At 72.5% G+C, this 57,671-nt stretch carries 49 protein-coding genes, 1 tRNA gene and 1 pseudogene (1 of these 51 running past the window's edge); 37 read left to right on the top strand and 14 right to left on the bottom strand.

Features of this window, described 5'->3' with window-relative positions; genetic code table 11:
* The 4 genes from mfd to AC5L30_RS30240 form a co-directional block, all read left to right on the top strand.
* Positions 1–2,931: the 3' portion of a transcription-repair coupling factor gene (mfd, locus tag AC5L30_RS30255; RefSeq protein WP_494871451.1), read on the top strand. The gene continues 708 nt to the left of window position 1, outside the view; only the last 2,931 of its 3,639 coding nucleotides appear in the window; its start codon lies off the left edge, out of view; it ends in the stop codon at positions 2,929–2,931.
* Positions 2,932–3,167: 236 nt separating this feature from the next.
* Positions 3,168–3,923, top strand: coding sequence for a hypothetical protein (locus tag AC5L30_RS30250; RefSeq protein WP_494871449.1), 756 nt, complete (start codon positions 3,168–3,170; stop codon positions 3,921–3,923).
* Between the two features lie 2 nt (positions 3,924–3,925).
* Positions 3,926–4,912 carry a nucleoside triphosphate pyrophosphohydrolase gene (locus AC5L30_RS30245; RefSeq protein WP_494871447.1) on the top strand — a complete coding sequence of 329 codons (987 nt, stop codon included), beginning with the start codon at positions 3,926–3,928 and terminating at the stop codon, positions 4,910–4,912.
* Positions 4,913–5,019: 107 nt separating this feature from the next.
* On the top strand, positions 5,020–6,639 hold the full coding sequence (locus AC5L30_RS30240; RefSeq protein ID WP_494871445.1) for a DUF885 domain-containing protein: 1,620 nt from the start codon (positions 5,020–5,022) through the stop codon (positions 6,637–6,639).
* 21 nt (positions 6,640–6,660) lie between these two features.
* Here AC5L30_RS30240 and nudC read toward each other — a convergent pair whose 3' ends face one another.
* Both nudC and AC5L30_RS30230 read right to left on the bottom strand, forming a co-directional pair.
* Positions 6,661–7,422, bottom strand: a complete 762-nt coding sequence (gene nudC / locus AC5L30_RS30235; RefSeq protein WP_494871443.1) for an NAD(+) diphosphatase — start codon at positions 7,420–7,422, stop codon at positions 6,661–6,663.
* Between the two features lie 155 nt (positions 7,423–7,577).
* On the bottom strand, positions 7,578–8,270 hold the full coding sequence (locus tag AC5L30_RS30230; protein ID WP_494871441.1) for a hypothetical protein: 693 nt from the start codon (positions 8,268–8,270) through the stop codon (positions 7,578–7,580).
* A 213-nt stretch (positions 8,271–8,483) separates the two neighbouring features.
* Between AC5L30_RS30230 and eno the strand changes: the two genes are divergently transcribed.
* From eno to AC5L30_RS30150, 16 genes are all read left to right on the top strand, one after another.
* On the top strand, positions 8,484–9,767 hold the full coding sequence (gene eno / locus AC5L30_RS30225) for a phosphopyruvate hydratase (RefSeq protein WP_030328795.1): 1,284 nt from the start codon (positions 8,484–8,486) through the stop codon (positions 9,765–9,767).
* Positions 9,768–9,802: 35 nt separating this feature from the next.
* Complete coding sequence (locus AC5L30_RS30220) at positions 9,803–10,441, top strand: FtsB family cell division protein (RefSeq protein WP_494871481.1); 639 nt, start codon at positions 9,803–9,805, stop codon at positions 10,439–10,441.
* Positions 10,442–10,475: 34 nt separating this feature from the next.
* Positions 10,476–11,033, top strand: coding sequence for a DUF501 domain-containing protein (locus AC5L30_RS30215; protein ID WP_238660960.1), 558 nt, complete (start codon positions 10,476–10,478; stop codon positions 11,031–11,033).
* Positions 11,030–11,566 (top strand): amino-acid N-acetyltransferase, encoded by a 537-nt coding sequence (locus AC5L30_RS30210; RefSeq protein ID WP_494871439.1) that lies wholly within the window; start codon positions 11,030–11,032, stop codon positions 11,564–11,566. Before AC5L30_RS30215 ends, AC5L30_RS30210 begins: the two co-directional genes overlap by 4 nt.
* 106 nt (positions 11,567–11,672) lie before the next feature.
* Positions 11,673–12,617 carry a Ppx/GppA phosphatase family protein gene (locus tag AC5L30_RS30205; RefSeq protein WP_494871479.1) on the top strand — a complete coding sequence of 315 codons (945 nt, stop codon included), beginning with the start codon at positions 11,673–11,675 and terminating at the stop codon, positions 12,615–12,617.
* 165 nt (positions 12,618–12,782) lie between these two features.
* Entirely contained in the window at positions 12,783–13,115 is a 333-nt protein-coding gene (locus AC5L30_RS30200; RefSeq protein WP_238660956.1) for a PadR family transcriptional regulator, read from the top strand.
* The gene (locus AC5L30_RS30195; protein WP_494871437.1) at positions 13,112–14,143 is read left to right on the top strand and encodes an HAAS signaling domain-containing protein; all 1,032 of its coding nucleotides are present in this window, start codon (positions 13,112–13,114) and stop codon (positions 14,141–14,143) included. The genes AC5L30_RS30200 and AC5L30_RS30195 overlap by 4 nt, the downstream gene beginning before the upstream one ends.
* A gap of 130 nt (positions 14,144–14,273) precedes the next feature.
* Entirely contained in the window at positions 14,274–14,858 is a 585-nt protein-coding gene (locus tag AC5L30_RS30190; RefSeq protein ID WP_494871435.1) for an LppU/SCO3897 family protein, read from the top strand.
* Positions 14,859–15,057: 199 nt separating this feature from the next.
* A complete protein-coding gene (locus AC5L30_RS30185) occupies positions 15,058–15,744 on the top strand; it encodes a dienelactone hydrolase family protein (protein ID WP_112671006.1) in 687 nt (228 codons plus the stop codon).
* Between the two features lie 19 nt (positions 15,745–15,763).
* Positions 15,764–16,477 (top strand): uracil-DNA glycosylase, encoded by a 714-nt coding sequence (locus tag AC5L30_RS30180; protein ID WP_494871433.1) that lies wholly within the window; start codon positions 15,764–15,766, stop codon positions 16,475–16,477.
* A 22-nt stretch (positions 16,478–16,499) separates the two neighbouring features.
* Positions 16,500–17,285 (top strand): DUF4129 domain-containing protein, encoded by a 786-nt coding sequence (locus AC5L30_RS30175; RefSeq protein ID WP_494871432.1) that lies wholly within the window; start codon positions 16,500–16,502, stop codon positions 17,283–17,285.
* The gene (locus tag AC5L30_RS30170) at positions 17,282–17,866 is read left to right on the top strand and encodes a hypothetical protein (protein WP_494871430.1); all 585 of its coding nucleotides are present in this window, start codon (positions 17,282–17,284) and stop codon (positions 17,864–17,866) included. Before AC5L30_RS30175 ends, AC5L30_RS30170 begins: the two co-directional genes overlap by 4 nt.
* The gene (locus AC5L30_RS30165; protein ID WP_494871428.1) at positions 17,866–18,873 is read left to right on the top strand and encodes an AAA family ATPase; all 1,008 of its coding nucleotides are present in this window, start codon (positions 17,866–17,868) and stop codon (positions 18,871–18,873) included. The genes AC5L30_RS30170 and AC5L30_RS30165 overlap by 1 nt, the downstream gene beginning before the upstream one ends.
* Positions 18,873–20,315, top strand: coding sequence for a DUF58 domain-containing protein (locus AC5L30_RS30160; protein WP_494871426.1), 1,443 nt, complete (start codon positions 18,873–18,875; stop codon positions 20,313–20,315). The genes AC5L30_RS30165 and AC5L30_RS30160 overlap by 1 nt, the downstream gene beginning before the upstream one ends.
* A gap of 17 nt (positions 20,316–20,332) precedes the next feature.
* Positions 20,333–20,896, top strand: coding sequence for a hypothetical protein (locus AC5L30_RS30155; RefSeq protein WP_494871478.1), 564 nt, complete (start codon positions 20,333–20,335; stop codon positions 20,894–20,896).
* A gap of 102 nt (positions 20,897–20,998) precedes the next feature.
* Positions 20,999–22,330 (top strand): NAD(P)/FAD-dependent oxidoreductase, encoded by a 1,332-nt coding sequence (locus AC5L30_RS30150; RefSeq protein ID WP_494871425.1) that lies wholly within the window; start codon positions 20,999–21,001, stop codon positions 22,328–22,330.
* A gap of 81 nt (positions 22,331–22,411) precedes the next feature.
* Here AC5L30_RS30150 and AC5L30_RS30145 read toward each other — a convergent pair whose 3' ends face one another.
* Entirely contained in the window at positions 22,412–24,271 is a 1,860-nt protein-coding gene (locus tag AC5L30_RS30145; protein WP_494871423.1) for a DUF6311 domain-containing protein, read from the bottom strand.
* A 102-nt stretch (positions 24,272–24,373) separates the two neighbouring features.
* Here AC5L30_RS30145 and AC5L30_RS30140 point away from each other — a divergent pair.
* The 4 genes from AC5L30_RS30140 to AC5L30_RS30125 all read left to right on the top strand — a co-directional run bounded on the left by AC5L30_RS30140 (position 24,374) and on the right by AC5L30_RS30125 (position 26,636).
* Positions 24,374–24,454 (top strand) — tRNA-Leu (locus tag AC5L30_RS30140).
* Between the two features lie 107 nt (positions 24,455–24,561).
* Positions 24,562–25,377: a Bax inhibitor-1/YccA family protein gene (locus AC5L30_RS30135; protein ID WP_494871422.1), complete on the top strand. Its 816-nt coding sequence runs from the start codon at positions 24,562–24,564 to the stop codon at positions 25,375–25,377.
* A 133-nt stretch (positions 25,378–25,510) separates the two neighbouring features.
* On the top strand, positions 25,511–26,269 hold the full coding sequence (locus AC5L30_RS30130) for a Bax inhibitor-1/YccA family protein (RefSeq protein WP_494871420.1): 759 nt from the start codon (positions 25,511–25,513) through the stop codon (positions 26,267–26,269).
* A gap of 46 nt (positions 26,270–26,315) precedes the next feature.
* Positions 26,316–26,636, top strand: a complete 321-nt coding sequence (locus tag AC5L30_RS30125) for a hypothetical protein (RefSeq protein WP_494871418.1) — start codon at positions 26,316–26,318, stop codon at positions 26,634–26,636.
* A 12-nt stretch (positions 26,637–26,648) separates the two neighbouring features.
* On the opposite strand, the gene AC5L30_RS30120 is transcribed toward AC5L30_RS30125, so the two are convergent.
* The 3 genes and pseudogenes from AC5L30_RS30120 to AC5L30_RS30110 form a co-directional block, all read right to left on the bottom strand.
* On the bottom strand, positions 26,649–27,911 hold the full coding sequence (locus AC5L30_RS30120) for an acetyl-CoA C-acetyltransferase (RefSeq protein ID WP_494871416.1): 1,263 nt from the start codon (positions 27,909–27,911) through the stop codon (positions 26,649–26,651).
* A gap of 77 nt (positions 27,912–27,988) precedes the next feature.
* On the bottom strand, positions 27,989–28,801 hold the full coding sequence (locus tag AC5L30_RS30115; RefSeq protein WP_494871477.1) for an SGNH/GDSL hydrolase family protein: 813 nt from the start codon (positions 28,799–28,801) through the stop codon (positions 27,989–27,991).
* Positions 28,787–29,850, bottom strand: a pseudogene (locus AC5L30_RS30110) (SGNH/GDSL hydrolase family protein); the annotation flags it as partial. The pseudogene AC5L30_RS30110 and the gene AC5L30_RS30115, both read right to left, overlap by 15 nt.
* A 150-nt stretch (positions 29,851–30,000) precedes the next feature.
* Between AC5L30_RS30110 and AC5L30_RS30105 the strand changes: the two are divergent.
* Both AC5L30_RS30105 and AC5L30_RS30100 read left to right on the top strand, forming a co-directional pair.
* Positions 30,001–30,357 (top strand): YkvA family protein, encoded by a 357-nt coding sequence (locus tag AC5L30_RS30105; protein WP_091394216.1) that lies wholly within the window; start codon positions 30,001–30,003, stop codon positions 30,355–30,357.
* 72 nt (positions 30,358–30,429) lie between these two features.
* Entirely contained in the window at positions 30,430–31,800 is a 1,371-nt protein-coding gene (locus AC5L30_RS30100; RefSeq protein WP_494871414.1) for a cystathionine beta-synthase, read from the top strand.
* Positions 31,801–31,821: 21 nt separating this feature from the next.
* Here the strand turns inward: AC5L30_RS30100 and AC5L30_RS30095 are convergent, their stop codons facing one another.
* From AC5L30_RS30095 to AC5L30_RS30080, 4 genes are all read right to left on the bottom strand, one after another.
* Positions 31,822–32,337, bottom strand: a complete 516-nt coding sequence (locus tag AC5L30_RS30095; RefSeq protein ID WP_494871412.1) for a GNAT family N-acetyltransferase — start codon at positions 32,335–32,337, stop codon at positions 31,822–31,824.
* Positions 32,334–33,263 (bottom strand): ribonuclease Z, encoded by a 930-nt coding sequence (locus AC5L30_RS30090; RefSeq protein WP_494871410.1) that lies wholly within the window; start codon positions 33,261–33,263, stop codon positions 32,334–32,336. Before AC5L30_RS30090 ends, AC5L30_RS30095 begins: the two co-directional genes overlap by 4 nt.
* Before the next feature lie 368 nt (positions 33,264–33,631).
* Entirely contained in the window at positions 33,632–34,294 is a 663-nt protein-coding gene (msrA, locus tag AC5L30_RS30085; protein WP_124854717.1) for a peptide-methionine (S)-S-oxide reductase MsrA, read from the bottom strand.
* Between the two features lie 76 nt (positions 34,295–34,370).
* Entirely contained in the window at positions 34,371–34,793 is a 423-nt protein-coding gene (locus AC5L30_RS30080) for an HIT family protein (RefSeq protein ID WP_494871407.1), read from the bottom strand.
* A 141-nt stretch (positions 34,794–34,934) separates the two neighbouring features.
* On the opposite strand from AC5L30_RS30080, the gene AC5L30_RS30075 reads away from it, so the two are divergent.
* From AC5L30_RS30075 to ilvA, 4 genes are all read left to right on the top strand, one after another.
* Positions 34,935–35,981: a hypothetical protein gene (locus AC5L30_RS30075; RefSeq protein WP_494871406.1), complete on the top strand. Its 1,047-nt coding sequence runs from the start codon at positions 34,935–34,937 to the stop codon at positions 35,979–35,981.
* 101 nt (positions 35,982–36,082) lie between these two features.
* Entirely contained in the window at positions 36,083–37,225 is a 1,143-nt protein-coding gene (locus tag AC5L30_RS30070; RefSeq protein ID WP_494871404.1) for a cystathionine gamma-synthase, read from the top strand.
* A 13-nt stretch (positions 37,226–37,238) separates the two neighbouring features.
* Complete coding sequence (locus tag AC5L30_RS30065; RefSeq protein ID WP_494871402.1) at positions 37,239–38,648, top strand: amidase; 1,410 nt, start codon at positions 37,239–37,241, stop codon at positions 38,646–38,648.
* A gap of 77 nt (positions 38,649–38,725) precedes the next feature.
* A complete protein-coding gene (gene ilvA / locus AC5L30_RS30060; RefSeq protein ID WP_494871400.1) occupies positions 38,726–39,946 on the top strand; it encodes a threonine ammonia-lyase in 1,221 nt (406 codons plus the stop codon).
* Between the two features lie 97 nt (positions 39,947–40,043).
* On the opposite strand, the gene greA is transcribed toward ilvA, so the two are convergent.
* Together greA and AC5L30_RS30050 are read right to left on the bottom strand one after the other, a co-directional pair.
* The gene (gene greA, locus AC5L30_RS30055) at positions 40,044–40,541 is read right to left on the bottom strand and encodes a transcription elongation factor GreA (RefSeq protein WP_494871398.1); all 498 of its coding nucleotides are present in this window, start codon (positions 40,539–40,541) and stop codon (positions 40,044–40,046) included.
* A gap of 156 nt (positions 40,542–40,697) precedes the next feature.
* Positions 40,698–41,138 (bottom strand): DUF4307 domain-containing protein, encoded by a 441-nt coding sequence (locus AC5L30_RS30050; protein ID WP_494871397.1) that lies wholly within the window; start codon positions 41,136–41,138, stop codon positions 40,698–40,700.
* 202 nt (positions 41,139–41,340) lie between these two features.
* Here AC5L30_RS30050 and mca point away from each other — a divergent pair, with 202 nt between their 5' ends.
* From mca to purE, 6 genes are all read left to right on the top strand, one after another.
* A complete protein-coding gene (gene mca, locus AC5L30_RS30045) occupies positions 41,341–42,222 on the top strand; it encodes a mycothiol conjugate amidase Mca (protein WP_124854725.1) in 882 nt (293 codons plus the stop codon).
* Positions 42,223–42,270: 48 nt separating this feature from the next.
* Positions 42,271–42,564 carry a hypothetical protein gene (locus AC5L30_RS30040; RefSeq protein WP_494871394.1) on the top strand — a complete coding sequence of 98 codons (294 nt, stop codon included), beginning with the start codon at positions 42,271–42,273 and terminating at the stop codon, positions 42,562–42,564.
* A gap of 179 nt (positions 42,565–42,743) precedes the next feature.
* A complete protein-coding gene (locus AC5L30_RS30035; RefSeq protein WP_494871392.1) occupies positions 42,744–45,275 on the top strand; it encodes a putative bifunctional diguanylate cyclase/phosphodiesterase in 2,532 nt (843 codons plus the stop codon).
* Positions 45,276–45,434: 159 nt separating this feature from the next.
* On the top strand, positions 45,435–47,471 hold the full coding sequence (locus AC5L30_RS30030; RefSeq protein ID WP_494871390.1) for a thioredoxin domain-containing protein: 2,037 nt from the start codon (positions 45,435–45,437) through the stop codon (positions 47,469–47,471).
* A gap of 121 nt (positions 47,472–47,592) precedes the next feature.
* Positions 47,593–48,768, top strand: a complete 1,176-nt coding sequence (locus AC5L30_RS30025; RefSeq protein WP_494871388.1) for a 5-(carboxyamino)imidazole ribonucleotide synthase — start codon at positions 47,593–47,595, stop codon at positions 48,766–48,768.
* Positions 48,769–48,800: 32 nt separating this feature from the next.
* Positions 48,801–49,292 carry a 5-(carboxyamino)imidazole ribonucleotide mutase gene (gene purE / locus AC5L30_RS30020; protein WP_494871386.1) on the top strand — a complete coding sequence of 164 codons (492 nt, stop codon included), beginning with the start codon at positions 48,801–48,803 and terminating at the stop codon, positions 49,290–49,292.
* Positions 49,293–49,504: 212 nt separating this feature from the next.
* Here purE and AC5L30_RS30015 read toward each other — a convergent pair whose 3' ends face one another.
* Together AC5L30_RS30015 and AC5L30_RS30010 are read right to left on the bottom strand one after the other, a co-directional pair.
* Positions 49,505–54,397 carry an SCO7613 C-terminal domain-containing membrane protein gene (locus AC5L30_RS30015; RefSeq protein ID WP_494871385.1) on the bottom strand — a complete coding sequence of 1,631 codons (4,893 nt, stop codon included), beginning with the start codon at positions 54,395–54,397 and terminating at the stop codon, positions 49,505–49,507.
* Between the two features lie 150 nt (positions 54,398–54,547).
* A complete protein-coding gene (locus AC5L30_RS30010; RefSeq protein ID WP_494871384.1) occupies positions 54,548–55,975 on the bottom strand; it encodes a UDP-glucose dehydrogenase family protein in 1,428 nt (475 codons plus the stop codon).
* A 251-nt stretch (positions 55,976–56,226) separates the two neighbouring features.
* On the opposite strand from AC5L30_RS30010, the gene AC5L30_RS30005 reads away from it, so the two are divergent.
* On the top strand, positions 56,227–57,390 hold the full coding sequence (locus AC5L30_RS30005; RefSeq protein WP_494871382.1) for an acyl-CoA dehydrogenase family protein: 1,164 nt from the start codon (positions 56,227–56,229) through the stop codon (positions 57,388–57,390).
* The last annotated feature ends 281 nt before the right edge of the window (positions 57,391–57,671 follow it).

Below are 57,671 nucleotides of genomic sequence, written 5' to 3'. Positions count from 1 at the left end.
TGGGCACCGCCCTGTCGGGAGTTGCTGCTCACCCCGGCGGTCCGCGACCGGGCCGCCGCGCTCGCCGAGCAGCACCCCGAACTGGCCGAGATCCTGGACAAGCTGGCCGAGGGCATCCCGGTGGAGGGGATGGAGTCCCTCGCTCCGGTGCTGGTCGGCCCCGACTCGCTGGAGCTGCTGCTGGACGCCATGCCGGCCGGCACCCACGTGCTGCTCTGCGACCCGGAGCGGATCCGCACGCGGGCGCACGACCTGGTCCGTACCTCGGAGGAGTTCTTGCAGGCCAGCTGGGCCGCCGCCGCGGTCGGCGGCCAGGCCCCGGTGGACGTCGGCGCCGCCGCCTTCCGCACCCTCGGCGAGGTACGCGCCGCCGCGGGCAGGCTCGGCCAGCCGTGGTGGACGCTGTCCCCGTTCGGCCTCGTGGAGGCGGAAGCCGCCGAGGCACGGCAGCCCTGGGAGGATGCGCCGGAGCAGGCTGCCGTCACCCCGGACGACGCCATCGCGGTGACCCTGTCCGCCCAGCCGGCGCCGCTCTATCACGGCGAGACCTCGCGGGTGGTCGAGGACCTGAAGCGCTGGGCCGGCGAGGGCTGGTCGATCGCGCTGGTCTTCGAGGGGCACGGCCCCGCCCAGCGGGCGGTGGAGGTGCTGCGCGACGCCGGCCTGGGTGCCCGGTTGACCGAGGAGGTGCCGACCGCGCCCGTCCCGGGCGAGCTGGTGGTCACCTGTGGCGCGCTGAGCAGCGGATTCGTCGACGAGGCGTCCCGTTTCGTGTTGTTGACCGGCAACGACGTGACCGGCGGCCGGGGCACCTCGACGCGGGACATGCGCAAGATGCCGAGCCGGCGGCGCAACACCATCGACCCGCTGGAGCTGAAGACCGGCGACCACGTGGTGCACGAGCAGCACGGCATCGGCCGCTACGTCGAGCTGGTGCAGCGCACCGTCAACGGCGCCAGCCGGGAATACCTCGTCATCGAGTACGCGGCCAGCAAGCGGGGCCAGCCCGGCGACCGGTTGTTCGTCCCCACCGACCAGCTCGACCAGCTCTCCCGCTACGTGGGCGGGGAGCAGCCGACCCTGCACAAGATGGGCGGCTCGGACTGGCAGAAGTCCAAGGCCCGGGCCCGCAAGGCGGTGCGGGAGATCGCCGCGCAGCTCATCCAGCTCTACGCTGCCCGCAAGGCGTCCAAGGGGCACTCGTTCGGCCCGGACACGCCGTGGCAGCGGGAGTTGGAGGACGCCTTCCCCTGGCAGGAGACGCCGGACCAGCTCGCCGCGATCGACGAGGTCAAGCGGGACATGGAGCAGACCGTCCCGATGGACCGGCTGATCTGCGGTGACGTCGGCTACGGCAAGACCGAGATCGCGGTCCGGGCGGCGTTCAAGGCCGTGCAGGACGGCAAGCAGGTGGCGGTGCTGGTGCCGACCACGCTGCTGGTGCAGCAGCACTACAACACGTTCGCCGAGCGGATGAGCCAGTTCCCGGTGCAGATCCGGCAGCTGTCGAGGTTCCAGACCCCGAAGGAGACCGAGCGGACGCTGGAGATGGTCGCCGACGGCACCGTCGACATCGTCATCGGTACGCACCGGCTGTTGCAGACGGCGACCCGCTTCAAGCAGTTGGGTCTGGTGATCGTCGACGAGGAGCAGCGCTTCGGTGTCGAGCACAAGGAGCACCTGAAGACGCTGCGCGCGTCGGTCGACGTGCTCAGCATGTCGGCCACCCCGATCCCGCGCACCCTGGAGATGGCGATCACCGGCATCCGGGAGATGTCCACCATCGCCACCCCGCCGGAGGAGCGGCACCCGGTGCTCACCTTCGTCGGCGCGCAGGACGACCGGCAGGTGGCCGCGTCCATCCACCGTGAGCTGCTCCGCGACGGACAGGTCTTCTACCTGCACAACCGGGTCGAGTCGATCGACCGGGCGGCACGGCGGCTGCGGGAGCTGGTGCCCGAGGCGCGGGTCGCGGTGGCGCACGGCCAGATGGGCGAGGACGCCCTGGAGAAGGTCATGGTCGGCTTCTGGGAGAAGGAGTTCGACGTCCTGGTCTGCACCACGATCGTCGAGTCGGGCATCGACATCCCGAACGCCAACACGCTGATCGTGGAGCGGGCCGACCTGCTCGGCCTGGCCCAGCTGCACCAGATCCGAGGTCGGGTCGGCCGGGGCCGGGAGCGGGCGTACGCCTACTTCCTCTACCCGCCCGAGAAGCCGCTCACCGAGCACGCCCACGAGCGGTTGGCGACCATCGCCCAGCACACCGAGCTGGGCGCCGGCATGTACGTGGCGATGAAGGACCTGGAGATCCGGGGTGCCGGCAACCTGCTCGGCGGCGAGCAGTCCGGGCACATCGAGGGTGTCGGCTTCGACCTGTACGTGCGGATGGTCGGCGAGGCGGTCTCCGCGTTCAAGGGTGAACGGCCGGAGGAGGAGACCGACGTCAAGATCGACCTGCCGGTCGACGCGCACCTGCCACACGACTACGTGAGCGTGGAGCGGCTGCGCCTGGAGATGTACCGCAAGCTCGCCGAGGCCCGCGACGAGGAACGGCTGGGCGAGGTGATCGCCGAGATGACCGACCGGTACGGCGAGCCGCCGGCCCCGGTGCAGAACCTGGTGGAGGTGGCCCGGTTCCGCCTGCTGGCCCGCCGCTACGGCCTGACCGACGTGTCCGTGCAGGGCAAGCACGTACGGTTCGGCCCGTTGCCGCTGCCGGACTCGAAGCAGCTGCGGCTCAAGCGCTACCACCCGGATGCCGTCTACAAGCAGGCCACCGACCAGGTCAGCGTGCCCCGACCGACCACCCGTCGGATCGGTGGCGAGCCGCTGCGTGACCAGGCGCTGCTCCAGTGGTGCGCGCAACTGCTCTCCGATGTGCTCGGTGCCCCCGCCCCACTCGCCGTCGCTGCGGGCGCCAGCGCCTGAACCGCTGCCGCTGGGGGCGCCAGCGCCTGAACCGCTGCCGCTGCGGGCGCCAGCGCCTGAACCGCTGCCGCTGCGGGCGCCAGCGCCTGAACCGCTGCCGCTGCGGGCGCCAGCGCCTGAGCCAGCGGTGTGCTTCCGACCAGGGACGGTCGCGCGTCCACGCCGTCCCTGGTCGCGGGATGGGCGAAGGTGGGGGGCGTCACAACCTCGGGTGACGGCGTGAGAGAGTGACGGCTATGCGTGCTCGCCGTCTTGCCGCCGTCGCCACTGTGGCGCTCGGCCTCGTCGCCCTTACCGGTTGCCGTGCTGAGCCTGGTATCGCCGCTTACATCGGTGACCAGCGCATCACCGACCTTCAGGTCACCACCGCGATGAAGGATCTGCGGACGAAGAACCCGGCGCCGGAGTCCTCCGCTGCCAGCGGGCAGCCCGCGGCGCCGCAACCGACCCTGCCCAAGGTGGCCGACGTGGTTCGGACCATGGTGCTGACCAAGGTGTGCGAGAAGCTCTCCGCCGAGAAGAACTACCAGGCGCGCGGCCAGGTGGCGGTCGACCAGGCCGCCCAGCAGCTCGGCCTCGACCCGGAGACCGGGCACGTGCGGGAGGTGGCGAAGCTCTTCACCTGCCTGTCCGGGTTGCCGGCGGAGCCGGTCGAGCCGTCCAAGGAGGAGATCGCCGACGTGATCGCCGCCGGGCGTGCGGCCGGCAAGATCCCGGCCGAGGTGACCGACGCGGACGCCGCCCAACAGCTCGACGGCGAGCAGCTACGCGGCGCGCTGGCGACCAAGCGGATCCTGGCCGAGGCGGTCGGTCGTTACGACGTCACCGTCAGCCCTCGGTACCGCCCGCTGGAGTTCCCGCTGCTCAGCTTCTCCGGTGACGCCCCCGCGGTGAGCGTGCCGTTGGGTGAGCCGGCCTCCGACGCGGTCACGGACATTTCCACCCCGGAGGGGCCGACCGCGACGCCGGAGGCCGAGGGCACGGCCAGCTGAGCATGACCGCACGGATCGTCCTCCTGGTCACCTCACCCCGGTTACCCGCTGGCCTGTTGACGGCCGCGGCCTGGGACGTCGTACGCCAGCACCCGGTGTTGACCGGCGCGGACAGCGAGTTGGTCACGGCCGCGCGGCAGGCGGGCGCCGAGGTCACGGTGGTGGACGGCCCGGCGACGCAGCCGTTGCTGGATGCGGTGGCGACGCACGGCACGGTGGTGTGGCTGGCCGGCCCGGCGGGTGACGAGGCGCTGGCCCGGGAGTTGGGTCTGCGGCTGGCCCGGCAGCCGGGGCTGGCCGAGATGGAGCTGATGTACGGCTCGTGGGATCCGCCGGGTGCCCGGCTGCTCGACGCGGTGGCCGTGCTGGATCGACTGGCCTCTCCAGGTGGCGACCCGTGGAAGCGGGCGCAGACGCACCGCAGCCTCGCCGGTTACCTGCTGGAGGAGAGCTACGAGGCGTACGACGCGATCAGCGCCGACGACACCGATGCGCTGCGCGAGGAGCTGGGCGACGTGTTGTTGCAGGTGGTGCTGCACGCGCGGCTCGCCGAGGAATTGCCCGAGGACGAGCGGTGGACCATCGACGACGTGGCCGGTGGCCTGGTCGACAAGATGATCCGACGCAACCCGCACGTCTTCGCCGGTGCCGAGGCGGGCACCCTGGAGGAGATCACCGAGAACTGGGAGCGGATCAAGCAGGCGGAGAAGGCGCGGCACTCGGTGCTGGACGGCGTGGCCCTGAGCCAGCCCGCGCTGGCCCTGGCGGCGCAGATCATGGACCGCGCCGCCCGCAGGGGCATCAACGTCCCACCCCCGTTGGCCGGTGCCCAGGCCGACCCCGAGGCAAGGCTGGGCGCCGATCTCCTGGCAACGGTAGCCGCGGCCCGCGAGGCCGGCGTCGATCCCGAGGCAGCCCTCCGCCGCACCACCCTCGCCCACGCCGAGGCCATCCGCCAAGCTGAATCCCCACCCGCCAGCCTGCGGTGATCATGGAGTTATTGCCCCGACACGCCGAGGTGGACGGCGACAACTTCATGATCGACGGAGTGGGCGGAACCGGCGGGGGAGCCCACGGCGGTCGGTAGGGTGGGGCGGTGGAAGCGTTTGGGGTGCTGGCTGAGCGGGTTGTCGAGGCGCTGTTGGAGTCGCGGCCGGGGGTTGCCACCGCCGCGGGCGACCACCGGTTCGACGACCGACTGCCGGACCTGTCCGCCGACGGGTTGACCGCCGACCGGGCGATGCTCTCGGACGCGGCCAACGCACTGTCCGAACTGGACCCGGACTCGCTCGACGTCGAGCAGCAGGTCGACCACGCGCTGCTCACCTCATTTGTGGATCGGGAGCTGTTCGAGCTGACCGAGATCCGGTCGCACGAGTGGGATCCGCTGCGGCACAACCCCGGCCCGCTGCTGCACCCGCTGCTGGCCCGCCCGTACGCCCCCGCGGAGGTGCGGCTGACCCAACTGGCCGGCCGGCTCGCCGCCGTACCGGACGCCCTCGCCACCGCCCGCGCGACGCTGCGGGACATGCCGCGGATCCACGCGGAGACAGCGGTCGGGCAGTTCACCGGCGCGGCTGCCCTGATCCGCGACGAGCTGCCGGCGCTGCTCGCCCAGGCGCCGAGCCACCTCGACCGGGTCGAGCCGGCGGCCACCGCCGCGATCGCCGCGCTGGAGGAGTTCGTCGCCTGGCTGCGCGTCGGCCTGGCCGCCGATGCCGGCCCCGGACGTGACCCGCGACTGGGCCGGCGCCGCTGGGAGGCCCGGCTCTGGCACACCCTCGACACCGAGCTGGGCGCCGCCGAGGTCCAGCGCCGCGCCTGGGCCAACCTGGACCGGGTCACCGCGGAGATCCGTGAGGCGGCCGTCGAGTTGGTCGGCGGTCCGGCCGACGACGCGACCGTACGTCGGGCGCTGGATCTGCTCGCCGCCGAGCACCCGAACGACGCGACGATCGTCGAGCTGGCCGGGGTGACCCTGGACGAGGCGACCGATTTCGTCCGCGCACACGACCTGGTCACCCTCGTCGACGACCGGTGTGTGATCCAGGAGATGCCGGAGTTCGCCCGGGGGGTCGCGGTGGCGTACTGCGACGCGCCCGGCCCGCTGGAGAGCGCCGCCCTGCCGACCTTCTACTGCATCGCGCCCACCCCGTCGGAGTGGCCGGCGCAGCGGGTCGAGTCGTTCTACCGCGAGTACAACGACCACATGATCCGTAACCTGACGGTGCACGAAGCGATGCCGGGGCACTTCCTCCAGCTCGCCCACGCCCGCCGCTACATCGGTGGCACGCGGGTCCGCGCGCTGGCCGAGTCCGGCCCGTTCATCGAGGGCTGGGCGGTCTACGCGGAGGAGGTGATGACGGGGCTCGGCTTCGGCGGTCTGCCGGTGCGGTTGCAGCAGCTCAAGATGCAACTACGGATGACCATCAACGCGCTGCTCGACCAGTTGGTGCACGCCGAGGAGCTGCCCGAGGCCGAGGCGATGGCGTTGATGACCGGGCGCGGCTTCCAGGAGGAGGGTGAGGCGGCCGGCAAGTGGCGGCGCGCGCAACTCACCTCCACCCAGCTCTCCACCTACTTCGTCGGGTACAGCGAGGTGGCCGAGATCGCCGCCGCCCGCCCGGACGGGGTGTCGGTCCGCGACTGGCACGACGCGATGCTGGCCCACGACTGCCCGCCCCCGCGCCACCTGCGCACCCTGCTCGGTCTCTGAGGAACGCCGGGCCGCGCCGGTTCAGCGCCGCGCGGCCGTCACCGTCGCGTCGATCAGCCAGCGCGAGATGGAGTACGCGGGCGGCAGTTCCGCCGGCAGCGCATCCAGGCGGAACCACTGAGCCCTGGTCAGCTCCCGCCCGTCGACCACCGGCTCGGCCCGCGGGTCGGCGGCACGGGCGGTGAAGCCGGCGAGCAGTACGCCCGGGCCGGAGATCGCCCAGGGTTGGCTGCCGAAGTAGGCCAGCCGGTCGACCGCCAGCCCGACCTCCTCGCCGACCTCCCGGTGCACCGCCGCCTCAAGCGTCTCGCCGGCCTCGACGAAGCCGGCCACCAGCGCCCACAGGCCGACCGGCCCGCTGGCGTGCCGGACCAGCAGCAACTCGTCAGCGTGCCCGGGCGGGCCGGGCCGGGTGATCGCCACCAGTACGGCGGCGGAGAGCTGCATCGGCGCGTACAGGCCGCAGTCGGGGCACCGACGGGCGGTCTCGCCGGGTAGGTCGGTCAGCTCCGCTCGGCAGGCGCCGCACCACCGGTGGGTACGCCGCCACGTCAGCACCGCCAGCGCCCGGCCGGCGAGCGTGGCGTGCGGCTCCGGCACCTCGGCGGCGAGTGACGCCCAGCCGCGCGCCCGGCCGGGGAGCTCGTCGACGGTGGCCAGGTCGGCGCCCCAGGCGGGCACTCCGTCGAGCGTGCCCAGCGGCACCCAGTCGGTGTCGGCGGGCAGGTCGGCAACGCGGAGGGGTTGGCCGTCGACGCCGGTCAGCAGCTTCGCGCCGGTCACCGGCAGGGCCAGGTCACCGGGGGCGGGAGGCCGGCTCCGATCGGCCCCTGGCACGAACCCGCCGGGCAGCGCGGCCGGCGCGGACCCGCCGGGCGGTGCTCCGGACGTTGACCCGCCGGGCGGCGCGACGGACGTGGGCGCGGCTGGCGGGTCGGTCACGAGCCGCCGGGGCGGCGATCGACGACGCCGGCGCCGACGGGCGGGTCGAACGCATCCTCGTCGACCGTCGCGGAGTAGTTGCTCAGGGCCAGCTCCATCGGCTTGCCGTCGACCGGCCCGGTGAAGCTGCCGAGCACGCCCTCGGTGGTCACGCAGGCGGTGAAGTCCCCGGACGAACTCTCCACCGCGACGCAGGCGGCGTGGTGCCCGGCGACGGTGGTGTCACTCTGCTTGATCACCGCCTGCGGGTCGAGCGCGGCGGCGGTGAGCAGCCCGACCACCACCGGCGGGGTGACGAGGCCCTGCCGGTTGGCCTCGCCGAAGAGCGTCACCGTGGGCTTGCTGCCCGGGGTGGGTGGGGCGATCAGCGTGCACTGCGGGCGGGTGCCGGTGGTCGTGCACCGGGTGATGGCCTCCGGGGTGACGGTGAGTTGTCCGCCCGGGTAGGTGTAGGTGGATCGCGCCGGGTCCTGTGCCTGCACGATCGCGGCGCGCTGGCCGCCGGGCAGCTGGTAGTCGGCCGAGTAGGTCAACTCCAGTGCCCGATCGAGCCGGGCGGCGAGGTCGTTGACGAGTTCCGAGCGGCCCATGGCGACTCCGGCGTCCTCGAATGTCTGACAGCCGGTGACCGTGAGCGACGCGATGACCGACACGGCGAGCATGCGGAGGGTGGTCGAGGCGGCGGGCATGGCGACCAGCCTGGTGGATCTGGTCCGCGCAGCGCAAACCCGTTGCCGGTTGACGCCCGGAAATCCGGGAATGTCCGTCAGCGCGGGGCGACTCGGGTGCGCGGGCGACGCCGTGCCCGTTCGCGCCGCCCGATACGCTGCGTTCAACACCTGCCTCAGCCGCACCGTCGCGGCCCACCCACGGACCGGATCACAACAACGAGGAGCGACTTAGTGGCAACCATCGAGGGAATCGTCGCCCGGGAGATTCTCGACTCGCGGGGCAACCCGACGGTCGAGGTCGAGGTCGGTCTGGACGACGGCACGGTCGCCCGCGCCGCCGTGCCCTCCGGCGCCTCCACCGGCGCCTTCGAGGCGATCGAGCTGCGCGACGGTGACGCCGACCGCTACCAGGGCAAGGGCGTGGAGAAGGCGGTCTCCAACGTCGAAGACAAGATCGTCGACCAGATCATCGGGTACGAGGCCAGCGAGCAGCGGCTGATCGACCAGAAGATGCTCGACATCGACGGCACCGACAGCAAGTCGGAGCTGGGCGCGAACGCCATCCTCGGGGTCTCCCTGGCGGTGGCGAAGGCCGCTGCCGGCAGCGCCGAGCTGAGCCTCTTCCGCTACCTGGGCGGCCCGAACGCGCACCTCCTGCCCGTGCCGATGATGAACATCCTCAACGGTGGCGCGCACGCCGACTCGAACGTCGACATCCAGGAATTCATGATCGCGCCGATCGGCGCGCCCACCTTCCGGGAGGCGCTGCGTTCGGGCGCGGAGGTCTACCACGCGCTGAAGTCGGTGCTGAAGAAGAAGGGCCTCTCCACCGGGCTCGGCGACGAGGGTGGCTTCGCGCCGAACCTGCCGACGAACGCCGCGGCCCTGGACCTGATCGCCGAGGCGGTCGAGAAGGCCGGTTACCGGCTCGGCACCGACATCGTGTTCGCGCTCGACGTGGCGGCCACGGAGTTCTTCGACAACGGCACCTACACGTTCGAGGGTGCCGCGAAGTCCGCCGAGGAGATGAGCACCTACTACACGAAGCTGGCCGACGAGTACCCGATCGTGTCGATCGAGGACCCGCTGGCCGAGGACGACTGGAGCGGCTGGCAGACGCTGACCGCCTCGATCGGCGACCGGGTGCAGATCGTCGGCGACGACCTGTTCGTGACCAACCCGCAGCGCATCGCCCGCGGCATCGCGGAGAAGGCGGCGAACGCGGTTCTCGTCAAGGTCAACCAGATCGGCTCGCTGACCGAGACCCTGGACGCGGTGGACCTGGCCCACCGGGCCGGCTTCAAGTGCATGATGAGCCACCGCTCCGGCGAGACCGAGGACACCACCATCGCCGACCTGGCGGTGGCCACCGGCTGCGGCCAGATCAAGACCGGCGCGCCGGCCCGTTCGGACCGGGTCGCCAAGTACAACCAGCTGCTCCGGATCGAGGAGGAGCTGGCCGACGCGGCGCGCTACGCCGGCGCTGGCGCGTTCCCGCGCTACCGTTCGGCCTGAGACGCACGAAGCCTCGGGGGAGGGGTGTGACGACGATGCAGCAGCGCCGCACACCGGGTGGTCAGCGTCCCGCCCGCCGGCCGGGTCAGTCCGGTCGGCCGGGCGGCGGGCGCGCCACCCGGGGATCGGTCCGGGAGGCCGGCGTACGCGCCGAGCCGCGCGCCGCCGGTCGCGCGCCGGGTGCTGCCCGGGGCGCCGATGGCGTGCGTTCCGCGAATCGTCCGGCCGCCGCTCGGCGTACCGCCACCGGTGGTGCCGTGAAGCGGCTCGCCGCACCCCACCCCCGTCGCTTCACCGGTCGGGCCACCGTGCTGTTCGCGGTCCTGATCGCGCTCGCCCTGGCCTACACCTATCCGGTCCGGGTCTACCTGGACCAGCAGGCCAACATCGAGCGGATGGAAGCTGCCCAGGCGGTGCAGGAGCGGGAGATCGCGAAGCTCGCCGAGCGGGCCGCGAAGTGGCAGGACAAGGCGTTCATCGAGACGCAGGCTCGGGAACGGTTCTTCATGGGCCGACCCGGCGAGAAGATGATGGTGGTGCTGCACGACCCGGAGGGCGCCGCTCGCGACGCCGGGAAGTCGGCCGGTTCGACCGCGCCAGCCGGGCCGACGACCTGGTACGACACGCTCTGGTCGAGCGTGCAGGCGGCGGACAGCCAGCAACCGGGCAAGTGAGCCACCGACCAGCACCCCAGGAGAGATGGGCACCGTGACTGTCGTACCACCGTCGGAGCCGGCGGCGGATTCCGTTCCCCTGCCGCAGCGGGAGCCGGCCACCGAGGCCGACCTGGCGGCGGTGGCCGCGCAGCTCGGCCGGACGCCCCGGGGCACCCGGGCGGTGGCCCACCGGTGCCCGTGTGGCCTTCCCGACGTGGTGGAGACGACTCCCCGTCTCGCCGACGGCACCCCGTTCCCGACGCTCTACTACCTGACCTGCCCCCGGGCCACGGCGGCGTGCAGCCGGCTGGAGTCGGCGGGGCTGATGAAGGAGATGGCGGACCGGCTGACGACGGACCCGGAGTTGGCGGCCCACTACCGGGCCGCGCACGAGGACTACCTCACTCGCCGGGAGGCGATCGGCGAGGTGCCGGAGATCGCCGGCATCTCGGCCGGCGGAATGCCGGGCCGGGTGAAGTGCCTGCACGTGCACCTGGGTCACGCGCTGGGCGCCGGCCCGGGGGTGAACCCGTTCGGCGACGAGACGTTGGAGCTGGTCGAGCCCTGGTGGTCGGCGGGGCCGTGCGTGGACGTGCCGGCGGGCGAATGAGCAGGCAGGCCGGGTCCTCGGCGCCCGAGACACAGATCCTGGTGCGGCGGGCCCGCACCGGGGACGTACGCGGCATCCGGCGGCTCGTCGACACCTACACCGACGACCGTCGGCTGCTGAGCAAGGCCACCGTCACCCTCTACGAGGACGTGCAGGAGTTCCGGGTGGCGGTCCGCGCCGACGACGACGTCGTGGTGGGCTGCGGCGCGCTGCACGTCATGTGGGAGGACCTGGCCGAGATCCGCACGGTGGCCGTGGACCCGTCCTGCCGGGGCCGGCGCATCGGTCACCGACTGGTCGGTGAGCTGATCGACGCGGCCCGGGAGTTGGGCGTGGTGCGGATCTTCGCACTCACCTTCGAGACCCGGTTCTTCGGCTCGTTCGGCTTCCGCGAGATCGACGGCGCTCCGGTGCCGCAGCCGGTTTACGAGCAGCTGCTGCGCTCGTACGACGAGGGTGTCGCGCAGTTCCTGGACCTGGAGCGGGTCAAGCCGAACACGCTGGGCAACACCCGGATGCTGCTGCGCCTGTAATCAGCCCGTGCGGGGTGTGGCCGGCGGGGCCGACGAGGGCTGACGGGCGGCCAAGCCGCTGGGTGGCTGCCCGTCCTGCCGTAAGGTTGCTGCCGTGACGACGCGTGTGGCGGCCATCGACTGTGGGACGAACTCGATCCGGCTGCTGGTCGCCGACCTGCCGGACGCCTCGGCCGGGCCGCAGGCGCCGCTGGTCGACCTGACCCGGCGGATGGAGATCGTCCGGCTGGGGCAGGGCGTGGACCGCACCGGCCGACTGGCGCCGGAGGCGATCGAGCGGACCCGGGTGGCGTTGGCGTCGTACGCCGCCGACATCGAGAAGCTGGGCGTTCAGCGGGTGCGGATGTGTGCCACCTCGGCCTCCCGCGACGCCGCCAACGCCGCCGACTTCACCGAGATGGTGCGGGCCACCCTCGGTGTCGCGCCCGAGGTGGTCAGCGGCGACGAGGAGGCCCGGCTGTCGTTCACCGGCGCGGTGCGCGGGCTGCCCGCCGACGCGAAGGAGCCGTTCCTGGTCGTCGACATCGGCGGTGGTTCCACCGAGTTCGTGGTCGGTGACCGGGCCGCCGGGGTGCGGTCGGCGATCTCGGTGGACATCGGCTGTGTCCGGATGACCGAGCGGCACCTGCCCGGCGACCCGCCGGCGCCCGAGCAGGTCGCGGCGGCGCAGGCCGACATCGCGGCGGTGGTGGACCGGGCGCTCGCCGTGGTGCCCGGTCGCGAGGCGGCCACCCTGGTCGGCCTCGCCGGGTCGGTCACCACCGTGGTCGCGCTCGCTCAGGGCCTACGGGAGTACGACCCGGAGCGCATCCACCACGCCCGGGTGTCGTACGACGAGGTCGCCCGGGTGACCGCGGAGTTGCTGGGTCAGACCCGTGAGCAGCGGTTGGCGAACCCGGTGATGCACCCCGGCCGGGCCGACGTGATCGGCGCGGGTGCGCTGGTGCTTCGCGTGATCATGGAGCGGGCCGGGATGCCATCGGTGGTCGCCTCGGAGCACGACATCCTCGACGGCATCGCCTGGAGCCTCCAGCCAGCCACGGCGCGCTAGCCGGCTTGATCGACTCGCCGTCATTGACATCGGGGTGTCCGAGCAGCGGGGATGCCTCGACTTCCTGAAAATCGAGTCGATCAAAGCCCAGCCGCGTCCCGCCTGCCCGGCGCGTCGCGGCGGATTCGTTGACGCTACTTCGCATTACGCACTAGTGTGCAATGCGTGGACACCACACAGTTGCTGAAGGGCGTGCTTGATCTGGCCGTCCTGGCCGTGCTCCGAGAGGAGGACGGTTACGGATACGACATCCTGCGCCGGCTTCGCGAGGCCGGCTTGGAGGAGGTCGGTGACGCCTCGGTCTACGGGACGCTGCGCCGCCTCTTCGCCGCCGGCCTGCTCACCACCTACGTCGTGCCGAGCGAATCCGGGCCGCACCGCAAGTACTACTCACTCAACGCCGCGGGGCGTGACCAGCTGACCCGCTCCGGCAAACTCTGGCGCTCGTTCGCCACCACCATGGACAGTCTGCTCGACGATCGGGGGGTGGCGGCATGACCGTCGCGGAGCAGGAGATCACCGACTATGTGGCGCGGGTCCGGGCCGCTCTGGCCGACCTGCCGCCCGGGCAACGCGACGAGCTGACCGAGGATCTCGCCGACCACCTCACCGAGGTCGCCGCCGAGTCCGAGGGCACCCTGGTCGAGCGGTTGGGCGAGCCCGAGACGTACGCCGCCGAGCTGCGCGCCGCGGCCGGCGCCGCGCCGGGCGGTGGGCGCAACCTCGACCAGCGGGTGGCGAGCGCGATGGCCCGGGTCCGCGGCCGGCTGCGCACCATGGACACCCGTCTCGGCCCACCTCTGGGGTACGCGACGGCCAGCGACTTCCTCCAGTTGCTGCGCCCCGGCTGGTGGGTGCTCCGGGGCTACCTGGCGGCGATGCTGGTCACGGTGATCAGCACCGGCGGCAGCTTCGGGTTGCTGCCAAGGTTCGGCGGTGAGTTGCTCGCCGGCATCATCATGTTGGTCGGCTTCGTGCTCGCCTCCATCTGGATCGGCCGCCGCTCGGCTCAGTTGACCCGGTGGCCGCGCTCGGCGGTGCAGGTCGGCAGCGTGGTGCTGGTGGTCTTCGCGTTCGCCGCCCTGATCCAGGCCGAGGACCGGATGCGCTACGGCGACTACGGCTACGACCAGACCGCGGTCGACAGCCAGTACGACCGGGTCCGGGATGTCTTCGTCTACGACAGCGAGGGCCGACTGGTGGAGAACGCCCGGCTCTTCGACCAGAACGGCAATCCGATCCGGCTCGGCTACCCGGACTGCTCGGAAGGCGCCTATGTGAAGGAGGCGCTGCGGGCGTACCCGTACTGCCCGGAGCAGGCGCCCTTCGTGCCCCGCGCACCGGGCGCGCCCTTCCCGCCCGCGTCGCCGACCAGCACGCCGGACCCGACCAGCACGCCGGACCCGAGCATCACGCCGGACCCGAGCACCACGCCGGACCCGAGCGGCACACCCGGGCCGACCGGGACGCCGCTGCCGACCGGTCTGCCGCCGAGCGAGGCGCCAACCACCACGCCGACGCGCTGAACCGGGGTGTGAACTGGATCATGCAGGTGAAGCTGGGAAATAGCTGAACGGACGAGGCGAGCGGGACGACACCGGAAATCAATGATCGTTACGGTGTCGTCTGCTCATCAACCCCTCGGAAGGAACCCCCGTGCCAGAGCAGGTCGCACCGCCCCCCGCGCCCGACGCCGCAACCCCTGAGCCGGCCGTCGAGACGCCGCAAGCGGCCGAGCCGCAGCCTGCCGCGCAGCAGCCGGGCGTCGAGACGCCACCGGCGGGCGAGCCGCAGCCTGCCGCGCCGCAGTCGGCTGTCGAGACGCCACCGGCGGGCGAGCCGAAGGCGGAGAAGTCCGGTGCGAAGAAGGCCCTCGGCATCGTCGCCGCGATCCTCGCCGTCGTCGTCATCGCCGGCCTGAAGTTCGGTGTCGTCTCGGCGGTCGGCAACTACTTCAACAAGGACGAGACCGCGGACGCCAAGGCCGGTGACTGCATCGCCGAGTTGCCCGAGGTCACCGGCACCGAGCAGGAGGAGGTCGACGGCGCCAAGGTCGTCGAGTGCACCTCCACCGACGCGGCGTACAACGTGGTCGGTCGGGTGAACGGCCAGAGCGAGGCTCAGGCCAAGTCCGACACCACCTGCACCCAGTACTTCGAGGAGGGCGAGGAGGGGTACATCTTCTCCAGCATCGAGCCGGGCAAGACGGGCTATGTGCTCTGCCTGACCAAGAAGGTCTGACCACAGCGGTAATTCGGTATCGACGGCGGCGGGGGCGGACCCCGCCGCCGTCGGCGTACCCGGAGTCACCGGGGGGCGAACAGGAGGTGAATGCCACTGTTCCGGCGTCTTCCCGACGGCCCTGTGGCGTGGCAGGCTACCGGCACGTAGGACCACTGGGCGACCAGCCAACGATGACTGACCGCTAGGAGGACGGCCCATGGGCGAAATGGTGAGCTACCGCAGCAACGGGGGCACGAGCGAGGGGTATCTCGCGATACCCGCCAGCGGCACGGCCAGCCCCGCCGTCATCGTCATCCAGGAATGGTGGGGCCTGGTCCCGCACATCCGGTCGGTGGCGGACCGGTTCGCCGAGGCCGGGTTCGTCGCCCTCGCACCCGACTTCTACCACGGTGAGACGACCAGCGAACCGGACGAGGCGCAGCGGCTTCTGCTGGCGATGCGGATGGACGAGGCGGCGAAGGACATCGCCGGCGCGGCCGACTATCTCGCCGGGCGGCCCGAGGTCACCGGTAAGGTCGGTGCCGTGGGCTTCTGCGCCGGTGGCAGCCTGGCCCTCTGGTCCGCCACCATCTCCGAGCGGATCGTCGCCACCGCCGGTTTCTATCCCGTGCTGCCCTGGGAGTCGATGCGTCCCGACTGGGCCGACTACGCCGGGAAGGCAGCGGTCATCCACTGCTCCGAAGAGGACGGCACCTCGGCCGACGAGGGCGTACAGACCGCGCGCCGGGCCATCGAGGAGGCCGGCGGGGACTGCCACCTCTACGACTACCCGGGCACCTCGCACGCCTTCTTCAACGACGACCGGCCGGAGGCGTTCGACCAGCGCGCCGCCGCCAGCGCCTGGGCCCGCACCCTGGAACTCTTCCGGGCCAAGCTTGGCTGAGACGCGTACCCCCGCACAGGTGGTCGCCCGCGCAGCGCGGGCGACCGACCTGGCCGACCTCGACGCGGCGGTGAGCGACTGTTTCGCCTGCCCACGGCTGGTCCAATGGCGGGAGGAGGTGGCTCGCACCCGCCGGGCCGCCTTCCGCGACCAGGAGTACTGGGGTCGGCCGGTGCCGGGCCTCGGCACCGGTGACGCGCGGATCGCCATCCTCGGGCTGGCACCCGCCGCCCACGGTGGCAACCGCACCGGCCGGATCTTCACCGGCGACCGGTCGGGTGACGTGCTCTTCGCCGCGCTGCACCGGGCAGGGCTGGCCAACCAGCCGACCAGCGTCGCCGCCGACGACGGGCTCACCCTGCGGGACCTGCGCATCTTCTCGGCCGTCCGGTGCGCGCCCCCGGACAACAAGCCGACCCCGGCGGAGCGGGACACCTGCGCACCCTGGCTGCACCGCGAGGTCGCGTTGATCCGGCCCACGCTGCGGGTCGTGGTCGCGCTGGGCGCGTTCGCCTGGGCCGCGTGGTGGCCGGTGCTCCGTGCGGTGTACGGGCAGCGCCCGCCCAGCCCGCGACCGGCGTTCGGTCATGGGGCACACTGGTCCGGCACGAACGCTCCGGACTTGCTGGGCTGCTACCACGTCAGTCAGCAGAACACCTTCACCGGGCGGTTGACACCAGGGATGTTGGACGACGTCTTCGGCCAGGCTAAACAGCTGGCCGGAGTGGACTGAGACGACGCGTGGGGTGGTGGCGATGACAGACGGAACACGCCCGCCCACACCGGTACCGTCCGCCGAGCCGGGTGTGCTGCGCCCCGTGCTCGGCCTGCTCCGCCGGTGGTGGCCGGTCGGCGCGGTCGCCGCGCTGCTCGCCGGTGCCGCGCTGGCCTCCGCTCACTCGTCGATCGGAGCCAGTCGGATCCCGCCGGCGGCGGACAACGTTCCCTGGGTTCCCGAGTACCCGACCGTCGAACCGTCACCGTCCATCCCGATCGAGCCACGCGACGCCGGCGAGGCCACCCAGGCGCACATCCCGCAGTGGGTCGGCACGGTGGCGGTGGTCCTGCTCGGGCTGGCCATCCTCGCCGCGCTCGGCTACCTCAGCTGGATCCTGATCCGGGGCGCGCTGCGCCGCACCACCCGGGCACTACCGGCGCAGCGGGCCCGCCGCACCGCCGAGGGCACCGCCCGGGAGGTGGTCGCCGCCCTCGACGCCGGCCTGGTGGAGCTCGACGACCGGGACACCGACCCCCGGGTGGCGGTGATCGCCTGCTGGGTGCGCCTGGAGGAGACCGCCGCCGCGGCCGGGGTGCCGAGGCTCGCCGGGGACACCCCCACCGACCTGGTCAGCCGGCTGTTGCAGGGCGACCCGGCGACAGGCGTGCCGGCCATCGCCAGCACCGACGTGCTGGCCGAGTTCGCGCACGTCTACCGGGAGGCCCGGTACGCCACCCATCCGGTCGGCGAACACACCCGGGACCAGGCCCGCGCCGCGCTTGGCCGGCTGCGCGGAGAGCTCACCGCGGCGGTGACCCCATGAGCAGCACCAGCATCGACGATCTGCTCGCGTTCGAGGAGGAGGCGGCGCCGGCCGGTCCGCAGGCGCGCGACTCCCGGTGGCGTCCGGTGCTGCGCTCGCTCGCCTGGGCCGCCGCGCTGGTCGCGGTCCTGCTCGTCGGCCTCCGCGCGGTGGGCCTCCAGGTCGCACTGCCCGTACTGATCGCCGGGGTGCTCGCCGTGCTGGCGGTGCGCCGGGTCACCGCCCTGCTCGCGCCGCCGCCCCCGCCGCCCGGCGGTGGTCGGGTCGGCACGGGCGAAGAGGACGGCAGCTACAACTGGGCTGCCCGGGACGCGCTGCGTAGCGCGATCAACCGGTGGGAATGGCCCCTGGACTGGTCCTCGACCCGACCCGAACGATTCACCGGCACGGTCCTGCCCCGGATCGGTGAGCTGGCCGACGAGCGGATGCGGCTGAAACACGGCGTCACCCGTGAGTCGGATCCCGCCCGCGCTCGTGTCCTGCTCGGTGACCGCCTGTGGACCTTCCTGGAGACCCCGCCTCGCCGCACCCCGTCGCCGCGCGACCTCGCGGTGATCGTCGCCGAACTGGAGAGTATTTGATGAACGACGTGGACCGGAGCATTGCCCCCGCCGAGGTCGGGCACCTGGCTCGGGCGGTCCTGGACGCGGTCGGCACCGTGGTGGTGGGCAAGCGGGACGCGTTGGAACTGGTCCTCGCCGGCATCCTCGCGGGCGGGCACGTGCTCCTGGAGGACCTGCCGGGGCTCGGTAAGACGCTCACCGCCCGTTCCTTCGCCCAGGCCCTCGGGTTGGACTTCCGTCGGTTGCAGTTCACCCCCGACCTGCTCCCCGCCGACGTCACCGGCTCCTTCCTCTACGACCAGCGCAACGGCGACTTCACCTTCCGGGCCGGCCCGGTCTTCACCAACCTGCTCCTCGCCGACGAGATCAACCGGACGCCGCCGAAGACCCAGTCCGCGCTGCTGGAGGCGATGCAGGAGAAGCAGGTGTCGGTGGAGGGTGTGACCTACAAGCTGGACGAGCCGTTCCACGTGCTGGCCACCGCCAACCCCATCGAGTACGAGGGCACCTACCCGCTGCCCGAGGCGCAACTGGACCGGTTCCTGCTTCGGGTCTCGTTCGGTTACCCGCAGCACGAAGAGGAGTGGGAGGTGCTGCGCCGCCGGATGAGCCGTCGCCGGGAGGAGGCGGAGATCAAGGCGGTGGTCGACGCGGCGACGTTGCGGGCCATGCAGGCCGCCCTGGAGGACGTGGTGGTCGAGGACTCCATCGGCCGCTACATCGTGTCGCTCACCGCGGCCACCCGGGAGCACCCGTCGGTGCTGGTCGGCGCCTCACCTCGCGGTTCGCTCGCGCTGCTGCTGCTGGCCCGGGTCCGCGCGGTGTTCGGCGGGCGGGACTACGTGGTGCCGGAGGACGTCAAGTCGGTGGCGGCGCCCGCCCTGGCGCACCGGATCACCCTGCGTCCGGAGATGTGGTTGCGTCGGGTCGACCCGGCGTTCGTAGTGGGCGAGGTGCTGGAATCGACTCCCGCCCCGGCCAGTGGCGCGCTGCCCAGCTACGCCGCCGGCGGGCCCCGGCACTGATGACCGGACCGACCGTGCCCAGGGCCACCGAAGCGGAACCGGCCGCCGGTTGGGCACCCACCCCGGCGCTCGGCCGCGCGGTGCTGCTCGCCGGCCTGCTGCTGGTCGCCGGCGTGCTGCTGGGTCGGGTGGACCTGATCGTGCTGGCCGCCCCGTTCGCGCTGGGCACCGCGTACGCGCTGCGTCGACGGCCCACGGCCCTGCCTGAGGTGTGGATCGGCCAGGGTGACGGCGGGCCGCTGGTCGAGGGCGGTGACGTGACGGCGGCGGTGAGCGTCGGCAACCCGGACACGGTCGACTACGACCTGGTGGTGATGCGGTCCCGGGTGTCGCCGTGGCTGCGGATCGACCGGGCCGGCTTCGCCCGGGACGGAGCCGTCGACGAAGCCGCACCGAGCGCCACCCCGGCGAGCGGTGCGGCGGTTCCGGGCAACGGCGGGGGCCGTTCCGTCGCGGACCGACCGTTCGTGACCTCGGTGCCGATCGGTGCCGCGGTGGACCTGGAGTTGGCCGGCAAGGCTCTGCGCTGGGGCCGGCACCCGATCGGTCCCGCCGGTGCCCGGGTCGCCACGGCGGGCGGTCTGCTGGTCTCCCGGGCGGTGATCACCGAGCCGGTCCGGGTGCGGGTGTACCCGCGTACCGAGCCGTTCGAGGCGGTGGAGGCGATGCCCCGTGCCGCCGGCCTGGTCGGGGCGCACCACTCCCGCCGGCCCGGGGAGGGCGGCGAGTTGGCCGGCGTACGCGTCTTCGCCCCCGGGGACCGGCTGCGCCGGATCGACTGGCGGGTCTCGTTGCGGGCCCGGCAGCTGCACGTGGCCGCGACCCTCTCCGACCGGGACGCGGAGGTGGTGGTGCTGCTCGACGTGCTCGCCGAAGCGGGTCGCTCCGGTGGGGTGGGTGGCGCCGCCTCGGTGCTGGACACCACCGTCCGGGCCACCGCCGCGATCGCCGAGCACTACCTGCACCGTGGCGACCGGGTCTCGCTGCTGGAGTACGGGCCGGCGGCCCGTCGGCTCCGGCCGGCAGCCGGACGACGGCAGTACCTGACCGTCCTGGAGTGGCTGCTCGAGGTCCGGGTCCACGCGTCCGCGCACGAGCCGTACGACCAGGTCTTCGGCCCGCAGTTGCTCTCCTCGGACGCGCTGGTGGTGGTGCTCACCCCGCTGCTGGACGAGCGGTCGGCGCAGATGCTCGCCCGGTTGGCCCGCGGCGGGCGGTTCGTGGTGGCGGTCGACACGTTGCCGACCGACCTGGCGTCGCCGAAGGACCGGGGTTGGGCCGAGGTGGCGTACCGGCTGTGGCGGCTGGATCGGGAGATCATGATCGGGCAGCTCCGGGAGCACGGCGTACCGGTGGTGCGCTGGGCCGGCGCCGGCAGCCTGGACCAGGTGCTGCGGGACGTGGCCCGGTTGGCGACGGCCCCAAGGGTGGGTGGCCGGTGAGCCGGGGGCAGGCACAGATGAACAACGCCGTCGTGGAGCGGGTTCGGGCGGCCCAGAACGCCGTCGCCCGGATCAGCGTGGCCCCGCTGCTGGTCCGGACCGCGATCTTCGTCATCGTGCTTGCCGGGTTCGCCCTGGCTTTTCCCGCGGAGGTGCTTTCCGGCCGGCCGATCCTGTTCCTGGCGGTGGCCGCCCTGTTGCCGGCGATCGGGCCGCGCCGGATCTGGGCGACCTTCACGGCGTTGGTCACGGTCGGCGGCTGGCTGCTCGCCACCGACGGGTACGGCCGTCCGGTCGCCCTCTGGCGGCTGCTCGCCGTCGCGGCCCTGCTCTATCTGGCTCACACCCTCTGCGCGCTGGCCGCGCTGTTGCCCTACGACGCGGTGGTGGACCCCGAGTTGATCACCCGTTGGCTGCTGCGGTCGGCGGCCGTGCTGTTGGGTGCCGCCGTGCTCGGCGTGCTGTTGTTGCAGGCGGCCGGGACGGGTGGGGGCGCCGGGTACCAGTGGGTCACCGTGCTGGGGCTGCTGGTGGCGGTGGGGACGGCAGCGTTGCTGGGCTGGCTGCTGCGACGCCGGTGACCGGTGCGAACTGAGGGTTACGCAGGTCACATGGGTTGTGCTCCGTCACAGATGGGGGGCGCGAGCGGGATTACCTGAGCCGGCCGGGGAAAGATAGACAACGTGAATCCGAAGCGGATCCTTGTGGTTGGTGCCGGGCACGTCGGTCTGTACGCGGCCCTGCGCCTGTCGAAGAAGCTCAGCTCCCGTGAGGCTGAGGTCATGGTGGTGGACCCCCAACCCCACATGACCTATCAGCCGTTCCTGCCGGAGGCGGCGGCGGGCAACATCTCCCCGCGGCACTCCGTGGTGCCACTGCGGCGGGAGTTGCGCCGGTGCAAGATGGTGGCCGGCACGGTCACGCGGATCGAGCACGACCGCAAGGTGGCCACCGTGCAGCCGATCAGCGGCCCGGCCCGGGAGATCACCTACGACCACGTGATCGTGGCCCCGGGTTCGGTCTCCCGCACCCTGCCGATCCCCGGCCTGCACGAGCAGGGCATCGGGTTCAAGACCATCGGCGAGGCGATCTACCTGCGCAACCACGTGCTGGATCGGCTCGACGTGGCGGCGGCCACGCCGGATCCGGACGTCCGCCGTTCGGCGTTGACCTTCACCTTCGTCGGCGGTGGGTACGCCGGCATCGAGGCGCTCGCCGAGATGGAGGACATGGCTCGCGACGCGCTGCGCTACTACCCCGAGCTCAAGCAGGACGAGGTTCGTTGGGTGCTGGTCGAGGCCACCCAGCGGGTGCTGCCCGAGGTCGACCGGGACATGGGTGCCTACACCGTGCAGCAGCTGCTGAAGCGGAACATGGACATCCGGTTGGACACCCGGCTCGAGTCCTGCGTCGACGGGGTGGTGAAGCTCTCCGACGGTGACAGCTTCCGCTCCGACACGATCGTCTGGACGGCCGGTGTGAAGCCGTCGCCGATGCTGGACGCGACCGACTTCCCGCGCGACGACCGTCGGCGGATCACCTGCCTGCCCACGCTCCAGGTGGTCGACGGCGACCAGGTGCTCGAGGGTGCCTGGAGCGCCGGCGACTGCGCCGCCGTGCCGGACCTGACCAAGGAGCCGGGCAACTTCTGCTCGCCGAGCGCTCAGCACGCGGTGCGCCAGGCCGCCCGGATGGCCGACAACATCGCGGCCGTGATCCGGGGCCGCGAGCCGGTGAACTACAAGCACAAGCACGTCGGCAGCGTGGCGAGCCTCGGCCTGCACAAGGGCGTGGCCCAGGTGTACGGCATCAAGATGACCGGCTGGCCGGCGTGGGTGATGCACCGGACGTACCACATGAGCCGGATCCCGTCGTTCAACCGGAAGGTCCGCGTGGTGGTGGACTGGTCGTTGGCGTTCTTCCTCAAGCGTGAGGTGGTCGCCCTGGGCCAGCTGCACGACCCGCGCGAGGAGTTCGTCGAGGCATCCCAGCCGATCGGCGCGCCCCGCGTCTGACCGCCAACTGCACGAAAGGGCCCCTTCCTGCTGTTTCCGGTGGGAAGGGGCCCTTGTCGTATCCGGTGGCGGCCGGTTTGGTCAGACGCGCCAGGTCCAGGCGTCGGCTATTCGGGTGGGTGGGCCGTAGAGCTGCTCCAGGGTGGCGCGCAGGCTGTCGGCGTGGGGGGCGTCGTCGGTGAGCGCCACGCAGGAGGCGCCCCAGAAGTCCGCGTCGCGGGCGGCCTGGCGGCGCTGCTCATCGCCGATGGCCGGTTGGTCGCCGCGCCGGGCGACATCCGCCAGTAGTGCGGAGGTGGGCTGCTTGAAGGTGCCCATCGCCGCGGTGCCGCCCCTTCCGTACGGGCCGATGAAGAAGCCTTCCGGCAGCCCGAAACCGGCGTTGGCGGCGGTCGCCCAGCGCATCGGCCAGGGTTCCTTCGGGGTGGGCAGCGGCACCGGGACGAGCACCCCGCCCGGCGGTACGCACTGCCGCCAGTGGCCGCCGGTGATGAACTCCGGCACGGCCGGTCGTCCGGCGGTCGGCAGGGGCGTCGGGAAGATCGGCAGCAGCGCCATGCCGACGGCCAGTGGCACCATCCGCCGGGCCCGACCGGAGCTGCCCAGGGCCCGGTCGACCGCGAGCACCAGCAGCGTCGCGACGATCGGCAGCAACGCCAGCGCGAACCGCATCGGCAACGCCCCGTCCACCACCGGTAGCCCTCCGATCAGGGCGTACGGGCCGGGGATGGCCGTCCTGGTGCCGCCGAGCACCACCTCCGGGCCGAGTGAGAGCGCCGCCATCACCAGGCCCGCCGCGACACAGGTGAAGACCAGCCGGCGGCGCCCGGCCCAGATCGCGCAGAACGCGGCGACCAGCAGCAGTGGCCAGCCGAGGAACGTGTTGTACTCGGCGGGGCCGGTGGTCAGCCGTGCGGATTCGTCGCTGCCGGCCACCGACAGTGGGGAGAGCGTCCACCAACTGCTGAGGTCGGCGGAGAAGTAGGCCGGGGTGAACATCCCGTCGGCGACTCCCTGCGGCCCGGCGAACTGGAACCACAGCGGATAGCCGAGCACCAGCAGCGCGAGCCCGGCGGCGAGCGCCAACCCGGCGGCGAACCCGGGGAGCGCCCTGCGGGCCAGGTCCCGGTCCACCACGGCGTAGCTGATCGCCATCACCAGCAGCGTGATCGCGGCGAGGAAGAGCACCTCCTCGCCGATGAAGACCTGTGCGGTGACCGCGCCGGCCAGCCCCGCCGCGGAGGTGAACAGCCGCCGCCGATCCGGTCCGGTGGCTCGGGTACGGCCGGCCCCGTCGGGTGCGCCGGGCCCCGGGTCGGACGCCCGCAGCAGCCGGACCACCAGCCAGACGATCACCGGCACCAGCCACTGGGCGGTCATGTGCAGGTGGCTGTTGGTCTGCGAGACCATGCCGGGTCCGAATCCGCACAGCCCGCCGCCGAGTGCGGCGGCCAACCGGCGGGCGCGCAGCGTCCGGTGGAACAGCAGATACCAGGCGAGGGCGGTGCCGGCAAGGTTCGCGGCGGCGAGCAGCGCGAAGGTGACCGGCGCGCCCAGCAGCAGGGTGACCGGCGCGAACAGGACGCCGAGGGCGATCACCGTGGTGTTGGCCATCAGGTTGACGCCGTCGGGGGCGTTGAGCCGGTCGGTGAGCAGGTCGAAGTCGCCGAGCAGCGCGCGGGCGTCCACCGCCAGGAACCACTCGTAGAGGGTCTGGTCCTCCGGGTTGAGTGCCAGGATGCGGGAACCCGGGTCGGGCCAGAGGCCGTGGGTGAGCCAGCCGGCCAGCACCGCGAAGGTCAGAGCGGCCAGCAGATCCGCCCGGTGGCGGCGGACGGCGGCCGGCAGCCGGGTGACCCGTGGTCGGCGGTTGACCTGATCGGCGAGGCGGAATGCCTGTTCAGGGGCGGCGTCGGGGGCCGTGGGGGCTGCGCTGCTCACGGCATCGACCCTAATGTGGCCAGGCCGGCGGGGTACGCCGGGTCGCCGCAGACCGGCTACGGTGACACTGCACCAGGCGTGTCGGCGCGCCCGGTGCCACTCGCCCGGGTGGTGGAACGGCAGACACGGCCGCCTTAAAAGCGGCTGCCGAAAGGCGTGCGGGTTCGACCCCCGCCCCGGGCACCGGTCGGCCACACACATTCTTATTCGTGATCTCCAGGACTTGGCTGTGCCGTCTACTCTTGGAGGGCACGTTCACGTGCAAACGACCCCCTGAGGGAGGCCAGACAGTGAAGACCTCGAACCCGGTGCTCGCCCGGCTCGGCCAAGCGGCCGAGCGGGAGCGCTCCGCCGGGTACGCCCCGGCCGGGCCGTACGGACAGCCCGGCATTCCCCAGCAGTACCCGTCCCAGGCCGATTACCCGGCCGCGCCGCCGACCGTGGCGCCCATGACCGTCGACGACGTGGTCGTCAAGACGGTCGCTCTGCTCGGCATCCTCGGCATCACCGCCGCGGCCGCCTGGGTGCTCGTGCCCGACGCGCTGGTCGGTACCGCCTGGATCGGCGCGGCAGTGGTCGGCCTGGTCCTCGGCTTGATCATTTCGTTCTCCCGGATGGCCAACCCGGCGCTCGTGATCGCGTACGCGGTCGTCGAGGGTGTCTTCGTCGGCATGGTCAGCAAGGCGTTCGAGACGCGCTACGACGGCATCGTGCTCCAGGCCGCCGTGGCCAGCTTCGGCATCTTCTTCCTGATGGCGATGCTCTACAAGGCGAAGGTCATCCGGGCCACCCCGGCCTTCGTCAAGGGCATGATCGCGGTGATGGTCGGGCTCTTCGCGGTCATGATGATCAACCTGGTGCTGGCGCTGTTCGGCGTCAACACCGGTCTGCGCGACGGCAGCCCGTTGGCCATCGGCTTCAGCCTGGTCTGCATCGTGGTCGCCTCGCTGAGCTTCGTGCTCAGCTTCAAGGAGATCGAGGACGGCGTCCGGATGGGCCTGCCTCAGCGCTACTCCTGGGTGGCCGCGTTCGGCATCCTGGTCAGCCTGGTCTGGCTCTACATCGAGATCCTGCGCCTGCTGAGCTACTTCCAGGGCGACGACTGACCTCGTCCGCACTGTCGACCGGCGCCCGTCCCCACTCTGGTGGGGGCGGGCGCCGTCGTCCGCGCCGTTTGCCCGCCGCCGCCCGTCCGCCCAGGGCAGAGTGACTGCGAGGGGCAGGGCGAAGGAGGCGGCGGTGCGCAGCAACAACCCGGTGCTCAACCGGCTGGACGAGACCAGCCGGGTGGAGGCCCGGGTGCTCGGCGCCCGTGACGTCGAGCCGATGACCGTCGACGACGTGGTGGTCCGTACCGTCGGGTTGCTGCTCGTGACCGGCGCGACGGCGGCGGTGTCCTGGGCGGTCATCCCCGACGCCGTGTGGCTGGGCGCCGCGTTGGCCGGCAGCGCGCTCGCCTCGATCGCGCTGGTCCTGGTCATCTCGTTGCGGGGGATCACCAACCCGGTGCCGATCGTCGGCTACGCCATCCTTCAGGGCCTGCTGTTGGGGGTGGCGAGCCGCACCTTCGAGCAGGTCTACCCGGGCATCGTGGTGCAGGCGGTGGCCGGCACCTTCGGCGTCTTCCTCGGCATGGCGGCGCTCTACCGGGCCCGGGTGATCCGGGCGACGCCCCGGCTGGCCCGCCTGGTGATCGGCACCCTGCTCGGCATCGCCGTGCTCAGCGTGGTCAACCTGGTGTCGTACCTGATCACCGGGCGAGCGGGCCTGGCGGTCTACAGCGTCAGCGGGGAGGTCGGCTGGCTGCCGTACGCCTTCTCGGTGGTGGCCATCATCGCCGGGGCGTTCAGCTTCATCCTCGACTTCGACCTCGTCGAGCGCTCGGTGCGCGACGGTCGCGCCCGTCGGTACGCGTGGCTGAGCGCGTTCGGCCTGCTCACCGGGTTGGTCTTCCTCTACTGGCAGCTGCTGCGGCTGCTCAGCTACCTGCGCCGGTGACCGGCCCGACCCGAGCCGGTCGGTGTCGGCCGTAGACTCGGCGGCGATGAGCGCAGCGGAGTTGGACAAGGCCGTGCAGTTGCTGGTCCGTCAGATCACGCACTGGCAGCAGCCCCGGTGGGCGGCGGCCGCGACCGCCGGCAACGTGTCCCGTGCCGACCTGGTGCACCGGCTGGTGCAGGAGATCGCCAACCTGGCCGCCGACGCCGAGGGGGAGCCGCGTCGGGTCGTGCCGCGGCTCGACAACGACCTGGCCCTGCGCGACCAGCTGCGGGTGGTCACGGCGGACCTGCTGGCCGCCGACCCGGGGGCCGAGGCGCTGACGCGGGTCGCCGCCGAGGTGACGGCGACCCGCAGCGCGCTCTGAGGGCGGCTCGGCTCAGCTGAGCCGTTCGAGCACCATGGCCATGCCCTGGCCACCGCCCACGCACATGGTCTCCAGACCGATGGTCTTGTCGTGCCACTCCAGTGCGTTGAGCAGGGTGCCGGTGATCCGGGCGCCGGTCATGCCGAACGGGTGGCCGACCGCGATGGCGCCGCCCATCACGTTCAGCTTCTCCTCCGGGATGCCCAGCTGGCGGTAGGAGGGGATGACCTGCGCGGCGAACGCCTCGTTGATCTCGACGAGGTCGACGTCGTCGATGGTCATGCCGGCTCGGCGCAGCGCCTGCCGGGACGCCTCCACCGGCCCGAGACCCATGATCTCCGGCGACAGGGCGGTCACCCCGGTCGAGACGATCCGGGCCAGCGGGGTGAGCCCGAGCTCCTCGGCCCGCTGGGCGCTCATCACCACCACGGCGGCCGCGCCGTCGTTGAGCGGGCAGCAGTTGCCGGCGGTGATCCGACCATCCGGGCGGAACACCGGCTTCAGGCCGGCGACCGCGTCCAGGGTGACACCGGCCCGGGGCCCGTCGTCGGCGCTCACCACGGTGCCGTCCGGCGTGGTGACCGGGGTGATCTCCCGGGCCCAGAAGCCGTCGGCGATGGCCTTCTCGGCGAGGTTCTGGCTGCGTACGCCGAACTCGTCCATGTCGGCGCGGGTGACGTCGTACACCTGGGCCAGGTTCTCCGCGGTCTGCCCCATGGTCAGGTAGATGTCGGGCAGCTCACCGGCCTCGCGCGGGTCGGTCCACACCTCGGCGCCGCCCTGCGCGCGGCGCTTCGAGCGCTCGCCGGCCGGGCCGAAGCGCGGGTTCTCCCAGCCGCCGCCGACCAGGGCCTGCGCCTCGGGCGGCAGCCCGTCGGAGCTGCCCCGGGCGTAGCGGGACACCATCTCCACCCCGGCGGAGACGAACACGTCGCCCTCGCCGGCCCGGATCGCGTGCATCGCCATCCGGGTGGTCTGCAGCGACGAGGCGCAGTAGCGGGTCAGCGTGGCGCCGGGGACAGTGTCCAGACCGAGGAGGGTGGACACCACCCGGGCCATGTTGAAGCCCTGCTCGCCGCCGGGCAGGCCGCACCCGAGGTAGAGGTCGTCGATCGTGGTGGGGTCGAGCGCGGGGATCTTGTCCAGCGCGGCCTGGACGATGGTCGCGGCGAGGTCGTCGGAGCGGACGTCGCGCAGGGATCCCTTGTGCGCCCGGCCGATGGGGGAGCGGGCGGTGGCGACGATGACGGCGTCGCGGGACGACTCAATCGGCATGGACCAACGTTAACCCGCCAGTAACATGGCGCGGAAGAAGCGGGCACGGCGGGAAATGTCACCCCTGGCGGGACGATCTAGCGCCGGGTCGTGGCCGCCGCCGCGGCGACGATGGCGGGCAGCAGCGCGTGCGCCCACACCCGGTAGCCGTCGGCGGAGGGGTGGAAGCCGTCCTGGCAGAGCGTCCCCGCGTCGGCCCGGAACACCGGCCCCGTCTCGGTGGCCAGGTCGACCACGGAGCCGCCCGCCTCCAACACGGCCGTGGTCTGCGCGCGGGCCACCCGACGCCCGGACCAGCCGACCACCTGGCGCAGCGGAGGCGCGATGGCGCGCACCGCACCGAGGTCGGGGCAGGTGCCCACCACCACCTCGACGCGGGCCTCCCGCAGCCGGTGCACCGCCGCGCCGAGATAGGCCGCCGCGTCGGAGGGTCGGCGCAGCCCGGTGGCGTCGTTGGCGCCGATCAGGATCAACGCCACGTCGGGCCGCTCACCGAGCAGGGACCGGGCCACCTGGGTGGCGAGGTCGGTCGAGCGGGACCCGGAGACGCCGACGCTGGACAGGTGCACCCGGCGGCCGGTCGGGCCCTCGGCGAGCAGGTTGGCCAACTGCCCGCCGATGGTGTCCTCCAGCCGGTCGACACCCACGCCCAGCGCCGACGAGTCGCCCAGCAGCACCAGTCGCAGCGGCGGGGCGCCCGCCCGGCCGATCGTGGCGCGCAGGGCCAGGCCCAGCTCCGGTTGGGCGTAGCGTCGGTGCCGGGCGACGAAGGCCTCACCGGCGAGGACGGCGGCACCCCCGACGGTGCCGGCGAGCAGCGAGAAGGCCGCCGCCCGACCCAGGCGGCCGGCGAGGCCGGAGGTCACGCTCCGCGCGCTGCGCTCGTTCATGCCAGTCCCTCCACTGTCGAGGTGTCCGAGGCGGACCCGTGCTGCGGCACCGCGCCGACACCGAAGAACGCCCGTCGGCGCAGCTGCGCCCACCGGCCGGCCGGCCCTCGGTCGCGGCCCCGGACCTGGACGCCGCTGACCTCCGTGCCGGCGTGTCGAGCCGCCTCCTGCGCGGCCTTCGGCAGCGACCGTACGCCCTCGCCGCGCGTCGGTGTGGCCCGTCGTTCCGGGGTCGCGCCGAGGGCGGAGAGCATCGTCGGCAGGAGCGCGGCGGCAGCCATCGCGTACCCCTCGGCGGAGGGGTGGAACCGGTCCCAGGCGAACATCCGGGTCGGCTCGGCCGCGAACCGGGGGCCGAGCAGGTCACCGAGAGAGACCGTCCAGCCGCCCGCCTCGACCACGGCCACCGTCTGGGCGGCGGCGAGCTGGCGGCTCCAGCGGTGCGCCAGCCAGCGCAGCGGTGGCTGGATCGGGCGGATCGCGCCCAGGTCGGGGCAGGTGCCGACGACCACCTCGCACCCCGCGTCGCGCAGCGTGTGCACCGCCTCGACCAGGTAGCGCACCGCCAGGGCGCGTGGGGTGCGGTTGGTGATGTCGTTGCCGCCGATGAGGATCACCGCGATGTCGGGGCGGCATTCCAGCGCCGCCTCCACCTGGTAGCGCAGCGCCGCCGAGATGGCGCCGACCACCGCGAAGCGGTGCAGCTGCACCGGCCGGTGCAGTCGACGGGACAGGCCGGTGGCGAGCAGCGCCCCGGGCGTCTCCCGACGGCGGTGCACCCCGTAGCCGGCCGCCGACGAGTCACCGAGCACGACCATGGTGAGCGCCGGACCGGGGAACTTCGCGCCGTACATCCCATCGCAGCGCGGTGGCGGCGCCTCGGCCATCGGGATGGTCCGTCGAGCCTGGCGGGCCTGGCCGACCAGCACCCCACCGGTCGCCACCGCGGCCGCCGCGGTGGCGCCTGTCCCGATGGCTGCCAGCCGAACGAACCGCCGGGCCTGCCGCCAGCGCTCACCACCGGGTACGACGGAATGTGCCACCCCCATACCGCGACATTATCGCGCTGGCCCGACACCCCGCTGTCGTCGTGACGGCACCCGGGTGCCTGGAAACCGACGCGACGGGGTACCTGTGCGGGAGAGGCCGGCCGACTTGCGCCGACCCGCCACCATGATCCGGCGGAGAGGAGCGCGACGATGGGGAAGACACTGAAGCGCAGCGCGGCGTTCACGGCCCTGGCACGGGCCCTGGCGGCCGGGGCGCGCAACGGGCCGTCGATCGGCACGCGGTTGGCCGCGCTGCCCCGAATGATCCGAGCCACCACCAAGGGGGAGTACGACGGCGGTCTCCGGCTGGCCCTGATGACGGCGGCGACCGCGTACATCGTCTCGCCGATCGACCTGCTCCCGGAGATCCCACTGGCGATCTTCGGGCTGGCCGACGACGCGGTCATGATCACGTGGTTGGCCGGCAGTGTGCTCGCCGAGACCGATCGCTTCCTGGAGTGGGAGGCCCGCCGCAGCTCGGTCATCCCCGGGGGGCTGGTGCCCTGACGACACGTACGCTTGGCGACGAGGAAACGTCTTCCCGGTCGCCACCGCCGGCGCCGCAACGAAGGGCACACCGTGCAGTACTACGACAACGTCGTCGACATGATCGGAAACACCCCGCTGGTGCGTCTGCGTAACGTCACCGAGGGCATCCAGGCCACCGTGCTGGCCAAGGTGGAGTACGTCAACCCGGGCGGCTCGGTGAAGGACCGGATCGCGCTGCGGATGGTGGAGGACGCCGAGGCCGCCGGCCTGCTCAAGCCCGGCGGCACCATCGTCGAGCCGACCAGCGGCAACACCGGCGTCGGGCTGGCCCTGGTGGCCCAGCTCAAGGGCTACAAGTGTGTCTTCGTCTGCCCGGACAAGGTCAGCCAGGACAAGCAGGACGTGCTCCGGGCGTACGGTGCCGAGGTGGTGGTCTGCCCGACGGCCGTCGCGCCGGAGGACCCGCGCTCGTACTACAACGTCTCCGACCGGCTGACCCGGGAGATCCCCGGCGCCTGGAAGCCCAACCAGTACAGCAACCCGGCCAACCCGCGCTCGCACTACGAGACCACCGGCCCGGAGCTGTGGAAGCAGACCGACGGCGAGCTCACCCACTTCGTGGCCGGCGTCGGCACCGGCGGCACCATCTCCGGCATCGGCCGGTACCTCAAGGAGGCATCCGAGGGTCGGGTGCGGGTCGTCGGGGCCGACCCGGAGGGCTCGGTCTACTCCGGCGGCACCGGCCGGCCGTACCTGGTGGAGGGCGTCGGCGAGGACTTCTGGCCGGAGACGTACGACCGGGGTGTCGCCGACGAGATCGTCGAGGTCTCCGACAAGGCGTCCTTCGAGATGACCCGGCGGCTGGCCCGCGAGGAGGGGCTGCTGGTCGGCGGCTCCTGCGGGATGGCGGTGGTCGCCGCCCTGGAGGTCGCCCGTCGGGCCGGCCCGGACGACGTGGTGGTGGTGCTGCTGCCCGACGGCGGCCGCGGCTACCTCTCCAAGATCTTCAACGACTCGTGGATGGCCCGGTACGGCTTCCTCGACAACTCCGGCGCCGAGCCGACGGTGGCCGACGCGCTGGCCAGCAAGCCGGGCGGGCTGCCCGAGCTGGTGCACGTGCACCCGACCGAGACCGTCCGCGACGCGATCGACTACATGCGCGAGTACGGCGTCTCGCAGCTGCCGGTGCTCAAGGCCGAGCCGCCCGTGGTGACCGGTGAGGTCGCCGGCTCGATCGCCGAGCGGGACCTGCTCGACGCGCTGTTCACCGGTCAGGCCCACCTGCACGACACGATCGAGCGGCACATGGGCGACCCGCTGCCGATGATCGGCGGTGGTCAGCCGGTGAGCGAGGCGGTGGGCTTGCTGGAGAAGTCCGACGCCGCCCTGGTCCTGGTCGACGGCAAGCCCAAGGGTGTCCTCACCCGCCAGGACCTCCTGTCCCACCTAGGCGCCCACTGAGCCTGCGGGAAGCCGCCTTGTTCAGGCGTCCAGCGGGCGGGCGTAGCGGAGTTGGGGCGTGAGGGCTGTGCCGATGTGCTCCTCACGCTCCGCTCCGGTCGGGGTCCAGCCGCCGCGCTCGTAGAAGGAGCGGGCGTGGACGTTGTCCCGGAGCACCCAGAGCACGGCCCGCCGCCAACCCTGCGCCCGCATGGCGTCCAGCGCGTCCACCATGAGGGCGCGGCCGACGCCGCGGCCCTGTTCGGCCGGGTCGAGGTGGATCGCGTTGAGCAGCCCGGTGGCCGGGTCGTCCTCGTCGTCCGGGCCCAGATGGCTGAACCCGACCAACGCCCCGGCCCGCTCGGCCACGGTCATCCGGTGGGTGTCCCGCTCCCAGATCCACCGCTCGACCCAGTACCGCCCCATCGCCTCCGGTGTCGGGTCGGCCAGCGCCTCGGCCGGCAGGAAGGCGGAGTACGCGGCGACCCGGGAGCGCTGGTGCAGGGAGCCCACCGCCATCAGGTCGCCTTCGGTCGCGGGGCGGAGCGTGACGGTCACCCGGCCGAGGCTACCCGGCGCGGCGGAAGCTGCACCGTGGTCAGATCCTCGGCGATGATCAGGTCGCCGTCGAAGTGCGCGCGCGCCTCGTCGTGGAACCGGCGCGGGTCGGCGTAGCGCTGGGAGAAGTGGGTGAGCACGAGTCGGCGTACCCCGGATTCGGTCGCCACCCGGGCGGCCTGCGCCGCGGTCAGGTGGCCGACCTCGGCGGCCAGCGCGGCCTCCGACTCCAGGAAGGTCGACTCGATGACCAGCAGGTCGGCGTGCTCGGCGAGGGCGTACACCCCGTCGCAGAGGCCGGTGTCCATCACGAACGCGAACCGCTGCCCCGGCCGGGGCACGCTTACCTCGGCCCGGGTGACGCGGCGTCCGTCGAGGTCCAGGTGCCCGACGCGGATCAGCTCGCCGACGGCCGGCCCAGCGATGCCGTACGCGGCCAGTTTCTCCGGCACCATCCGGTGCCCGTCCGGCTCGACCAGCCGGTAGCCGTACGTCTCGATGGGGTGCCGGAGCCGGCGTGCCTCCAGCGTGCCGCAGCGCAGGGCGATCCGCTGCCCGTCGGCCTCGATGGGCTCGACCCGCAGCTCGGCGGTCTCGTAGAACGAGGTGGCGTACCGCAGTCGGGTGAAGTATTCGGCGCTGCCGGCGGGGAAGTGCACGGCGACCGGGTGCGCCACCCGGTCCAGGGAGAGTCGCTGGATGGTGCCGGGCAGGCCGAGGCAGTGGTCGCCGTGGAAGTGGGTGACGCAGATTCGGGTCAGGTCGGTGGCGGTGACCGTGGTGTGCAGGAGCTGACGCTGGCTGCCCTCACCCGGGTCGAAGAGGATCACCTCGTCGTCCCAGCGCAACACGTACCCGTTGTGGTTGCGCTGGCGGGTCGGCGCCTGGCTGGCCGTCCCCAGCACCACCAGCTCGCGCATGGACATCGCCACTCCCGCGGATATGGAGCGACCCCCGGGGCGCTCCGCGCATGTGCGCGGGCCGGCTGGACTTGGCCGGCACCCCGGGGGTCGGGTGGCTGTCGTGGATTCGCCGCACCGCTGCCACACGGTCTCGACGATGGTGCTTTTTGCCCGCCTCGCGGCAGGCCGATCACTGTCGAGGACAGCGGCTAGCTGACAGCCACCTCACGAGTCCGATTGCTATACAAGTCTGGACCACCTCCTTTCACGTGTACGGCCACGTTATCGAGTTCTCGGCGGGCTCGGCAACGGATTTCGATCACAGGGCCGAACGGGAATGCCCGGCCACCTTCTGGGTGGCCGGGCATCACGTGGGTTCCGGTGGCTGGCGGTCAGCCGCCGACTCGGGCCACGCCGACCGGGCAGCTCAGCCCGTTCGGGCCGTGGTTGCAGTACCCGTTCGGGTTCTTGGTCGGCGCCAGGTACTGCTGGTGGTAGTCCTCGGCGAAGTAGTAGCTGCCGAGCGGGGCGATCTCGGTGGTGATCTCACCCTTGCCGGCCCGCGTCACGATCGGCTGGAACGCGTCCCGGGACGACTCCGCGATGGTCCGCTGCTCGTCGGTGGTCGTGTAGATCGCCGAGCGGTACTGGGTACCCACGTCGTTGCCCTGACGCATGCCCTGGGTCGGGTCGTGGTTCTCCCAGAAGACCTTCAGCAGATCCTCATAGTTGATCTTGCTGGGGTCGTACACCACCTGGACGACCTCGGCGTGCCCGGTCCGGCCGGAGCACGTCTCCTCGTACGTCGGGTTCTTGGTGATGCCACCCGCGTAGCCGGCGGAGGTGGTGTAGACGCCGGGCAGCGTCCAGAACAGCCGCTCGGCGCCCCAGAAACAGCCCATACCGAAGACCGCGACCTGAAGGCCCTCCGGGAACGGGCCCTTCAACGGGGTGCCCAGCACCTCGTGGCGGTCGGCGACCGGCATGGCGATCGGGCGGCCCGGCAGGGCCTGGTCGGGCGAGACCATATCGGCGTTCATACGGCGCAAAAACACGGTGGGGATCTCCTCTCGTACCTCTCCCAGCGTGTAACGCCGGAGGGTTCTGCTTCCTTACCCGCGTGGCCGTGGCTCAGGCCCCACCGGCAAGCGCCGTCGCGACCCGGTCCGCGTAGGTCTGGGCCTCGGTGTCGTCGTCGTACCGGGTGCGCGGCCAGAAGAAGCCCCGCAACCCGTCGCCCTTGGTCCGCGGGACCACGTGGGTGTGCAGATGCGGCACCGATTGGGACACCTTGTTGTTCATCGCCACGAACGTCCCACCGGCGCCGAGAGCGGTCTCCACCGCCACCGCCAGCCGCTGGACCATGGCGAAGTAGTTGGGCAGCAGATCGGCCGGCAACTCCGCCAGGGTCACCAGGTGCACCCGGGGCACCACCAGCACATGCCCCTTGAACACCGGCCGGGTGTCCAGGAACGCCACCCCGTCCGGGGTGTCGGCCACCCGGAACGCCGGCACCTCGCCCGTCACGATCCCGCAGAACACGCAACCGCTCATCCGACCAGGCTATGCCGGTGGCCCCGCGGGACACGGCGCCCCCCGCGCGCGAACCGGCTGTGGTAATCATCTACGTGAATAAATGAGCGCGGGACGATTCCGGCCGTCGGCGTGCGCGTCGATGCCTTGAAAGGACGAACCTTGCAGATCAGAAGAGGTCTCACCCTGGCGCTGGCGGCGCTGACCGCCGGGGTGTTCACCGGCGCGGTCCCGGGTCACGCCCAGGCGGCCGCCGCGCCGACCGTCACCCCGCTGCCGCTGAACACAGTGGCCGACGTGGTGTCGGCCGGTGACCGGGTCTTCGTCAGCGGTGGCAGCTCCGCCACCGACGTCGTGGTGACCAGCGCGACAGGCACGGTGGTCGGTGCGCTGTCGGGTCTGCCCGGCCCCACCGACCTGCTGCTCAGCGCCGACCGGCGGACGCTCTACGTGGCGCTGCCCACCGCCAACGCCATCGCCGCCTTCGACACCGGCTCGTTGGTCGAGTCGGCCCGGTACGACACCGGCGCGGGCGAGTGCCCGTCGTCGCTGGCGTTGACCGGCCGGTACCTGTGGTTCGGCTACGGCTGTGACCAGTGGGGCGGCAACATCGGCCGGATCGACCTGGGACGTCAGCCGGCCCGCCTCAGCACCGGCGTGGTCAGCGAGGACTTCTACTACGCCCCGTTGCTGGCCGCCGCCAGCCAGAACCGGGCGGTGCTGCTCGCCGGTCAGCCCGGGTTGAGCCCGGCGTCGGTGTACGCCTACGGGATCGGTGCCGCAGGAGCGTTGACCATGCTGCGGACCAACCAGTTCTCGGCCGTCGGCAGCAACCTGCGCGACATCGCCCTCGACCCGACCGGCGCCACCCTCTACACGGCCGCCGGCTCCCCACCGCTGGTGCAGGCGTTCCCGTTCGCCGACATCGCCACCCCCAGCGCGACGTACGCCACCGGCCCCTACCCGCGGGCGGTCGAGCTGTCGCGGCTCGGCACCCGGATCGCCGCCGGCGCCGACGCCGCCTACGACCCGGACGTCTTCGTGTTCGCCGCGGACGGCACCGAACAGGCCCGCTACGAGTTGGGCGATGAGCTCAGCGCCGGAGGGCTGGCCTGGTCGCCGAACGAGACCCGGGTCTACGCGGTCACCTCGGACTGGACCGGTGCCCGTCCGGCCGCCCTGCACGTGCTGCCCGTTCCGGCCGCCTGACCCGGGCGCTGGTGCGCGAGGGCCGGGCCAGTCGGTCCGGCCCTCGCCCGGGAGCGCGGGTTCCGTTCCAGCCCTCGGGACGGGGCACTAGCCTCACCAGAATGAGTCACGGCTTCGAGACGCTCGCCATCCACGCCGGTCAGGACCCTGAGGCCCGCACCGGCGCGGTGATCCCACCGATCTACCAGACCAGCACGTACGCCCAGGACGCCGTCGGCGCACCTCGCCTCGGCTACGAGTACAGCCGATCCGGCAACCCGACCCGTGACGCGCTCCAGGAGTGCCTGGCGGCGCTGGAGGGCGGGCCGGTGGGGCTCGCCTTCGCCAGCGGCCTGGCGGCGGAGGACACCCTGCTGCGGGCCGTGTGCCAGCCCGGCGACCACGTGGTGATCCCGGACGACGCGTACGGCGGCACGTACCGGCTCTTCGCCCGGGTCGCCCAGCGCTGGGGCCTGGAGTTCAGCCCGGCCAAGGTCTCCGACCCCGACGCGGTCCGGGCGGCCGTGCAGCCCGGCCGCACCAAGATCGTCTGGGTGGAGACGCCGACCAACCCGCTGCTTGGCATCGCCGACATCGCCGCCCTGGCCGCCGTGGCACACGACGCGGGCGCCCTGCTGGTGGTGGACAACACCTTCGCCTCGCCGTACCTCCAGCAACCGATCGCCTTCGGCGCGGACGTGGTGGTGCACTCCACCACCAAGTACATCGGTGGGCACTCCGACGTGGTCGGTGGCGCGCTCGTCGTCGCCGACGCCGGGCTCGGCGAGGAGTTGCGCTACCACCAGAACGCGATGGGCGCGATCAACGGCCCGTTCGACGCCTGGCTCACCCTGCGCGGCATCAAGACCCTCGGGGTACGCATGGACCGGCACTGCGACAACGCCGAGCGGCTCGCCGCGTACCTCGACGGTCACGCCAAGGTCGCCCAGGTGCTCTATCCGGGGCTGCCCTCGCACCCCGGTCACGAGGTGGCCGCCAAGCAGATGCGCCGGTTCGGCGGCATGATCTCGTTCCGCGCCGCCGGTGGTGAGGACCACGCCGTGGACATCTGCAACCGGGCCAAGCTCTTCGTGCTCGCCGAGTCGCTGGGTGGTGTGGAATCCCTGATCGAGCACCCGGGTCGGATGACACACGCAAGTGCTGCCGGCTCGCCGCTTGAAGTTCCCGGCGATCTCGTGCGACTGTCTGTCGGCATCGAGACGGTCGACGACCTACTCGCCGATCTGGAGCAGGCGCTGGGCTGACCGCTGGGGGAGGATGGCCGTGCAGGACATCATGGCGACCTGGGTCGGAGCGACCGCAAAGCAGATCGCCCGAGGCGTACGCCGAGGTGACGTCTCGGCGACCCAGGTCGTCGCCGACCACCTCGAGTACATCTCCCGAGCCGACCGTGAGCTGGCCGCGTTCCGCGCCGTGCGCGGTGGCGAGGCGATCACCGAGGCGGAGAAGGTCGACGAGCAGGAGGACCTGGCCAACCTGCCGCTGGCCGGGGTTCCGGTGGCGGTCAAGGAGAACACTCCGGTCGCCGGCCTGCCCACCTGGAACGGGTCGGCCGCCGCCCGCACCGACGTCGCCGAGGCCGACCACGAGGTGGTGCGTCGGCTGCGTGGCGCCGGCGCGGTGATCCTCGGCGTGACCCGGATGCCGGAGCTGGGGCTGTGGGCCCTCACCGACGACGACAGCGCGGTGACCCGTAACCCGTGGGACAGCACGCGTACCCCGGGTGGGTCCTCGGGCGGTGCCGCCGCCGCGGTCGCCGCCGGGTTGGTGCCGATCGCGCACGCCAACGACGGCCTCGGCTCGATCCGGATTCCGGCGGCCTGCTGCGGACTTGTCGGGCTCAAGCCCGGTCGAGGTGTGGTCCCCTGCCAGCTCGGGGCGGACGACTGGTTCGGCCTCACCGAGCACGGCATGCTGACCAGCACGGTCGCCGACGCGGCGGTCGGCTTCTCGGTGCTCGCCGGCCGGCGTCCCGAGAAGTTGGTCCCCCCGCAGCGCCTGCGGGTGGGCGTTTCGCTGCGCTCACCGGTGCGCGGTGTCACACCGGACGCGCCGAACCGGGACGCGGTCGCCGCCGCCGGTCGGCTCCTCGCCACCGCCGGGCACGACACGGTGCCCGCCGATCCGGTCTACCCCACCGCCCTGGGCCTCCAGGGCATCGCCACCTGGCTCGCCGCCGCCGCCACCGACGTCCGGGCCGCTGGCCTGGACCGACGCGGTCTGCAACGGCGCACCCGGCGGCACGTCGCGCTGGGCGAGTGGGCGCAACGTCGCGGCTACGTGCGGGAGGCGGACCGGGCGGCCTGGCGGCAGCGGTCGCTCGACTTCTTCACCGACCACTCGATCGACCTGCTGCTCACCCCGGCGCTGGCCAGCGCGCCACCGGAGGCGGCCCGCTGGTCGGAGCGGTCCTGGCGGTCGAACATGACCGCCAACATCCGGTACGCCCCGTACGCGGCGCCCTGGAACATCGCCGGCCTGCCGGCGGTCGTCGTGCCGGTCGGCCGCCGCCCGGACGGCCTGCCGGTCGCCGTGCAGCTGGTCGGTCCGCCCGGCTCGGAGTTGCTGCTGCTCGGTGTGGCCGGCCAGTTCGAGATGGCCGCCCCGTGGACGCGTCACGCTCCCGGCTACCCCCGGGTCGGCACGGAGTCGCCAGCCACCGCCTGATCGTCGACGGTGTACGCGGTGTCGGGCACTCCGGTGTCGCCGCCGAGGGCTGCGCAGGCGGGTGGCACGATCGGGGCATGACGGAACTGGTCGGTCTCGACGACGTGCGGGCCGCACGGGAGTTGCTCGCTGGCGTCACCCGCACCACCCCGCTGGAGCCGTCCCGGCCGCTCAGCGCGGCGCTGGGCGGGCCGACGTGGCTCAAGTGCGAGAACGTGCAGCGCGCCGGCTCGTACAAGGTGCGGGGCGCGTACGTGCGGATCTCCCGGTTGTCGGCGGCGGAGCGGGAACGGGGTGTGGTCGCGGCGAGCGCGGGCAACCACGCGCAGGGCGTGGCCCTCGCCGCCGGCCTGGTCGGCACGCACGCCACCGTCTTCATGCCGGTCAACGCGCCGCTGCCGAAGGTGGCCGCCACCAAGGGGTACGGCGCGCAGGTCGAGCTCGCGGGGAACACCGTCGACGAGTCGCTGGTGGCCGCGCAGACGTACGCCGAGCGCACCGGCGCGGTGCTGATCCACCCGTTCGACCACCCCGATGTGATCGCCGGGCAGGGCACGGTGGCGCTGGAAATCCTCGAACAGTGCCCGGACGTGAAGACGATCATCACCGGGGTGGGCGGCGGCGGGCTGATCTCGGGCATGGCGGTGGCCGCGAAGGCGTTGCGGCCGGACGTCCGGATCATCGGCGTGCAGGCGGCCGGGGCGGCGGCGTTCCCACCCTCACTGGTGGCCGGAGAGCCGGTCCGGCTGCCCGTCTTCTCCACCATCGCCGACGGCATCGCGGTCGGCCGGCCGGGCGAGATCACCTTCAACCACGTGCGCAAGCTGGTCGACGAGATCGTCACGGTCTCCGAGGAGGACATCTCCCGGGCCCTGCTGATGCTGTTGGAGCGGGGTAAGCAGGTGGTCGAGCCGGCCGGGGCGGTCGGTGTCGCCGCGCTGCTGGCCGGCGTGGTCGAGGTGGAGACCCCGGTGGTCGCGGTGCTCTCCGGCGGCAACATCGACCCGTTGCTGATGATGCGGGTGATCGAGCACGGGTTGGCCGCGGCGGGTCGCTATCTGCGGGTGACCGTCCGCTGTTCGGACCGGCCGGGGCAGCTCGCGTCGCTGCTCAGCCAGATCGCCGAGCACCGGGCCAATGTGGTGGACGTGGAGCACCAGCGGGCCAACCCGCACCTCAGCCTCGGCGAGGTGGAGGTGGCGCTGTCGGTGGAGACCCGGGGCGTCGAGCACTCGGACACCCTGATCAGCGCCTTGCGGGCCAGCGGCTACCAGGTGGTCTTCGCGGCCGAGGCGTGACACCGGTGGGTGCCACGCCTCGGATGCGCGGGGTTTCGACAGTGGGTGCCGGGCGTCGGTCAGCCCGGCCGGCACCGGGTGGCGCGGTCGGCGACGGTCAGCCGGAGAACGGCTCGAAGCTGACCACGGTCACCTTGATGTCGGCGCCGCTGGGCGCCGTGTAGGTGCAGGTCTGCCCGGCTCGACCGCCCAGGATCGCCTTGCCCAGCGCGGACTCGGGGCTGTAGACGGTCAGGTCGGTGGTGGCCGCGATCTCCCGGGAACCGAGCAGGAAGGTCTCGGTGTCGTTGGTGTCGTCGTCGAAGTAGATCGTCACCACCATGCCCGGCGACACCGCGTCGGCGGTGGGAGCCGCGCCGACCTTCGCGGTGCGCAGCAGCTCCTGCAGGTAGCGAATGCGACCCTCGGCCTTGCCCTGCTCCTCGCGGGCGGCGTGGTAGCCGCCGTTCTCCCGCAGGTCGCCCTCCTCGCGCCGAGCGTTGATCTCGGCTGCGATCGCCGGGCGGTTGGCGATGTGCTCGTCGAGCTCGGCCTGGAGGCGGTCGTACGCGTCCTGCGACAGCCAGGTGGCGGGCGCCTCGTTGCCAGTGGACACAGGCGTTCTCCTCAGTTGTGCGTGGCTGGCTGACAGGTGAACTACCAAGTTACCAGTGCGGTACGACACAGCGTGTCGGCCATCACCGCCGGTGTCCGGATCCGACACCCGCGGTAGGCGCTCGATCCGCCCCGCCCTCGGCGCTGTTCGGGCAGGTCAGGACGGTGGTCGGCAGCGCAGAACCTCACCGATGAACGGCCGCGCGGTGGTGGCCAGGCGGTGCCGGGTCGTGACGTGCCGATCCCCCGGAGCGGCGGTCACGGTGACCTGTTCGCGGGCCACCTCGGCGCCGGCACGGTCCCGGGCGCGCAGTACGCAGACCGCTGATCCACCCGCCGGGACGGTCACCCGGAAGTCGACGAGCACCTGATTGTCCGTGATGTCGGTGTACGTGATCACCTGGGCGTCGTATGCCGGGTCGCCGTACTGGCGGTAGAGCCGGACCGAGATAACGGTCAGCGTTGCCACGAGCGCCAGCAGCGCCAGCGCGGCCAGCAGCGTACGACGGCGCTTTCCGCCCGGCGCCCGACGGCGGCCGTAGCGCCCGGCCGGGAATACCGGCGCGCCTGGTGAAATTGTGGCGTGCGTCTCGGTCACCGGCGGGTATCTCCTGGCGTTGTTGTCGGCGGCATCGGCAAGAATGACAGAGCCCCATCCTCCCACCCGGTCCAGCGGCAGGAATGGCAGGTCATGCCCGGCGCTGGTGACCGGCGAAGGGTGCGGTGAGGAAAGATCCCGGCAGGTCAGCCGGTCGAGCCCGGTCGGGTCCACCGTCCGGCACAGACGAGGAGCGCCGAAGTTGGCAGAGCAACTGCGTCTCATGGCCGTGCACGCGCACCCGGACGACGAGTCGAGCAAGGGCGCGGCGACGACGGCGAAGTATGTCGCTCAGGGGGTGGACGTCCTGGTGGTGACGTGCACCGGCGGCGAGCGCGGGAGCGTGCTCAACCCCAAGCTTGACCGGCCCGACGTGTGGGCCAACATCGGCGAGATCCGGCGTGCCGAGATGGACGCCGCGCGAGCCATCCTCGGTGTCGACCAGGCATGGCTGGGCTTCGTCGACTCGGGTCTGCCCGAGGGCGATCCGCTGCCGCCGTTGCCCGAGGGCTGTTTCGCCCTCCAGGACGTCGAGGTCGCCGCGGGTCCGCTGGTGCGGCTGATGCGCGAGTTCCGTCCGCACGTGGTGACCACGTACGACGAAGAGGGTGGCTACCCGCACCCGGACCACATCATGTGCCACAAGGTGAGCGTGGCCGCGTTCGAGGCCGCCGGTGACCCGGAGCGCTACCCGGAGCTGGGCGCGCCCTGGCAGCCGCTGAAGCTCTACTACGACATCGGCTTCTCCAAGGGCAAGATCATGGCCCTGCACGAGGGCATGCTGGCCGCCGGTCTGGAGTCGCCCTACGAGGAGTGGCTCAAGCGGTGGGAGGATCGCCCCGACAAGGGCCCACGGATCACCACCCGCGTCGAGTGCGCCGAATACTTTCCGGTCCGCGATGACGCGCTGCGTGCCCACGCCACCCAGGTCGACCCGGACGGCTTCTGGTTCCACGTGCCGATGGAGCTCCAGAAACGTGCCTGGCCGACCGAGGATTACGAGCTGGCCCGCTCGATGGTCGACAGCCCGCTGCCCGAGTCCGATCTCTTCGCGGGGGTGCGGGAGACGGCGCACGCGCGCTGATTCCCGGCGGGGCTACCCTGGTTACCAACCGCACATCGGAGGAACGCCATGCTGACCGCTGCCCAGGTGCTCGCGGAGAACAACTTCGGGGACACCCGCACGGGTGGTCTGGCCGGGCCGATGGGCCTCTTCCTCATCCTGCTGCTGGCCACCGCGACCATCCTGCTGATCCGCAACATGAACACTCGGCTGCGCCGCCTGCCGGACCGTTTCCCCCAGCAGTCCGGCTCGGCCGACCCGACCAGGGCCGACGCGGCAGTCGTCGATCCGACAGACGGGACCGGGGGGCGTGATTCATCCACGCCCGCTCCCAACGGGCACCAGCAGCACCTGAACGGGTAGTCCGCGCATGAATCACGCCGAACCGGTTGGTCGCCCCCTGTTGCGGCCACCCGGTTTGGCTTAGCCTTCCGCCGGGGGGACCAAAAGTCTCCGAGCCGTGTGCGGGAGGGGGCGCCGATGACCAGCACAGCACCGGCCGCCCGCCGCGACGTCGGTCGGTCGGCTGACGGGGGAGGTCGATGACCTCCGGTCCGGCCGACGAACCGTTCGATCGGCTCGGGGTGCGTGGCACACCGGGCCGGCTGCTCGTGCTCACCGCCGCCGTCACGCTGACCGCCCTGGCCGCCGCCGCGGTCGGCTTGGCCCTCCCGGTCCGGCTACCGGCCGACGACCCCCTCGGCGGTCCGGCCCGCTTCGGCATCGCCGTCGCCGTCCTGGCCCTCGCCCAACTCGCCCGGCTGCGGTTCCGCTCGGCCGCGGGCATGGTCAGCATCACCTGGGGTGAGGCGGCCCTGATCGTCTGCCTCTACCTGACTCCGGCCGGTTGGCTCCCGTCCGCCACGCTGCTCGGCACCGGGCTGGCCTGGACGATGCTGTCACTGCACAACGACCGCCGTCCGGCCCTGGAGATCGTCCGGATCGCCGCGTCGCTGGCCGCCGCGTCCGCCCTGGCCGTCTCCGTGACCACCGCGCTCGGGCGGCCGCTGCTCTCACCGCCCACCCCGATGCTGGCGCTGGCCGTGATCGCCGGTTCGGTGACGTACCTCCTGGTGACCGCCTGGCTGGGCGGCGTGACGTTGGGTCTGCGGCACGGGCTGCCGATCGGGCCGCCGCTGCTCGCCGCGCTACGCGGCAAGCTGCTGATGTTCGTCGGCAACGTGGCGGTCGGCCTCGTCGTGGTCGCCCTGCTGGAGCTGGACCCGCGCTGGTTGCTGTTGCTGCCGCCGCTGCTGTGGCTGCTTCAGCAGACCTACCGTTACCGGCTGCGCTCCGACCAGGAGCGCCGCACCTGGCGTGCCTTCGCCGAGGCCACCGCGGCCCTCAACCAGCTCGACGAGCGGGGCGTGGCCAGCGCGGCGGTCACCGGGGCGCTGACGCTGTTCAACGCCGAACTGGTGGACGTCGACGTGGCCCGGTCCGACGGCCGGTGGCACCGCTACCGGGGAGACGCCAGCGGTCAGCTGGTCGACCGGGAGACCGGCCCACCGGACCAGTCGGAGCCGGACGAGCACGAGCTGAGCCGGGCGCTGTCGGTCGGCGCCGCGCCGGTCGGTCGGCTGCGGGTGCGGTTCCCCCGCTCGGCCCCGCCCACGGCCCGGGAGCGTGACGCGGTGGCCGCGTTCGGCGACGCGCTCGCCGCCGCGCTGCACGACGCCGCGACCCACCACGAGCTGCGGCTGGTGACCGCCCGTTCGTCGTACGAGGCGGTGCACGACCCGCTCACCGGGCTCGCCAACCGGGCGGCGATGCTGAGCAAGGGCGATCAGTCGCTGCGACAGCTCAGCCACGATCACCCGGTGGCGCTGCTGCTGCTGGACATCAACCAGTTCAAGGAAGTCAACGACACCCTCGGCCACGCTGCGGGTGACCAGCTGCTGCGGCTCACCGCGAACCGACTCAACACGCTGGTCCGCACCGGCGACCTGCTCGGCCGCCTCGGCGGCGACGAGTTCGCGCTGCTGCTCACGGCGGTGCCGGTGCTCGGTGACCCGGCCGCCCCGATGGCCCACGCGTTGCGCCAGGCCCGCGAGATCGCCGAGCGGTTGGCCGCGCCGACCGAGGTGGCCGGCGTACGGATGTCCATCGAGGTCTCGGTCGGTGTGGTGGTGGCCGCCGCTGGCACCGCAGACCTGACCGAGCTGCTGCGTCGGGCCGACATCGCGATGTACCAGGCCAAGGAGGGCGGCGGCAACGTCGCCGCGTACGACGGCGCGCGCGACGCGGCCAGCACCGACCAGCTCGCCCTGCTGGCCGAGCTGCGTGAGGCGCTGAAGGTCGACGATCAACTGGTGCTGGCACTGCAACCGGCGGTCGACCTGGCCACGGGTGCCCCCACCGGGGTGGAGGCGCTGATCCGTTGGCAGCACCCCCGGCGTGGGTGGCTGAACCCGGCCGACTTCATCCGGCCGGTGGAGAACAGCGAGCAGCTCGGCACCTTCACCCGCTACGTGCTGAACAAGGCGCTCAGCGTGGCCGCCGGTTGGGCCCGGGAGGGGTTGGACGTCCCGATCTCGGTCAACCTCTCGGCGCGCAGCCTGCTCGACCCCCGGTTGCCCGCGGAGATCGCCGACGCGCTGCGCCGCCACCAGGTGCCGCCGCGCCGGCTCGTTCTGGAAATCACCGAGACGGTGGTGATGAGCGAGCTGGAGGTCATCGACGAGGTGCTGGCGACGCTCCGGTCGATGGGCGTGCAACTCGCGGTCGACGACTTCGGCACCGGCTTCTCGTCGCTGACCTTCCTCACCCGGATCGCGGTGGACGAGTTGAAGGTGGACCGCTCCTTCGTCATCCGGATGGCCGACTCGCCGGAAGCCGCGGCGATCGTCCGGACGACGGTGGGCCTCGCTCACGAGTTGGGGCTGCGGGTGGTCGCCGAAGGGGTGGAGACCGCCGAGCAGCGGATGGCCCTGGCCGAGCTGGGGTGCACCTCCGCGCAGGGCTACCACTTCTTCAAGCCGATGCCGGCGGACAAGATCGGCGCGGTGCTCGGGTCGCTGCGCGACTCGGCGGAGTCGAACGTGTTCCGGCTCCGCGCCGACGGCGCGTCCTGACCAGCCGGCGCGACGCCGCCACCGCCGTGGTCCGGCTCAAGAAGGGGTGACGGTCTCCGGCCCGGGCCCCCGGTCCGGGCCGCTCCCGGCGGGTGGCGGACAGATGACCGTCCGGGTGGAGCCCGCGCGGTCCGCGCCGGCTCTGGCTATGGTCGTCAGGTGAACCGACTCGTCGACGCCACCAGCCCGTACCTGCTCCAGCACGCCGACAACCCGGTCGACTGGTGGCCCTGGTCGGACGAGGCGTTCGCCGAGGCGAAGCGGCGCGACGTTCCGGTGCTCATCTCGGTGGGCTACGCGGCCTGCCACTGGTGCCATGTGATGGCGCACGAATCGTTCGAGAACGCGCAGGTCGGCGCCCTGATGAACGACAACTTCGTGTCGATCAAGGTGGATCGTGAGGAGCGCCCGGACGTGGACGCGGTCTACATGACCGCGACCCAGGCGATGACCGGCCAGGGCGGCTGGCCGATGACCGTCTTCGCCACCCCGGACGGCACCCCGTTCTTCTGCGGCACCTACTTCCCGCGACCCAACTTCATCCAGTTGCTCCAGTCGGTCGCCACCGCCTGGCGGGAGCAGCGCGAGGCGGTGCTGGGCCAGGGCGCCGCCGTGGTCGAGGCGATCGGCGGCGCCCAGGCCGTGGGCGGCCCCACCGCCCCGCTGGACCCCCCGCTGCTCGACGCGGCAGCCGCCAAGCTGGCCAGCGAGCACGACGCCACGAACGGCGGGTTCGGTGGCGCCCCGAAGTTTCCGCCGCACATGAACCTGCTCTTCCTGCTGCGCCACCACCAGCGCACCGGCGACCCGGGCAGCCTGGAGATCACCCGGCACACCGCCGAAGCGATGGCCCGGGGCGGCATCTACGACCAGCTCGCGGGCGGCTTCGCCCGGTACTCGGTGGACGCGCACTGGACGGTGCCGCACTTCGAGAAGATGCTCTACGACAACGCGCTGTTGCTGCGGGTCTACACCCAGCTGTGGCGCCTCACCGGTGACCCGCTGGCCCGCCGGGTGGCCCGGGACACCGCCCGGTTCCTCGCCGACGAGCTGCACCGGCCGGGGCAGGGTTTCGCGTCCGCACTGGACGCCGACACCGAGGGCGTCGAGGGGCTCACCTACGCCTGGACGCCCGCCCAACTCGTCGAGGCGTTGGGCGAGGAGGACGGCCGGTTCGCCGCCGACCTGTTCACCGTCACCGACGAGGGCACCTTCGAACACGGCATGAGCGTGCTCAAACTGGCCCGAGACGTGGACGACGCCGCGCCCGAGGTGCGTGCCCGCTGGCAGCAGGTGGTGGGACGACTGCTCGCCGCCCGGGACACCCGCCCCCAGCCGGCCCTCGATGACAAGGTGGTGGCCGCCTGGAACGGCCTGGCGATCACCGCCATCGCCGAGTTCCAGCAGGTCGCCGCCGTGTACGCGTCCCCGCAGGACGAGGATGCCAACCTGATGGACGGCGTCACGATCGTCGCCGACGGGGCGATGCGCCAGGCCGCCGAGCACCTGGCCACGGTGCACCTGGTGGACGGCCGGCTGCGCCGGGTCTCCCGGGATGGCAAGGTCGGCGAGCCGGCCGGTGTCCTCGAGGACTACGGCTGTGTGGCCGAGGCATTCTGCGCGCTGCACCAGCTCACCGGCGAGGGCCGCTGGCTCACTCTGGCCGGCCAACTACTGGACACCGCCCTGGCGCACTTCGCCGCGCCCGGTGGCGCGTTCTACGACACCGCCGACGACGCGGAGCGGCTCGTCGCCCGGCCGGCCGACCCGACCGACAACGCCACCCCGTCCGGCCGGTCGGCGTTGATCGCCGGGCTGGTGGCGTACACGGCGTTGACCGGGGAGACGCGCTACCGGGAGGCCGCCGAGGCGGCCCTCGGCACGGTCGCGCCGATCGTCGGTAAGCACCCCCGGTTCACCGGGTACGCGGCCATGGTCGGCGAGGCGTTGCTCTCCGGGCCGTACGAGATCGCCGTGGTCACCGACGACCCGGCCGGTGACCCCCTGGTGACCGCCGCTCGCCGGCACGCCCCGCCCGGAGCGGTGGTCGTCGCCGGGCGTCCGGACCAGCCGGGTGTGCCGCTGCTCGCCGACCGGCAGCTGGTCGACGGGCGGCCCGCCGCGTACGTCTGCCGGGGTTTCGTCTGTCAACGGCCGGTCACCTCGGTCGAGGACCTGATGGCCCAGCTGAGCTGACCGCACGGCCACGCCCGGTAGTCGCCCACCCCGCACGCCGGGTGGTCCCGCCAGCGCTTCCGAGGCGGGTCGCCAGCCCTCCGGGAGGGCACGTCAGCGGCCCGGATAGGCTGGCCGCGCTATGGATTCCCGTACCGGTCTGCCAGTTGTCGGCATGGTGGGTGGCGGCCAGTTGGCCCGGATGACCCACCAGGCCGCGATCGCCCTCGGCCAGTCACTGCGTGTGCTCGCGACCGCCCCCGACGACGGCGCGGCGCTGGTCGCCGCCGACGTCCAGTACGGCGACCACACCGACCTGTCCGCCCTGCGCACCTTCGCCAAGGGCTGCGACGTCGTCACCTTCGACCACGAGCAGGTGCCCTCCGAGCACATCCGCACGCTGGCGGCGGAAGGGGTGCCCCTGTACCCGCCGGCGGACGCGCTGCTGCACGCCCAGGACAAGCAGGTCATGCGGGAACGCCTGACCGAGCTGGGTGCGCCCAACCCGGCCTGGCGGCCGGTCGGCGAGCCCGCCGACCTCGTCGGCTTCGGCGAGCAGGTCGGCTGGCCGGTGGTGCTGAAGGCGGCCCGGGGTGGCTACGACGGCCGGGGCGTCTGGATGGTCGACGACGCCGCCCAGGCCGCCGAGCTGGCGACCACGCTGCTCGCCGGCGGCACCCGGCTGATCGTCGAGGAGCGGGTGCCGCTGCGGCGGGAGTTGGCCGTGCAGGTGGCCCGTTCGCCGTTCGGTCAGGTGGCCGCGTACCCGGTGGTCGAGACGGTGCAGCGCGACGGCATCAACGTGGAGGTGCTGGCACCGGCGCCCGGGCTGGACGAGGAGTTGGCGGTCGCCGCGCAGCAGCTCGCCATCGACCTGGCCACCGCGCTCGGTGTGATCGGCCTGCTGGCCGTGGAGCTGTTCGAGGTGCGCGACGACGCCGGTCGGCCCGCGATCGTGGTCAACGAGCTGGCGATGCGTCCGCACAACTCCGGGCACTGGACCATCGAGGGTGCCCGGACTTCGCAGTTCGAGCAGCACCTGCGGGCCGTGCTGGACTACCCGATGGGTGACACCGCGCTGACCGCCCCGGTGGTGGTGTCGGCGAACGTGCTGGGCGGTGAGCCGGGCGGAATGTCGATCGACGAGCGGTTGCACCACCTCTTCGCCGCCGAGCCGGGCGCCAAGGTGCACCTGTACGGCAAGCAGGTCCGACCTGGCCGCAAGATCGGGCACGTCACGGTGCTCGGCGACGACCTGGACGACCTGCGGGCCCGGGCCGCACGGGCCGCGCGCTGGCTGCGCGAGGGGCACGAGTGAGCCACGGTTTCGGGAACGACGAGAGGGCCGCAGTGAGCACGGTTGGCTTGATCATGGGCAGCGACTCGGACTGGCCGACCATGCGGGCCGCCGCCGAGGTGCTGGACGACTTCGGCGTGGCGTACGAGGTGCGGGTGATCTCGGCCCATCGGACTCCGGTCGCGATGATCGAGTACGGGCGCGACGCCGCCGACCGGGGCCTCAAGGTGATCATCGCGGGGGCCGGGGGTGCCGCCGCGCTGCCCGGCATGGTCGCCTCGGTGACGCCGCTGCCGGTGATCGGTGTGCCGGTGCCGCTGAAGCACCTCGACGGCATGGACTCACTGCTGTCCATCGTGCAGATGCCGGCCGGCATTCCGGTCGCCACCGTGTCGATCGGCAACGCCCGCAACGCCGGCCTGCTCGCCGTACGGATCCTCGGCGCCAGTGACGAGGCCCTGCGCGCCAAGATGGCGACCTACCAGCAGGATCTGGAAAAGCTGGTGGCAACCAAGGAAGCCGCCCTCCAAGCCACCCTGCGCTAGCCCCCGCGAACCCCCACACCACCCGCGATCTTGCACTTTCGGTCGCTGCTTCGCGGCTTCTGCCCCCTATGCACCAGAAAGTGCAAGATCGCGCGCGGCGAACGCTTGGGCCCGCGAACCCGGCCCACTCACCGCGCCACTTACTCACGCCGCAGGGACCCTCCGGTTAGTCTCACCGCGCCCACTCACCCACGCCGCAGGGACCCTCCGTTTTATCTCATGCCGCGGAGGGCGGTCTGTAGGCGTTCCTGGGCGCGGCGGCGGCGCTCGTTGCTCGCGCCGAGCACCAGTAGCAGGATGCCCACCGGGATCAGCGCCAGCCACGGACCCAGGCTGAACAGGGCGTGGATCGCCGCGATCGCGGTGACCGACGCGCCGACGATCACCGGCGCCTGCTGCCGACTGGACGAGCCGAAGATCAGCACCGCGACCGCGCCGAGCAGCAGCAGCATCTGCCGCATCGTGCTCGACTCGGTGGCCAGCACGATGGCCAGCGTCGGCACGAAGGCCGCCACCAACGCCGGCCCGTACGCCACCCAACTGCTCATGTCCGGTCGGTGGCGCAGCTCCAGGACTCCGACGAGGAGGGCCAGGGCGGCGAACGGCAGCGTGTACGCCTCGGGCAGCGCCACGTCGGCGACTCGCATCAGGATCCACCACGCGGTGATCTCACAGACCACCACCGCCCAGAACAGGATCCGGCGTTCCACCGGCCGGCGGCCGGGTCGGGTCGCGGCCACCCCGAGGACAGCGCCCCAGGCGGCCAGCAGGGCGGCGATGTGTCGGGGCGAGTCGAAGGCGAGGGCCAACGCGATCAGCGCGGCAGCGTACCCGGTCCATTCCACCGTGGAGGCTTCCCGCTGCGCCTCGGGGCGGCGCAGCCGGGGCAGGGTCGCGGCGAGCACCTGTAGAACCGCGCCGACGGCCAGCACCCCGAACGCGGACCAGACCGCCGCCAGCCCGGCGACCAGGCCGGCGGTGAGCACGAAGAGTTGCGCCAGGAGTGAGGCGAAGAGCCAGCCGAGGATGCGCGCCCGCTGGGTGGTGCCGAACAGCGCCGCTACCGCGCCCACCCCGACCGCGCTGCCGAGGGTGAACAGGGTCATCTGCCGGTCGGCCAGGCTGCCGGCGAGCCCGGCGCTGCCACCGGCCAGACCGATGGCGAACACCAGCACCCGGGCCAGCCGCAGCGAGCGGGCCCGTTCGGCCAGCGGCGGCGGTGGGGTCAGCGCGAGACCGAGCATCGCGATGGTGAAGACCGAGAGCGCGGCGACGGTGCTGGCGGGCCAGCCCTGGCCCAGCGCGAGGGGTGCGATCAGCAGCGTGACGGCTGCCCCGGGCAGCACCACCGGCACCGCCCGGGACCGCCGGCCACCGCTGAACCCGGTGGCGGCCAGCGCGGCGGTCGCGGTGAGCAGCAGCGCCGTCAGCACGTGGGTCGGGTTGACCACGTCCGGCGGTGGGGTGAGCAGCTCCGGCGGCGGGCCCTGCCAGATCCGGGTCAGGGTGCGGTGCGGCTCCACCAGGGCGGTGACCAGCGCGGGTGCGATCGAGGCGAGTGCCAGGGCGGTCGGAAGCGCTGCCGCGGCCAACGCACCCGCGGCCGGGTTGACCCGCCATCGCCGTCGCTCCGGGTCGTCCGGCAACCGCCGTAGGGCGCCGTCGAGGCGTACCGCCCAGCGCCGGACCGGCTGAGCGGCGCCGGTGGGCGGCACAGTGGCCCCGCGGATCAGCTCGGCCAGCACGCCGAGCAGGGCGGCGGCGGCCGCGTAGACGCCGGCGGCGAGGCCGGTGGGGATGGCGGCGAGGGCGCTGATGGTGGCCCCGCCGACCACCGCAACGCTGACCCAGGGCAGATATTGCGGCACCTGCCGGCGGACCGCGGCCACGGCGGCCAGGCCGAGGCTGGTCGCGGCCAGCGCGGCGGTCAGCACCACCTGCGCCGAGTGTTCGAACTCGGCGGCCAGTGCCGCCACCGCACCGGGGAGGGCCAGCAGGGCGGCACCGATCGCCGCGCCGCCGATCTGCGCCAGGTGCGGCGGCAGCCCGTCGGTGTCGATGTCGGTGACCTGTGGGCCGGCGAGGACGCGGGCCAGCATGGCCACCACCACGCCGATCAGCGCGATGCTGCCCAGCGCCAGGGCGGTGGTCCACGGACGGACCAGTCCGGCTCCGGCGGCGTGCAGCGCGACGACCCCGGCCACGGTGGCCCGGGACAGCCCGGCCCGCGCCTCCTCCGTGGCCACCGCGGCCATGCCGAACACGGTGGCGACCATTCCGCCCACCAGGACCGGCGACCACCAGGCCAGATCGAACGCGGCCGGCGCGCCGATCGTGGCGAGCACCACCGCCACACCGGACACGTCCCAGCGCCACGGCGGGGGGAGCAGGATGCCGGCGGCGAGGGCCAGCAGCGCCAGCGCGACCGGCGCCTGCCAGGTGGCACCGCCGACGGGGGCGGCCGGCCAGTCACTCAGGTCGCCCCTCCAGATAGGGCCGGGGGTGGCCAGCACGCCGACCCCACCGCGCACCGCCGACCAGCCGGCGAGGACGCCGATCAGGGCACCGCCGACGGTGAGGCCGAGGATCGGGCCGCGTCGCCACTCCTCCGGCATGCTGCGCGCGCCCACGGCGACCACCAGGAGCAGGGCGGCGGCCACCACCAGTTGCCCGCCCGGGGCGAGCACCGCGCCGATCCGTACCAGCGTGGCGATCAGGGCGGTGGTGACCGCCGCGGCGGCCAGGTCCGAACCGTCGAGGGTGAGGTCGGCGCGCCGGCCGGCGTCGATGGAGGGGGCCAGGAAGAGCAGCACCGCCGCGACCAGCAGGAGCGCACCGACCCAGGCGTCGGCGACGGTCGCGCCGGGCGCCCCGAACGCGGCGGCGGTGACCACCAGCGCGCCCAGCCCGGTGCCGACCGACAGCGGCGCGGGGATGTGGCGCTGGGAGACCTGCACCACGGCGGCGTAGCCGAGGGTCACACAGACCGCGAGGAAGCTGGCCGCCAGGACCGGGACGGTCACCTCACGCAGGCTCGCCGGGGTGGGGGTCGGGTCGCTCGGCATGGACGCGGCCACGAACGCGGCCACCGCCCCGGGCAGCGCGAACGCGGCGCCGCCGGCGGCCCAGGCGGTGACCGTGTCGGAGGCGGCCGAGGCGATCCGGATCCGGGGCGCCAGCGCGACCAGCGTGCCGGCCACGAACAGGGTGATCAGAACTGCGGCCGTGAGGGTGGGACTGGACAGGCTGGTGCCCGCGCCGAACAGGCCGACCACGGCCGCCCCGATGGCGTGCGCCACGGCGGCACGGTCGGTGCGGGCGGAGAGCCCGATGACCCCGATGCCGATCGCGGTGATCACCATTGGCCAGGGTGCCGTCACCCAGCCGAGGCCGAACGAGGCCGGGACGGCGAGCGCGGTCAGCGCCGCGCCGGCGACCGCGAACTCCCGCCGGATCTCGGTGGGCAGGGCCAGCACCGCCGCGATGGTGAGCAGGAACGCGGCACCCGCGAGCTGCCAGGTGGTCGGCCCGACCGCGGCGGCCAACTCGCCCGGGTAGCGGCTGAGGTCGGGGCCCCAGGCGGGCAGTGCCGCCCGGACCGGTGCCACCCCGGCGCGTAGCGCGCCGCCGGCGACCACCAGACCGCTGACGGTCAGCGCCACCGCGGAGGCGATCTGTGGGCCACGTCGGGCCGCCTCGGGGACCGCGCGCACCGCCAGCCCGGTCACCGTGATGACCGCCGCGATCAGCAGCAGCGCCCGGCCGGGGAGTGCCACCGAGGCGATTCGGCTGAGTGAGCCGATCACCGCCAGGGTGACGATGCCGGCCGCGACGTCGGGCAGCGGCGGGCGACGCAGCACCAGCGCGCCGGCCAGCCCGATCGTGGCGGCCAGCAGCAGCACCACCCCGGCGCCGGTCGCGGTCGGCACGGTCTGTGCCCGCAGCAGGGCGGTGACCGCGTACGCCAGCGAGACGGCGACCGCCAGGGCGTGCAGCAACCAGGTCAGCTCACGCAGGCCGGGCACCGGGCGGGTCGGCTGCGGGTCGGCGGCGCCCGCGCTGGCGTCGATCAGCTCGGCGGCCTCCTCCGGGTCGCCCTCCGGCCGGCTCTCGGCGTCGCGTTGGCGGGGCGTCGACGGGGTGCCCGGCGACGGCAGGTCCTGCCGGACGGGGCGTTCGACGGTCACGCCGGAGCGGGCCAGGCCGAGGTTGACGAGGGCGACCAGGGCCAGCACCAGCGCCCAGCCGCCCGGGCCGGTGATCTGGTCGTACGCCAGCAGAGGCAGCACCGGCTGCGCGGCGAGCACGGTGGCGAAGCGGGGCGCGCGCAGACCCGTCCAACCGGCGTACCCGAAGGCGACGGCGGCGGTGACCGCGAAGATCACCCCGGCGAAGACCGTGCCGGAGCCCCCGCCGGTGCCGATCCGGTCCACCGCCCAGAGGGCGTTGCCGGCGAGCGGCACCAGCAGCAGGCCGACCGCGGCGATGGTCTCGGCGGTCGAGGTGAGCCCGCGCCGGGCCAGCGCCGGTGGGGCGAGCAGCATCAGCACGGTGGCCAGGAGCAGGATGCCCAGCCGGGCCAGCGCGTCCATCGAGCTGGTGGCGACCGCGGCGAAGACGACCGCGGCCACCCCGAGCAGCAGCGCGCCCAGCCCGAGCGGAATGTTCTGCACCTCGCGCGAGGATGCCTCCGGCGGGTGCTCCGGGTCGTCCACGTCCAGCCAGGTGGCCCGGGGCGGGGGCGGCGGATCCTCCGGGGCGGGTGGAGTGCCCTGGCGCGGCACCCGGGGCGGCGCTCCCATGGTGGCGGTCGGTGGCCGCCGGCCGGGGCGGCGGCGAAGCACCCGGCGTGGCCGGGTGGCCTGCTTGATCCGCTCTTCGCCGGCGTGGGCGAGGATGTCCCGCTGGAAGAGCGCGGCCTGCATCTTGGCGGCGATCTGCCGCTGCTCACGCGCGATGGCGGCGTCGCGCGCCTTCATCTCCGCGATCGAGCGCTCAATGTCGGCCAGGTGCTCGACCCACTGTGGTTGATCTGCCCCACAGTGCGGGCATCGGACGGCCGGCTTGATCTCCCGGCCGCACGAGGAGCATTGAAAGGTCGCCACGACACCCCTCCACCCGCACTGTGGACTCCCACTGTCGCAGCATGCCCAAAGCTGGCGCGGATTTCGACTCTTGTCGGCGGGTCCGGGGCAAACAACGACACCGGCCGGTCATCGAGCTGCTCGATGACCGGCCGGTGGGCGTCGGTTTCGTCAGGGGCGACCCATGCCCCGGTACTCCCAGCCCGCCTGGGTCCACAGTGCCGAGTCGAGGCAGTTGCGGCCGTCGACGACCTTGCGGCCCTTGGTCAACTCGCCGAGGGCGACCGGATCGGCGTTGCGGAAGTCGGCCCACTCGGTGAGAACGCAGACCAGGTCGGCGTCGCTGACCGCCTCGTTGATGCTGCTCTCGTAGGTCAACTCGGGAACCGCGCGGCGGGCGTTCTCGGTGCCCTGCGGGTCGTACACGTGCACGTCGGCGCCGGCCTTGTGCAGCAGCGCGGCGACGGCGAGCGCCGGGGCGTCACGGACGTCGTCGGTGTTGGGCTTGAAGGTGGCACCGAGCACGGCGATCCGGGTGCCGGAGAAGTCCGGGCCGGCGGGGCCGGAGCGGCGGCCGAGCAGGTCCGCGGCGAGCTGAAGCACCCGGGTACGCCGGCGCAGGTTGATCAGGTCGACCTCGTGCAGGAAGCGCAGCGCCTCGCCGGCGCCCAGCTCCTGGGCCCGGGCCTGGAAGGCCCGGATGTCCTTGGGCAGGCAGGCGCCTCCGAAGCCGAGGCCGGCCTGGAGGAACCGGTTGCCGATCCGCGGGTCGTAGCCGATCGCGCGGGCCAGCTGGGTGACGTCGCCACCGGAGGCCTCGCAGACCTCGGCCATCGCGTTGATGAAGGAGATCTTGGTGGCCAGGAAGGCGTTCGCGGCGACCTTCACCAGCTCGGCGGTGGAGAAGTCGGTGACGACCAGAGGCACCTCGCGGTCCTCCGTGGCGGCCAGGTCGAACACGCCCTTGTGGGCGGCGTAGAGCATGCCGTTGGCCCACTCGCTCTTGACGCCGACCACGATCCGGTTGGGCCGCAGGACGTCGTCGACGGCGAAGCCCTCCTGGAGGAACTCGGGGCTCCACGCCACCTCGACGTCCAGGTTGTTCGGGGTGTGCTTGCCGACGAGCTGCTCGACCCACTCGGCGGTGCCGACCGGCACGGTGGACTTGCCGACGATCAACGCCTTGCGGGTCAGGTGCTGCGCGAGGCTGGTGACCGACGCCTCGACGTACGACAGGTCGGCGCCCATGCCGTCGGCCCGCTGAGGGGTGCCGACGCAGATGAAGTGCACGTCACCGAACTCGGCGGTCTCGGCGATGTCGGTGCTGAACCGGAGGCGCCCGGCGGCGAGGTTGCGCCGCAGCAGCTCGTCCAGGCCGGGCTCGTGGATCGGCACCTGACCGGCGTTCAGCATCGCGATCTTGTCGGCGTCGACGTCGTAACCGAGTACCTCGTACCCCAGTTCGGCGTAGCAGATGGCGTACGTCGCACCGAGGTAACCAGTCCCCAGGAACGTCACCCGCGGCCGGGGTGCGCCCGAGGGCGGTGTCACCGTGGCGATGGCGGGGGTCGGCTGGATGGTGGGGTAGGGGATCGTCACGCCTGTCTTCTCCGCTCGCGCTGGCGTCGCGTCGTCGCGTCGCATTCTGCTGCGGCGCCTGGGCGGGGCACCGGAGGGGTGGCTCACTGTGTCGGTCTCCATCATCGCCCAGCGCGTGAGGTGCACCATCTTGCCCATACCTACGCGCCGGTAACATCACCTGAACTGCAGTCGTTAGTCTTCAGTCTGCGCGGTCAGCGGTCAGGAGTCGTCACAGACTGCGCATGATAGCGGTGAAGGGGAGGGCCGAGATGGCCGCAGGGGATTCGTTCGACGTCTACCGGTTGCCCGAGGAGCACCAGGCGATCCGGGAAGCGGTGCGTGAGGTCTGCGCCGCGAAGGTAGCTCCGCACGCCGCGGAGGCCGACGAGACCGGGGAGTTTCCCAAGGCGTCCTACGACGCGCTGCGCGCGGCCGACTTCCACGCCCCGCACATCCCCGAGGAGTACGGCGGTGCGGGGGCGGATGCGCTGGCCACCGCCATCGTGATCGAGGAGGTGGCCCGGGCCTGCGCGTCCTCCTCGCTGATCCCGGCGGTGAACAAACTCGGCACCATGCCGCTGTTGTTGTCCGGTTCCGCCGAGCTCAAGAGTCGGTACCTGACGCCGGTCGCGGCCGGTGACGCGATGTTCTCGTACTGCCTCTCCGAGCCGGAGGCGGGCAGCGACGCGGCGTCGATGACCACCCGGGCGGTACGTGACGGGGATCACTGGGTGCTCAACGGCGTGAAGCGCTGGATCACCAACGCCGGCGTGTCCGAGTTCTACACCGTCTTCGCCGTCACCGACCCGTCCGTCCGGTCCCGGGGCATCTCGGCCTTCGTGGTCGAGAAGTCCGATGCCGGGGTGAGCTTCGGCGCACCAGAAAAGAAGCTCGGCATCAAGGGCTCGCCCACCCGCGAGGTCTACCTCGACAACGTGCGGATCCCCGCCGACCGGATGATCGGCGCGGAGGGCACCGGCTTCGCGACCGCGATGAAGACCCTGGACCACACCCGGGTCACCATCGCCGCGCAGGCCGTCGGGATCGCGCAGGGCGCGCTCGACTACGCCAAGGGGTACGTGGCCGAGCGTCGGCAGTTCGGCAAGGCGGTCGCCGAGTTCCAGGGGGTCCAGTTCATGCTCGCCGACATGGGCATGAAGCTTGAGGCGGCCCGGCAGCTCACGTATGCGGCTGCCGGCAAGTCGGAGCGTGGCGACGCGGATCTCACCTACTTCGGCGCGGCCGCGAAGTGCTTCGCCTCGGACGCCGCCATGGAGATCACCACCGACGCGGTGCAGCTGCTCGGCGGCTACGGCTACACGCGGGACTACCCGGTCGAGCGGATGATGCGGGACGCCAAGATCACTCAGATCTACGAGGGCACCAACCAGGTCCAGCGGATCGTCATGGCGCGGGAGCTCCTGAAGGGCTGATTCGGGCTTTTGGTAGCTCGGGGTAGGTGGGGTAGGGCCTACCCCACCTGCCATCTTCCCGCTCACCGGCTGTCGTCCGGGACAGGCAACTTCATAGGGTCACAGGACAGTCACCGAACACGATGCCCGTCCGTTCCGGAGGTCGTCCCGTGAGCCACTCCATCAAGGGCCCGCCCGTCGAGAGCCGAGCGTCGTCCGGGACGCTGTCCCGGATCGTCGACGTCGACGCGTTGCGCGCCGTGGCGCTGCTCCTCATCCTGGTCGTCAACATCGCCTTCTTC

It is taken from the genome of Micromonospora sp. BQ32 (genome assembly GCF_059358895.1).
Note: the sequence above shows the minus strand (reverse complement) of the source record. Positions and strands in the feature narration are given on the sequence as shown.

What these genes read in the sequence shown, in the direction of transcription:
- AC5L30_RS30125 (WP_494871418.1), top strand. Translation starts at nt 26,316, where the DNA reads ATGAGCGCAGCGGAGTTGGACAAGGCCGTGCAGTTGCTGGTCCGTCAG.
- AC5L30_RS30250 (WP_494871449.1), top strand. Translation starts at nt 3,168, where the DNA reads ATGCGTGCTCGCCGTCTTGCCGCCGTCGCCACTGTGGCGCTCGGCCTC.
- AC5L30_RS30175 (WP_494871432.1), top strand. Translation starts at nt 16,500, where the DNA reads ATGACAGACGGAACACGCCCGCCCACACCGGTACCGTCCGCCGAGCCG.
- AC5L30_RS30230 (WP_494871441.1), bottom strand. Translation starts at nt 8,270, where the DNA reads ATGCCCGCCGCCTCGACCACCCTCCGCATGCTCGCCGTGTCGGTCATC.
- AC5L30_RS30195 (WP_494871437.1), top strand. Translation starts at nt 13,112, where the DNA reads ATGACCGTCGCGGAGCAGGAGATCACCGACTATGTGGCGCGGGTCCGG.
- AC5L30_RS30070 (WP_494871404.1), top strand. Translation starts at nt 36,083, where the DNA reads ATGAGTCACGGCTTCGAGACGCTCGCCATCCACGCCGGTCAGGACCCT.
- AC5L30_RS30080 (WP_494871407.1), bottom strand. Translation starts at nt 34,793, where the DNA reads ATGAGCGGTTGCGTGTTCTGCGGGATCGTGACGGGCGAGGTGCCGGCG.
- AC5L30_RS30220 (WP_494871481.1), top strand. Translation starts at nt 9,803, where the DNA reads ATGCAGCAGCGCCGCACACCGGGTGGTCAGCGTCCCGCCCGCCGGCCG.
- AC5L30_RS30160 (WP_494871426.1), top strand. Translation starts at nt 18,873, where the DNA reads ATGACCGGACCGACCGTGCCCAGGGCCACCGAAGCGGAACCGGCCGCC.
- AC5L30_RS30170 (WP_494871430.1), top strand. Translation starts at nt 17,282, where the DNA reads ATGAGCAGCACCAGCATCGACGATCTGCTCGCGTTCGAGGAGGAGGCG.
- ilvA (WP_494871400.1), top strand. Translation starts at nt 38,726, where the DNA reads ATGACGGAACTGGTCGGTCTCGACGACGTGCGGGCCGCACGGGAGTTG.
- AC5L30_RS30040 (WP_494871394.1), top strand. Translation starts at nt 42,271, where the DNA reads ATGCTGACCGCTGCCCAGGTGCTCGCGGAGAACAACTTCGGGGACACC.
- AC5L30_RS30155 (WP_494871478.1), top strand. Translation starts at nt 20,333, where the DNA reads ATGAACAACGCCGTCGTGGAGCGGGTTCGGGCGGCCCAGAACGCCGTC.
- AC5L30_RS30120 (WP_494871416.1), bottom strand. Translation starts at nt 27,911, where the DNA reads ATGCCGATTGAGTCGTCCCGCGACGCCGTCATCGTCGCCACCGCCCGC.
- AC5L30_RS30035 (WP_494871392.1), top strand. Translation starts at nt 42,744, where the DNA reads ATGACCTCCGGTCCGGCCGACGAACCGTTCGATCGGCTCGGGGTGCGT.
- AC5L30_RS30165 (WP_494871428.1), top strand. Translation starts at nt 17,866, where the DNA reads ATGAACGACGTGGACCGGAGCATTGCCCCCGCCGAGGTCGGGCACCTG.
- AC5L30_RS30245 (WP_494871447.1), top strand. Translation starts at nt 3,926, where the DNA reads ATGACCGCACGGATCGTCCTCCTGGTCACCTCACCCCGGTTACCCGCT.
- AC5L30_RS30185 (WP_112671006.1), top strand. Translation starts at nt 15,058, where the DNA reads ATGGGCGAAATGGTGAGCTACCGCAGCAACGGGGGCACGAGCGAGGGG.
- AC5L30_RS30210 (WP_494871439.1), top strand. Translation starts at nt 11,030, where the DNA reads ATGAGCAGGCAGGCCGGGTCCTCGGCGCCCGAGACACAGATCCTGGTG.
- AC5L30_RS30005 (WP_494871382.1), top strand. Translation starts at nt 56,227, where the DNA reads ATGGCCGCAGGGGATTCGTTCGACGTCTACCGGTTGCCCGAGGAGCAC.
- AC5L30_RS30115 (WP_494871477.1), bottom strand. Translation starts at nt 28,801, where the DNA reads ATGAACGAGCGCAGCGCGCGGAGCGTGACCTCCGGCCTCGCCGGCCGC.
- AC5L30_RS30065 (WP_494871402.1), top strand. Translation starts at nt 37,239, where the DNA reads ATGGCCGTGCAGGACATCATGGCGACCTGGGTCGGAGCGACCGCAAAG.
- AC5L30_RS30090 (WP_494871410.1), bottom strand. Translation starts at nt 33,263, where the DNA reads ATGTCCATGCGCGAGCTGGTGGTGCTGGGGACGGCCAGCCAGGCGCCG.
- AC5L30_RS30025 (WP_494871388.1), top strand. Translation starts at nt 47,593, where the DNA reads ATGGATTCCCGTACCGGTCTGCCAGTTGTCGGCATGGTGGGTGGCGGC.
- AC5L30_RS30105 (WP_091394216.1), top strand. Translation starts at nt 30,001, where the DNA reads ATGGGGAAGACACTGAAGCGCAGCGCGGCGTTCACGGCCCTGGCACGG.